At 39.2% G+C, this 57,671-nt stretch carries 41 protein-coding genes (1 of these 41 running past the window's edge); 22 read left to right on the top strand and 19 right to left on the bottom strand.

Annotated features, from left to right (window positions below):
- A protein-coding gene (locus ACX0HA_RS14635; RefSeq protein WP_458846045.1) for a glycosyl hydrolase crosses the window boundary here: on the top strand, window positions 1–1,713 show its final stretch. 3,375 nt of this gene lie to the left of the window's left edge; 1,713 of the gene's 5,088 nt are visible here — the last part of the coding sequence; its start codon lies off the left edge, out of view; its stop codon occupies window positions 1,711–1,713.
- 50 nt (window positions 1,714–1,763) lie between these two features.
- On the opposite strand, the gene ACX0HA_RS14630 is transcribed toward ACX0HA_RS14635, so the two are convergent.
- From ACX0HA_RS14630 to ACX0HA_RS14610, 5 genes are all read right to left on the bottom strand, one after another.
- Window positions 1,764–2,534 carry an oxygenase MpaB family protein gene (locus ACX0HA_RS14630; RefSeq protein ID WP_458846044.1) on the bottom strand — a complete coding sequence of 257 codons (771 nt, stop codon included), beginning with the start codon at window positions 2,532–2,534 and terminating at the stop codon, window positions 1,764–1,766.
- Between the two features lie 12 nt (window positions 2,535–2,546).
- Window positions 2,547–2,867 carry a potassium transporter KefB gene (locus ACX0HA_RS14625; protein ID WP_458846043.1) on the bottom strand — a complete coding sequence of 107 codons (321 nt, stop codon included), beginning with the start codon at window positions 2,865–2,867 and terminating at the stop codon, window positions 2,547–2,549.
- Window positions 2,868–2,951: 84 nt separating this feature from the next.
- A complete protein-coding gene (locus ACX0HA_RS14620; protein WP_458846042.1) occupies window positions 2,952–3,251 on the bottom strand; it encodes a winged helix-turn-helix domain-containing protein in 300 nt (99 codons plus the stop codon).
- Window positions 3,248–3,892, bottom strand: coding sequence for a hypothetical protein (locus ACX0HA_RS14615; protein ID WP_458846041.1), 645 nt, complete (start codon window positions 3,890–3,892; stop codon window positions 3,248–3,250). Before ACX0HA_RS14615 ends, ACX0HA_RS14620 begins: the two co-directional genes overlap by 4 nt.
- A gap of 72 nt (window positions 3,893–3,964) precedes the next feature.
- Window positions 3,965–5,227: a BamA/TamA family outer membrane protein gene (locus ACX0HA_RS14610; RefSeq protein WP_458846040.1), complete on the bottom strand. Its 1,263-nt coding sequence runs from the start codon at window positions 5,225–5,227 to the stop codon at window positions 3,965–3,967.
- A 357-nt stretch (window positions 5,228–5,584) separates the two neighbouring features.
- On the opposite strand from ACX0HA_RS14610, the gene ACX0HA_RS14605 reads away from it, so the two are divergent.
- From ACX0HA_RS14605 to ACX0HA_RS14595, 3 genes are all read left to right on the top strand, one after another.
- On the top strand, window positions 5,585–6,628 hold the full coding sequence (locus tag ACX0HA_RS14605; RefSeq protein WP_458846039.1) for a formylglycine-generating enzyme family protein: 1,044 nt from the start codon (window positions 5,585–5,587) through the stop codon (window positions 6,626–6,628).
- Between the two features lie 148 nt (window positions 6,629–6,776).
- On the top strand, window positions 6,777–7,682 hold the full coding sequence (locus ACX0HA_RS14600; RefSeq protein WP_458846038.1) for a DUF481 domain-containing protein: 906 nt from the start codon (window positions 6,777–6,779) through the stop codon (window positions 7,680–7,682).
- An 81-nt stretch (window positions 7,683–7,763) separates the two neighbouring features.
- Entirely contained in the window at window positions 7,764–8,666 is a 903-nt protein-coding gene (locus ACX0HA_RS14595; protein WP_458846037.1) for a hypothetical protein, read from the top strand.
- 183 nt (window positions 8,667–8,849) lie between these two features.
- Here ACX0HA_RS14595 and ACX0HA_RS14590 read toward each other — a convergent pair whose 3' ends face one another.
- Both ACX0HA_RS14590 and ACX0HA_RS14585 read right to left on the bottom strand, forming a co-directional pair.
- Window positions 8,850–10,802 carry a sigma 54-interacting transcriptional regulator gene (locus ACX0HA_RS14590; RefSeq protein ID WP_458846036.1) on the bottom strand — a complete coding sequence of 651 codons (1,953 nt, stop codon included), beginning with the start codon at window positions 10,800–10,802 and terminating at the stop codon, window positions 8,850–8,852.
- 11 nt (window positions 10,803–10,813) lie between these two features.
- Window positions 10,814–13,039 carry a histidine kinase dimerization/phosphoacceptor domain -containing protein gene (locus ACX0HA_RS14585; RefSeq protein ID WP_458846035.1) on the bottom strand — a complete coding sequence of 742 codons (2,226 nt, stop codon included), beginning with the start codon at window positions 13,037–13,039 and terminating at the stop codon, window positions 10,814–10,816.
- A gap of 269 nt (window positions 13,040–13,308) precedes the next feature.
- Between ACX0HA_RS14585 and ACX0HA_RS14580 the strand changes: the two genes are divergently transcribed.
- The 10 genes from ACX0HA_RS14580 (at window position 13,309) to bglX (ending at window position 24,834) form a co-directional block, all read left to right on the top strand.
- A complete protein-coding gene (locus tag ACX0HA_RS14580) occupies window positions 13,309–14,094 on the top strand; it encodes an alpha/beta fold hydrolase (protein ID WP_458846034.1) in 786 nt (261 codons plus the stop codon).
- Window positions 14,095–14,234: 140 nt separating this feature from the next.
- Entirely contained in the window at window positions 14,235–14,924 is a 690-nt protein-coding gene (locus tag ACX0HA_RS14575; protein WP_458846033.1) for a hydrolase, read from the top strand.
- An 82-nt stretch (window positions 14,925–15,006) separates the two neighbouring features.
- On the top strand, window positions 15,007–16,809 hold the full coding sequence (locus tag ACX0HA_RS14570; RefSeq protein WP_458846032.1) for an amidohydrolase: 1,803 nt from the start codon (window positions 15,007–15,009) through the stop codon (window positions 16,807–16,809).
- 2 nt (window positions 16,810–16,811) lie between these two features.
- Window positions 16,812–17,249 carry a DoxX family protein gene (locus ACX0HA_RS14565; RefSeq protein ID WP_458846031.1) on the top strand — a complete coding sequence of 146 codons (438 nt, stop codon included), beginning with the start codon at window positions 16,812–16,814 and terminating at the stop codon, window positions 17,247–17,249.
- Window positions 17,249–18,619 carry an alginate export family protein gene (locus ACX0HA_RS14560; RefSeq protein ID WP_458846030.1) on the top strand — a complete coding sequence of 457 codons (1,371 nt, stop codon included), beginning with the start codon at window positions 17,249–17,251 and terminating at the stop codon, window positions 18,617–18,619. The genes ACX0HA_RS14565 and ACX0HA_RS14560 overlap by 1 nt, the downstream gene beginning before the upstream one ends.
- Before the next feature lie 110 nt (window positions 18,620–18,729).
- Complete coding sequence (locus tag ACX0HA_RS14555; protein WP_458846029.1) at window positions 18,730–20,223, top strand: sensor histidine kinase; 1,494 nt, start codon at window positions 18,730–18,732, stop codon at window positions 20,221–20,223.
- Entirely contained in the window at window positions 20,216–20,899 is a 684-nt protein-coding gene (locus tag ACX0HA_RS14550) for a response regulator transcription factor (RefSeq protein WP_458846028.1), read from the top strand. The genes ACX0HA_RS14555 and ACX0HA_RS14550 overlap by 8 nt, the downstream gene beginning before the upstream one ends.
- 207 nt (window positions 20,900–21,106) lie before the next feature.
- A complete protein-coding gene (locus tag ACX0HA_RS14545) occupies window positions 21,107–21,271 on the top strand; it encodes a hypothetical protein (protein WP_458846027.1) in 165 nt (54 codons plus the stop codon).
- Between the two features lie 157 nt (window positions 21,272–21,428).
- A complete protein-coding gene (locus ACX0HA_RS14540; protein WP_458846026.1) occupies window positions 21,429–22,514 on the top strand; it encodes an SGNH/GDSL hydrolase family protein in 1,086 nt (361 codons plus the stop codon).
- 40 nt (window positions 22,515–22,554) lie between these two features.
- Window positions 22,555–24,834 carry a beta-glucosidase BglX gene (gene bglX / locus ACX0HA_RS14535; RefSeq protein WP_458846025.1) on the top strand — a complete coding sequence of 760 codons (2,280 nt, stop codon included), beginning with the start codon at window positions 22,555–22,557 and terminating at the stop codon, window positions 24,832–24,834.
- Window positions 24,835–24,898: 64 nt separating this feature from the next.
- Here bglX and ACX0HA_RS14530 read toward each other — a convergent pair whose 3' ends face one another.
- From ACX0HA_RS14530 to ACX0HA_RS14500, 7 genes are all read right to left on the bottom strand, one after another.
- The gene (locus tag ACX0HA_RS14530) at window positions 24,899–25,723 is read right to left on the bottom strand and encodes a hypothetical protein (protein ID WP_458846024.1); all 825 of its coding nucleotides are present in this window, start codon (window positions 25,721–25,723) and stop codon (window positions 24,899–24,901) included.
- Between the two features lie 87 nt (window positions 25,724–25,810).
- Window positions 25,811–27,109: a glycoside hydrolase 5 family protein gene (locus ACX0HA_RS14525; protein WP_458846023.1), complete on the bottom strand. Its 1,299-nt coding sequence runs from the start codon at window positions 27,107–27,109 to the stop codon at window positions 25,811–25,813.
- Window positions 27,110–27,179: 70 nt separating this feature from the next.
- Entirely contained in the window at window positions 27,180–28,415 is a 1,236-nt protein-coding gene (locus ACX0HA_RS14520) for a glycoside hydrolase family 26 protein (protein ID WP_458846022.1), read from the bottom strand.
- Window positions 28,416–28,628: 213 nt separating this feature from the next.
- Entirely contained in the window at window positions 28,629–29,807 is a 1,179-nt protein-coding gene (locus ACX0HA_RS14515) for an AGE family epimerase/isomerase (protein ID WP_458846021.1), read from the bottom strand.
- Complete coding sequence (locus tag ACX0HA_RS14510) at window positions 29,807–31,000, bottom strand: glycoside hydrolase family 130 protein (RefSeq protein WP_458846020.1); 1,194 nt, start codon at window positions 30,998–31,000, stop codon at window positions 29,807–29,809. Before ACX0HA_RS14510 ends, ACX0HA_RS14515 begins: the two co-directional genes overlap by 1 nt.
- Before the next feature lie 33 nt (window positions 31,001–31,033).
- Complete coding sequence (locus ACX0HA_RS14505) at window positions 31,034–32,959, bottom strand: sodium:solute symporter family protein (protein ID WP_458846019.1); 1,926 nt, start codon at window positions 32,957–32,959, stop codon at window positions 31,034–31,036.
- 20 nt (window positions 32,960–32,979) lie between these two features.
- On the bottom strand, window positions 32,980–34,122 hold the full coding sequence (locus tag ACX0HA_RS14500; RefSeq protein ID WP_458846018.1) for a glycoside hydrolase family 26 protein: 1,143 nt from the start codon (window positions 34,120–34,122) through the stop codon (window positions 32,980–32,982).
- A gap of 189 nt (window positions 34,123–34,311) precedes the next feature.
- Here ACX0HA_RS14500 and ACX0HA_RS14495 point away from each other — a divergent pair, with 189 nt between their 5' ends.
- From ACX0HA_RS14495 to ACX0HA_RS14470, 6 genes are all read left to right on the top strand, one after another.
- Window positions 34,312–35,187: an AraC family transcriptional regulator gene (locus ACX0HA_RS14495; protein ID WP_458846017.1), complete on the top strand. Its 876-nt coding sequence runs from the start codon at window positions 34,312–34,314 to the stop codon at window positions 35,185–35,187.
- 358 nt (window positions 35,188–35,545) lie between these two features.
- Window positions 35,546–38,686 carry a SusC/RagA family TonB-linked outer membrane protein gene (locus ACX0HA_RS14490; protein WP_458846016.1) on the top strand — a complete coding sequence of 1,047 codons (3,141 nt, stop codon included), beginning with the start codon at window positions 35,546–35,548 and terminating at the stop codon, window positions 38,684–38,686.
- Window positions 38,687–38,698: 12 nt separating this feature from the next.
- The gene (locus ACX0HA_RS14485; protein WP_458846015.1) at window positions 38,699–40,300 is read left to right on the top strand and encodes a RagB/SusD family nutrient uptake outer membrane protein; all 1,602 of its coding nucleotides are present in this window, start codon (window positions 38,699–38,701) and stop codon (window positions 40,298–40,300) included.
- Window positions 40,301–40,310: 10 nt separating this feature from the next.
- On the top strand, window positions 40,311–41,330 hold the full coding sequence (locus ACX0HA_RS14480; protein ID WP_458846014.1) for an IPT/TIG domain-containing protein: 1,020 nt from the start codon (window positions 40,311–40,313) through the stop codon (window positions 41,328–41,330).
- Between the two features lie 178 nt (window positions 41,331–41,508).
- Window positions 41,509–42,753, top strand: coding sequence for a glycoside hydrolase family 27 protein (locus ACX0HA_RS14475; protein ID WP_458846013.1), 1,245 nt, complete (start codon window positions 41,509–41,511; stop codon window positions 42,751–42,753).
- A gap of 1 nt (window position 42,754) precedes the next feature.
- On the top strand, window positions 42,755–43,717 hold the full coding sequence (locus ACX0HA_RS14470; RefSeq protein WP_458846012.1) for a glycoside hydrolase family 5 protein: 963 nt from the start codon (window positions 42,755–42,757) through the stop codon (window positions 43,715–43,717).
- A 60-nt stretch (window positions 43,718–43,777) separates the two neighbouring features.
- Here the strand turns inward: ACX0HA_RS14470 and ACX0HA_RS14465 are convergent, their stop codons facing one another.
- The 3 genes from ACX0HA_RS14465 to ACX0HA_RS14455 form a co-directional block, all read right to left on the bottom strand.
- Window positions 43,778–44,461 (bottom strand): response regulator transcription factor, encoded by a 684-nt coding sequence (locus ACX0HA_RS14465; RefSeq protein ID WP_458846011.1) that lies wholly within the window; start codon window positions 44,459–44,461, stop codon window positions 43,778–43,780.
- Between the two features lie 2 nt (window positions 44,462–44,463).
- A complete protein-coding gene (locus ACX0HA_RS14460) occupies window positions 44,464–45,261 on the bottom strand; it encodes a sensor histidine kinase (protein ID WP_458846010.1) in 798 nt (265 codons plus the stop codon).
- Between the two features lie 616 nt (window positions 45,262–45,877).
- Window positions 45,878–46,237, bottom strand: a complete 360-nt coding sequence (locus ACX0HA_RS14455; RefSeq protein WP_458846009.1) for a hypothetical protein — start codon at window positions 46,235–46,237, stop codon at window positions 45,878–45,880.
- Between the two features lie 300 nt (window positions 46,238–46,537).
- Here ACX0HA_RS14455 and ACX0HA_RS14450 point away from each other — a divergent pair, with 300 nt between their 5' ends.
- Window positions 46,538–47,086 (top strand): phage tail protein, encoded by a 549-nt coding sequence (locus ACX0HA_RS14450; RefSeq protein WP_458846008.1) that lies wholly within the window; start codon window positions 46,538–46,540, stop codon window positions 47,084–47,086.
- On the opposite strand, the gene ACX0HA_RS14445 is transcribed toward ACX0HA_RS14450, so the two are convergent.
- Entirely contained in the window at window positions 47,083–48,114 is a 1,032-nt protein-coding gene (locus ACX0HA_RS14445; protein WP_458846007.1) for an SAM-dependent methyltransferase, read from the bottom strand. The two genes, ACX0HA_RS14450 and ACX0HA_RS14445, sit on opposite strands and share 4 nt — an antisense overlap.
- A 96-nt stretch (window positions 48,115–48,210) precedes the next feature.
- Here ACX0HA_RS14445 and ACX0HA_RS14440 point away from each other — a divergent pair, with 96 nt between their 5' ends.
- Entirely contained in the window at window positions 48,211–56,802 is an 8,592-nt protein-coding gene (locus tag ACX0HA_RS14440; protein ID WP_458846006.1) for a T9SS type A sorting domain-containing protein, read from the top strand.
- A 361-nt stretch (window positions 56,803–57,163) separates the two neighbouring features.
- On the opposite strand, the gene ACX0HA_RS14435 is transcribed toward ACX0HA_RS14440, so the two are convergent.
- A partial coding sequence (locus tag ACX0HA_RS14435; protein WP_458846005.1) for a LuxR C-terminal-related transcriptional regulator occupies window positions 57,164–57,671 on the bottom strand: 508 nt, incomplete at its 5' end.

Genomic DNA, 57,671 nt, shown 5'->3' with positions numbered 1-57,671 from the left:
GTTACCATCAATGCAGCTGCAAGTGACCTCGACGGTACAGTTACACAGGTTGAGTTTTTTGATGGAACAGTGAGCCTGGGAGTTGATACAACTCAGCCTTATAGCTATAACTGGACATCTCCAGCTGTTGGAACACATACTATTACTGCCGTAGCAACTGATAATGGTGGTGCCCACAGCACATCCCAGCCGGTTACAGTTGTTGTTTCAGGCATTATGCAATGCATTGAGACATCTAATACTGCACAACAGGGAAGCTTTTCTACAGGATATGAAGTAACTTTTGAAACAGTTGGAAATAATGTTATCATTAACTTTGAAATGCTTGATACCGATAAAGTAGGTGTTGTCGCTTTTTTATGGCAGCAATCGCCATTTTCAGAAGTTCAGATGGATAATGTTTCCGGTTTGAATTTTTCTAAAACCATTTCAGGGCTTACTCCCGGTACAACCATCTCCTATGCCTGTAAATTTGCCTATGCAGGCGGTATGTCGGTTACTCAGTACATGACTTATATAGTTGGCCAAAATTGTAATGGAAGCTCAGGCGATACCCAGGCACCAACTGCGTTTACAGCGTCATTGGGAACAGTTACAGCAACATCAGTTGAATTATTGCTTAATGCTACTGACGATTCAGGTACAATTACATATAACATAAGCTATGGTACAAATACAACCTCAACAACCGGAATTTCCGGAGTACAAAAATCACTTGTAATAAATAGCCTTACTCCGTCAACAGCTTATACTTTCAGTATTGCTGCCAGTGATGCAGCAGGAAATAATGCTGCAAATAATTCGATTTTGGTACAGGCAACTACACTTGAAACAGGTAACACTACTACAGAATGTGCAGGATCGGATACCGAAACACAACAGGGAACATTCTCTACAGGGTATGAATATGCATTTGAAACAAGCGGTACAGATGTTACTATCACTTTTGAAATGCTCGATACTGATAAAGTGGGCGTTGTAGCCTATTTGTGGCAGGAAACGCCTTTCTCGGAAGTTCAAATGGACAACACATCGGGACTGGCTTTTTCTAAAACAATTACCGGACAAGTGGCCGGAACAACTATTTCTTATGCCTGTAAGTTTGCTTATGCAGGTGGCATGACAGTTACAAAATATATCAGTTATAGTGTTGGACAAAACTGTGATGACGAGGATACCGAAGCACCATCGGCCTTTACTGCAGCATTAGGAGCAGTTACATCGTCATCGGTAGAATTGCTGCTTAATGCTTCTGATAATTCCGGTACCGTTACCTATACTATTACCTACAACGGCAATATCGTTTCGGCAACAGGAGTATCGGGAGAACAGAAAACGGTAATTATACCGGGCCTTATGCCTGAAACTACTTATTCTTTCAGCATAGCTGCCAGTGATGCTTCAGGCAATACTGCCATTAATAATGATATAATCATTGAAGCCATAACATCAGAAGTAGATTTGGGTATTGATGATCCTGAATTTGACAATTTGGTTACACTCTATCCAAATCCTGCAAACAGTACGGTACATATCAACTCAAAACTCTATGTTATATCAGGGATAGAAGTATACTCTCTTTTAGGTGCAAAAATTATTGAGAGTTATGATGTGGATACTATAAATATAGAAAACCTGCAAAGCGGAATCTATCTCGTAAAAATCCATTCTGAAAGCCGAACTGTCATTAAAAAATTAATTGTAAAAAAATAGTATTTTAATACCTTTGATTATTGAAAGGCTATGGCAAATGCCATAGCCTTTTATTTTGAATGATTTACAATATCCAGGGCATCAATCTGCTCTTTATATTTTACAGGAAGTATAAGAGCTTTTAATACTCTGTCAGCATGCATGCTTTTACCGATCTTGTATAGCACCATGGCAAAACTCAAAAAGGAAACCTTCCGAAACTTAAGCAGTTTTCTTACCTCATCAGGCATCACGAGTATTTGCGATTCAATGAGAATTCTATAGCGCAAAACACCAAGGTGTTTTCTATATTGTTTAAAAAGATCATCGGTAAAGTGGCTATACTGCATGTTTTGCGACAAATGTTCTTTACGCATACCTAACCATCTATTATAATCTTCCGGCAATCCTGTCAATCCCATACGTACTCCTACCCTATTAAAGACACCGATTACTTCTTCTTTTTCCTCTACACTTAGCATACGTTCCAGTACTTCGAAAGATCTTATGGAATAATCAATAAGCATAAAAAGCACATCCCGATATGCCCAATCCGGAATGCTTGCCCCACGCTGATTCTCTACTCCAGCATGTATTGCCGCTATGGTATCAATAGAGCGCAATGCTTCATCATTTTTAGCAAAGACTATCTTTCTGGCATAAGAAACCGTCGAAAACAGCCTGCCAAGCGGATCTGAAGGAAGCTTTCCTGTAAAATAAAGCCAATCGACAGCTTTGTTGAGTGCAAATTCTGCCGAAGCCCCCGCAAATATGAAGAGGATTGTATCACTGCTCCCCCAGATCTTTCGAACTATCGAGTCTTTGTTCACAAAATATTCCATAAAATCAGATTATTAATCCCACAACGTTCCGTCAAGCCCTAGCACTATCCCTAACCATAGCACAAAAATATACAGCAAGATGCTAACCATTAGTACCACTATTCTTTTCCATCCGGGATTATCGAACAGGTTATTTATTAAATAATAAACTACCCCTCCAAATGCACCTGCTAAGGGAGTAATCACCAAAGGCCTTATCCTCCATAGCTTTGGCCATGCGGGGTTAGGATCATTTACAGGAAGTATAAATAATAAAATTACAAGCAAAGCAATACCTCCACCTATGATTGCGCATTTAGTTAATGAAGCCCGGTTAACCCGAACTGACATCATAAAATTTCTTTTTGACATGATTATTGAATTTAAATTGAATTATTAAAAAGAACTTTGAATTTCAAAGTTTTAAAGCAAATTTTTTTATTTATGGGTTTTCACTAAATTTTCCAATATCCTTAAATGCTCTAAAAAAGCCGATCTGCCGGATTTTGTCATTATATATTTAGTATTTGGCTTTCTGCCTACAAAAGATTTCTCTACAGCAATGAATTCCTCCTTTTCTAATGCTTTTAGATGGCTCGCCAGGTTACCATCAGTAACATCCAGGTATTCCTTCAATGCATTAAAATCGAGCGCGTCATTAACAGCCAAAGCCGACATGATGCCGAGCCTTATCCTGCTTTCGAATGCTTTATGTAGTCCGTTTACTGAAATCTTCACTTTTCGTATTTAAAATGTACGTATATGCCATAAACAATATGGGCTACACCAAAACCTAATGCCCAAAAAAGCAATCCATATCCTATGAAATATGCGCTTAATAAACCGAGGCTTATTTGTATAAGGCCTAATATTTTTACATCCTCAAAAGTATACCTGCTGGCAATATATAGAGAAAGTCCGTAAAACAACAAGGTCATTGGTGCCACTAAGCCTATAAGCCCTTTAGAAATCAAAATTAGTACTAATATGCCACCTACAGCCAAAGGAACACTCATATTTGCTAACAATCTTCTTGAAGTAGCATTCCATAGTTTTTCATTCATTTTAGCAGCTCTCCTGTTAGAAAGAAAAACAGCTGTACTTATCGCTAATACCAAAACAGCTGTCGCCAAAAAAGCCAGCTTGAGCATACCCTCAGAATATTCTCCATCAGAGACCGATGCATAAACAATCTCATGAGGGTTAAAGTATAAAACCTTGTATGCCAGATATGCACCTATTAAAGCATATACACCGGCCATTATACCGGCCCAACCCGAAAGGGAAAGGAATTTTGTAGATTTCTCCATCATGGAGCGTATCTCTGAAATGTCCTGGATATAATCCTGCTGCTGTTTCATAAAAAAAGTACTTTTCATTACAAAGTTAATAATTCAGTTGAATCTGCAAAATTATTTTTACAAATAATGATCTGTACTTTTAAAAGAATATTAGAACGTTTCACCGGCATTAAGATAGAAACCGTTTGAATTACGGCCTTTTGCATAATCAACGATAAGATTAGTACGTGTGGCTTTATCGATCAGGATCCTTAGCCCTACCCCGACGGCTGGCTGAACATATTGAAACAAATGAATATCCAGATCCTTATTACTGGCTGTTGTGAAATTTGCAAATACTACGCCCCCTAACATTTGGTTACAGGTAAGCGGAAACCTTAATTCAGCCGACATATAAATAAGATTAAAACCTCTAAACAGTCCCTGTGTGTAGCCCTCGCCGCTTCGGCTTCGCTGATCCCAGCCTAATGCAGGCAAATTGAGATAGGGTACTTTTCCACGGGTTACAAACTGTCCGTAAGTCCATAATGCCAATATATAGTTTTCGTTCTTTTTAGATACCGGGATAAAATTTCGGTATTCTGTAAAAAGTACATTGCTGTAGTGCTGGTTTTTAAATATAGATGGATTAAAACGGTAATTGATGTTTGCATACCACCCCTGTTTTGTATTCACCTGATTGTCCCTTGAATCATAGGTAATATTAAAACTCACCCCATTCATAAAGTACCGTGTATCGTTAAATTGATACTTTTTACTATAATCATAATGGTAGGTAAAATTTCCATTTACAGTATCAAGTTCCTTATCCTGAATACTTGAATACCAATCGAGATTTATTCCTCCTCCTACGTAAAGATTTTCTTTTACCTGCCAGGATACGGTCTGGTGAAATTTAAGATAATTATAGTCCATTGCCTGTGCTATCGAATCAATCTCAAAGTCTTTATCATTACGGGGCAAAATTCCTGTTCCCAGCCCGTAATTTGATTGGGTAAATATATAAAAGCGATAATCGCCGTTAAGGTATAGAGAATTGTTATTCAGTAAAATATTATTCTTCACATTGATCATCAGCTGCTTTTTTGTGGTATAGGTAACGCCGAGATTAGCAACAGAATACTTGTCTTTTTCTTCTTTTCCTTTAAAAGTGTATTGAGCAACGCCGCCAAACATAAATCCAGTAGCGGGCTGCGAACCAATAACCGGAACGACTAAAAAGAAACTGTTTTTTACCGGCTTAACTACCAATAGTGAATCGTTCTTTTTAAAAAGTTCAGGTAGGCTTTTAGCCGGGCAGGCAGTACTTTTTGCTATGGTATCCAAATCCTGGGCTGTAAGGTTTGCGGAGACTAACAACAGCATGCTTACAAAACACAAGAATATGTACTTATTTTTTATAAATAGCAGCATTTGATATCAATTGGTTAATGGTATTCGAGTTTTGGCAAGGAACTACCTGCAAGGTAGAGAGATAAAAAATTAAAGCTCTTTTAAAAACTGTTTATTTGGTTGCATTTTAAAAAGTGATACACCTTGGACTCTAAAATTGGCTGGCAAAGATGCGTTCAGGTTAATATTAGTAAAGAATCAAGCAATCAACTCCAATGCCTACTGATATTCAGAAATATAACAAAAAAATACTTTCTATCTAAAATCACGTTTTTCTTGTTGCAAATTCTAATATGTAACATAAACAGCACAATTGCAGCGATTTTTTGTATTAAATTTATATCATACAGTAACCCAATCAACTTATACTACTACACTATGAGAATTTTACTAATCGGCCTAATTAGTGTTTGCAGCCTTAGCTGTCAAAAACAATCAAAAGAATTAACGATGCTTTCTGCAGATGAAAAACGCACCCAGCCTGGTATGATTTGGATAGAAGGCGGAAAGTTTACCCTTGGAGATAATGATCCTTTGGCTGTACGAGTAGAATCACCGGCAATAGACATCAGTATAGATGGCTTTTATATGGATGAAACAGAGGTAACCAATGCGCAATTTCAAAAATTTGTGAATGCAACAAATTATGTTACTCTCGCCGAACGCCCTGTCGACTGGGAACAGCTTAAAACACAATTACCACCCGGAACCCCTAAACCTGATGATGCTGACCTTGCACCCGGTTCCCTTGTTTTTATTCCCCCTACCCATGCTGTAGCGCTGGACGATTATTCTAAATGGTGGTCATGGACACGCGGTGCCGACTGGAAGCATCCGCAAGGACCGGATTCGTCAATTAAAGGACGCGAAGATTATCCCGTAGTACATATTGCCTATGAAGATGCTCAGGCTTATGCCAAATGGGCCGGTAAAAGGCTCCCTACCGAAGCGGAATGGGAATATGCCGCACAGGCAGGAAACAATGACAGTAAATTTGCCTGGGGTAACGAACTGAATCCTAAAGGAAAATATATGGCCAATTTTTTTCAGGGTGAATTTCCATATAAAAACACCAAAAGCGATGGCTTTGAGAGGCTTGCCCCTGTAAAAAGTTTTAAGCCAAACAAATATGGCCTATATGATGTTATAGGGAATGTTTGGGAATGGACCAGTGACTTTTACAGACCGGACACCTATGCTAGATACAAAGTGGCAGGAATGAGGGAATGCCACAGCCCTAAAGGACCGGAGGAGAGTTATGATCCAAACGATCCTTATGGTACAAAAAGAGTAATTAAAGGAGGATCTTTTTTATGCAGCGAACAATACTGCTCAAATTACAGACCCAATGCACGAATGGCAACCTCTACCGACAGCGGGCAGGAACATTTAGGCTTCCGATGTGTAATGGATAAAAAATAGCTTGAATATTATGACGGTAAAACGCAGCAATATACTAATCAAATCCTTGATTTATACAGGCGTTTTACTGTTCCCTTTACTCTTATTTTCACAAAACGATACAATCTTTCTTAAAAACAGCGACAGACTTATTGGCGAAATCAAAAGCATGAAAAAAGGAGTGCTTACAATAGAAACGGTATATAGTGACGCCGATTTTAAAGTTGAGCTCGTAAATATAACTGAAATAAGAAGTGACAGGATGTATATGGTGAAGTTATCTAACGGTAGCGTAATGAATACAAGAATAACGCCTAAACCCAAAGAGCCGGCCAAAGTCATAATCATGGATAAAGGCTATGAACAGGTCGTTGATATTAAAGAAATTGTGATTTTGCAACCTATTAACAATAAGTTTTTTTCGCGTTTCACCTCAGAATTGTCTATGGGATATAACTATACTAAAAGTAGCGACCTCACTCAATTGACAATACGAAGCACATTGGGGTATAATGCAAGCTACTGGAATTTTAGCGGTTCTTATAATACAGTATACAGTACTCAGAATGATGCCGATCCCGTTCGCCGTACCGATGCAAATGGCGAGTTTAAATATTATCTGCAAAAAAACTGGTATGCACTTGTTTCGGGCGATTTCCTTTCGAATGAAGAGCAAAAGCTTAAACTCAGGTCGACAACCCGTGGAGGTGTAGGGAAATATCTTTTAAGTACGCACAGGACTTATCTGGGAACGGCCACTGGACTTGCCTGGAACAATGAAAGCTTTACTGACTCACTCGATACAAACCGCAACAGCCTTGAGGCATTTGTGACTATGGAGCTCAGTATGTTCGAGCATAAAGACCTAAGCATGTATACTAAAGTAACAGCATATCCGAGTCTGACAATAAGTAACCGTGTAAGGACAGACCTTACAGTGGATTTTAAACTCGACCTTCCGCTTAACTTCTTTTTAAAGCTGGGATTAACCTATAACTATGATAGCAAACCAATAAAAGATGGTGGTAAAGAAGATTATGTAATACAATCCACATTTGGATGGGAAATAAAGTAACCGGCATTTAATATGTTTATAACCAAATAATTAGTAACTTTAAGTAATTTATTACGATTTAAAAGCCTAAAACCAAGCATTATGAAACAACTCGCCTCATTATTGATTCTTGCAGCTTTTTATCTTCCTGCAAAAGCTCAGGATACTATTGTTACAGTAATGGATTCCACTAAAGTAAAAGAAAAAAAAGAACTCTCTGATAACGACGCAGAAAAGCTCCCGTGGCACGCAAGGCGTTTCAGAATCATGGCGGGAACTTTTTTCCCGGTCAACAATACCAATGTAAGAGTGGCCGGAAATAATGGTAATGTTGCTACCGATATTGACCTTGAAGACGATCTTGGTTTTAAAGATAATACAACATCTTTTTATGCCAATGCCATGTGGAGGGCATCTAAAAGATCAAGGTTTGAACTTGAGTATTTTAACCTCAATAGAGAAACAACAAAAACACTACAAAAAGAGATAACCTTTAGAGACAACACTTATGAAGTAAATGCGACAGTTAATGCCCATTTCAACACTACAATTATAAGGTTTGCTTATGGTTATTCTATTTTGTGCAAACCCAAATATGAAGTTGGTCTGCTCGTAGGTACCCACCTTATGTTTATAGACATGGGTATTGGGCTAGACACAAATAATGTGAACTTAGATAAAAGCGATAAATTTGAGGTTACGGCCCCACTGCCGGATTTAGGTATATGGAGTGAGGTTGTGATCACTAAACGTTTGGGACTGTATGTAAATGCAAACTACCTCTCTGCAAAAGTTGATAATATTAAAGGTAAAATACTGAGTTATAATGTCTCTTTATTATATAACGTATATCAAAATTTTAGCCTTACAGCCGGATATTCAGGACTGGATATTGATATAGATATTATGAGGCCAAGATTAAATGGTAGTTTAGAATGGGGTTATAATGGACCTTCAATTGCAGCTACCTATAGCTTTGGCGGGCATATAAATTTCTCGAAATAATTTAATTCCTTTTAAATATTTAAATGGGGCTGTCTCAAAAGTGTCATTTTGAACATAATGAAGTGTGGTGAAGAATCTAAATATTTGATTAATATTAGATTCTTCCTTCGTCAGAATAACAAAAATGGCTTATAAACAACTTTTGAGACAGCCCCTTTTGTTTTTAAGCACCTCATAAGTTACTTAAATATTATCCTTGAAGTCCCTCTTCATAATACCGAACTTCTTCATTTTTGAATTAAGTGTCGTAGGAGGCACATTCAATACTTCGGCAGCACCACCAATACCCCACACTTTACCACTGCATTTTTTAAGTACACTTATAATATGGCTTTTTTCATTTTCTTCAATGCTTTTAGTGGGCTGGTAACTACTGGCTGAGTCATGCTTTACAGTAGCAAAATTGGGCATTACAATTTCGCGTAGCACGGCTTCTTTTTCTAAAAGTACACTTCGTTCCATAAAATTTTCAAGTTCCCGTATGTTACCCGGCCAGCTATATGCTTTGAGTTGCTGGTATACTTTTGCAGATATTCCAGATATTTTTTTACCGGATTTCTTATTATAAACAGCTAAAAAATGATCCGCTAATAATGGTACATCTTCTATGCGATCCCGTAGCGATGGTAACTGTACAGGAAATATATTTAGCCTGTAATAAAGATCAAGCCTGAAACGTCCCTCTCCTACTTCTTTCTCAAGATTACGATTAGTTGCAGCTATAATCCTAACGTCTATTTTTATAGGTTCACGACCACCTATGCGCTCTATTTCTTTCTCCTGAAGCACACGTAATAATTTGGACTGCAACTCCAATGGCAGCTCTCCTATCTCATCCAGAAATACTGTTCCTTTATTAGCAAGTTCAAATTTGCCTATCCTTTTTTCAAAGGCTCCTGTAAAGGCACCTTTCTCATGGCCAAATAGCTCAGACTCTATAAGATTTGCCGGAAGCGCTGCACAATTTATCTTTATTAATGGCTGTTTGCTTCGCGGAGATAATTCATGTATGCATTCTGCAATACGTTCTTTTCCTGTTCCGCTCTCGCCAAGAATAAGTACTGAGGTATCAACAGGGGCGACCTGCACAATATTATCAAATACCGTTAGCAATAAATGGCTTTTGCCAATGATTCCTGAAAAGCATGCAGGGATATCTTTTTTTAAAGCAGGAGTTTCTTTTTCATTTATTTTGTCATTTTCATGCAAAGCATTAGCACTTCTGAGCACTATCATAAGAGTATTTATGATCGAATGCTGAAGCCTTTCGCTTAATGTTATTTGGGTAGAATCATATACATCAGCCCTTCTGCTATAAAAATATAAATTAAAAATTCGGTCTTCAGCAAGCTCTACAGGCATTATTAAATGTGAATTCATACTAAAATTCTCTGCAAAAACCTTCTGCAATGAACGGCTATTTAATTTTGTTCCAATGTTTTCTTTATCGAATGCTACCGTCCTGAGGTATTGCGGTACATTATCCCTTAATTCAACTAATTCGGCTTCTGTACGGTTTGTTACAATCTGCAATTCCTGCAGGCTGAGTGTTTGATACTCATTGAACCCTACCCTTAAAAAACCGATATCAGACAACAGTTCTGTGTTCTTCCCTGCATAGCCCATATATATAAAATCAAAAGGGATAAAAGCCTGCAAGGCAATCGCAATCCTGAGAAGTTTATCTTTAGTGTCCGCCTCTTCCTTTACAACACTACTGAGTGTTCTTTGTAATACTAATTCTTTTTTAAAATAAGCTTCGTTGCTGTTTTGATGGCGATAACGTGCAATTTCGAGGGTAACCAGAAGATCTTTTTCTCTGTAAGGTTTTACAAGAAAGCCATAGGGTTCCGTTTTTTTAGCTGCTTCGAGTACTTCTCTGTTCGAGTTGGCAGAAGTATATATAAAAGCAATACCTTCTTCTTTAAGGGTATGTGCTAAATCAATGCCCGTGGCAGTTCCCTGAAGAAAAATATCTACCAGTACTAATCCTGGTTTCTCTTTTCGAATTAATGAAAGCGCTGTAGGAACATCGCGGGCTATACCACAAACTTTATAGCCTTCCTTCTGTAACATTAGCTTAAGATCGTGTGCTTCTACAAACTGGTCTTCAACAATAAGTACTTTCTCTTCCATAATTCTTCAATTTAATTATACTTCTGTCCTTTTTGGCGGTTAAAGTTGATTTTTATAACTGTACCATTATCATTATATATTTCAAAACTTCCGTTCAGGTCTCCAGTCAAACCCTGCATCAGGCTCATCCCAAGTGTTTTCGGATTATTTGTATCAAAGTCATTGCTTATTCCTACACCATTATCAATTATCATCAATTCAAATTGATTATTGTCTTTTTCCTGAAGAGTAATTTTAATAACACATTGTTTTAAAGTATCAGGAAAAGCATATTTAATCGAATTTGTGATAGCCTCATTGAGTAGTAAGCCAATAGGAACTGCCTGATTAATTTCAAAATTCACTTCATCAAGTTTTACCTTAAAATTGATATAGCCGGCATCAAAACTGTCTTTAAGATACGCTACAAGTTCATGGATATAAGCCGGCATGGCAACAGATGAAAGTGTCTCTGACTGATATAGTTTTTTATGTAGAAGCGACATGGAATGGACTCGTCTCTGGCTATCCCTTATTGCAGACTTAGCCCCGTTATCTTTTAAATAAGTTGACTGACTGTTTAGCAGACTCATAACAATTTGGAGGTTGTTTTTTACCCGGTGATGTATTTCTTTAAGAAGCCATTCTTTCTCATCAACTAGACGATTAAGAACATTATTTTTTTCTGAAATCTCTGTTTGCTTATAACGCAGTATCCTGTTAACTTTATTCTTATTCCTGTATGCCATATAAAGCAATATGGCTATAATCATGATCAATCCTGTAATCCCTATCGCTATAAACATCGATCTTCTGGCGTGTATGGCTTTTTGCTTTTCAAGTTCCCGCTCTTTAGAGAGCAACTTTATATCCTGCTCTTTCTTCTCAGTAGCATACTTAACCTGCAATTCGGCTATCTGTTTGCTTTTTGTATTGTCATAAAGCGAATCGTTAGTTTCTTTATAAAGCTTAAAGTTAGAATAGGCGGCTTTATAATTTCCCTGCACCGAATCAAGCTGGGACTGCAATAGATAAAAAATGCTTTTTTCTTTTAGCGTATGGTCCCACTCATGAACTTTACATTTATCAAGGTAATATTGGGCTTTTTTGTAGTCCTTTCTATAGAAAGCAATTCGCACCACATATTTGTAGATATAATGTAAAGTCTCTTCGTTAACATTTTTTGTGTGTGCTTCATCAAGAATCTCATTACAATATTTTTCTGCCATATCAAGATTATCCATATCAAAATAGATACTCATGTAAAGACATCTTACTTTTAATTCCACATGATAATCTTCAGTTGTATAGCCTTTATACAAATCATCGAGAACCTTTAAGGCTTCCTTAAATTTTTCCTGATTCTTGAGCTGTCCGGCAAGATTGTTTGACAATTGAAAAACCCCGACTGTATCTTTATTCTTTTTTGCAATTACAATTCCTTTCCTGAAATTATTAGCTGCATTTTTATGGTCTGAGACAGCCGCGTAGGCATAGCCTATCCTGTTGTAAATTATGGCAACTAACGAAGTAGTGTCTTTATGTTGTTCAGCTATTTTTACAGCGCTTAATGCAAATCGTAACCCTTCTTTATGGTTTCCAAGATCAGTATAGGCACCGGAGACCGAATTATAAAGGCTTATAAGATCCGTATAGTTAAAATATTTATACAGATCCGATGACTCTTTGAGTCTTGCCAGCCCTTCTTCACTTTTACCTGAATAAAACAAATGTTCTCCTAAAGATTTGAGGGTTAAGGCTGTTTTTTGCTTTGCATTTGCTTTTTTAAAAGCTGAGACTGCTTTTTTTAGCAATGCCTCTTTTAAATGATTTTCCCTGTCCGTAGTCCATAGGTTTTTACATACCGCTAGATAAGCCTCTCCTAATTGTTCATAAAGTTTAGCTCTTGATAATACAGTAAAAGCAGAATTGGCGTATTCCATACTTTTATCAGCCTCTCCTTTTTCCCTATACAATCCATAATATAAGATGTAAGCTCCGCCAATCCCCTCCGGATAATTAAAACGTTTACTAATATCCAGTGATTCTTTTAGATATGTTGAGGCCTTGTTTAGATCAGCAGCTTCCTCTTTTGGCTTAAAAATATAATATGAAGCAAGGCTTTGTAGTGTCGTAACCCTTTCTTTACCTGGCGGCTGTTTTTTCAGCAAAACGGTAAGCTCAATCTGTTCCTGTGCTATAATAAAAGCAGGAAAAAAAATCAGAAAAAGAAAATAAGGGATTATAAGCCTCTTCATTACAAACAATTACATGTAAACTTTGTCATAAATTTTAAATGAGAAAATTATGAATTTCAAATAAATTTATGGTACAAATGACCAATAGTTTTTTAACAATCCTTTTGGTGATTTACTTTTTCAACGTTATATCGTTGAAATAGCAGATTTTAACCTCATTTCGTGACTGTAAAGTTTCAAAAAAACACATACACAACTAATAATCAGCAACATAAATCAAAGGCATCTTTTTTGGTTACTCTAAAGTCGCAATTTGAAATCAATGCGGCATGAAAAAGAAAAATACAACCACGATTGTATTCATAACAGGCGCTTTTATTAGTCATACAATATGGAAAAACTGGAAACTATACTTTGAAGAAAAAGGATATACAGTCCTGGCTCCGGCTTGGCCTTTTAAAGACGGATCTCCCGAAGAGCTTCGTAATACACAACATGAAAATAGTATAGTAACATTAAATCTTAGAGATATTATTTGCTATTATGAGAATATAATTGCCGAACTCTCAGAAACACCAATAATAATAGGGCATTCTCTCGGTGGCCTTTTAGTACAACTATTATTGCAAAAAAATATAGGCATTGCGGGCGTCGCAATACATTCTATACCGCCTCAGGGTGTAGTATCATTAGAGTGGCCATTTATACGATATACATTCAGGCTTTTGGGATTTTTTACCGCTGCTAAAAAAACTTACCTGATGCCATTTGCCGAATGGCAACATGCATTTACTAACGGAATGCCTGAAGAGCAACAGATAGCTGCCTATTACGAATTTGTAGTGCCTGAGTCAAAACTGGTACTGCGTGATGCATTAACTAAAGTGGGGAAAATTAACTTTAAAAATCCCCATGCGCCTCTACTTATACTATCGGGAAGCAGCGACACTATGATACCGGCATCACTTAACTATTCAAATTATAAAAGATATAAAGACAAAAACTCAGTAACAGATTACATGGAATTCGAAAACAGCAACCACTTTGTTCTGGGTTTACCTACATGGAAGAACGAAGCGGCTTTCGTTGCATGCTGGCTCGAAAATAATGCATAAAAACAGACATATTGATTTTCTTGTCCCAGTTCAATGTCCAGGGTTTAGGGATATCGCAATTTTGTCCTGTAAGATTGAAACAATAGAAAAACAATTTATCAAAATCAATAATCATTTAAATCACAAATTCTTAAAACATCATGAAAAATTTAATTTTAACCGCAGCATTAGTACTAACATCATTAACAGGGTTTGCCCAAAAACCGGGAGCATCATTAGTTAACCCTACAAATCACACTTTAGTACTTATTGACCACGAAAGCCAAATGGCATTTGCAGTGGGTAGTTCACCAATTGACCAGCTAAGAAACAATGTGGCGCTTGTAGCAGGAGCCTCTAAAATCTTCAAAGTTCCTACCGTAGTTACCACAGTAGCGGAAAAATCGTTTAGTGGCCCGGTATTCAGAGAAATTGAAGAGTTCTATCCACAAAAAACTTCAAACTATATCGACCGTACAACAATGAATACATGGGAAGATGTAAATGCGCACAAAGCTATCGTTGGAAAAAACAAAAAGAAACTTGTTTTTGCAGGCTTATGGACAAGCGTATGTATAGTAGGGCCTGTATTATCGGCAATTGAAGAAGGTTATGACGTATATGTAATCACTGATGCCAGTGCAGACGTTTCTAAAGAGGCTCACGAAATGGCTGTAACCCGTATGGTTCAGGCGGGTGCTCACCCAATGACTTCTTTACAGTATTTACTTGAACTTCAACGCGACTGGGCACGTCAAGAAACATATGTTGCAGTAACAAACCTTGTTAAGCAATATGGTGGTGCTTATGGTGTAGGCGTTCAGTATGCACATGAAATGCTTAAACATTAATTGTTAGCCCATAAGAGGCTGCATGTAGATGGAGCCTCTTTTATAAACAATACATACAACCATTCATCATAATATACCAATCATGAAAACTTTTACGCAATTACTTTTTTGCCTGCTTCTTATTTCTGTTCCGGGTATGGCGCAAAAGGCCGATCTCATTGTGCATAATGCCAAAGTGCATACGCTTGACAACAACAATACTATTACCGAAGCTATTGCAGTAGCCAATGGAAAAATAATCAAAACAGGCAAAAGCAGCGAGATACTGAAACTGAAAACCAAAGGCACCACTCTTATTGATGCTAAAGGTAAAGTCATTATTCCCGGCCTCTTCGATTCGCACATGCATATTATCCGTGGCGGCAGGTTCTTCAATACAGAGCTTCGCTGGGATGGTGTACGCTCCCTGAAAAAAGCATTAGCCATGCTTAAAGAACAGGCACAGAGAACTCCTGATGGACAGTGGGTGCGCGTTGTGGGAGGATGGAATGCTTATCAGTTTGAAGAAAAAAGGCTTCCTACCCTACAGGAAATAAACGATGCTACAGGAAATGTACCTGCTTTCGTTCTGCATCTTTACGGGCATGCCTACCTAAACAAAGCCGGTATAGCCGCGCTGAAGATGGATGCTTCTACGCCAAATCCAAACGGAGGACTTATAGAAAAAGATATGTATGGCAACCCTACAGGTATGCTCATCGCTGAGCCCAATGCTTTCATACTATACTCTACGCTTTCTAAACTTCCTGAGCTTAACCCTGAAGAAAAAGTTAACTCTACAAAACTATTCATGAGCGAAATGAACCGTTTGGGCGTTACCGCTATCATGGATGCCGGTGGGGGTTTCCAGAACTACCCTGATGATTATGGCGTGACTGCCAAACTTTGTGAAAACAATGAACTTACAATACGCATGCCTTACTACCTTTTTGCACAAAAAGCAGGAAGCGAGCTTGCTGACTATACCAAATGGATCAGTGCAGTAGAAATTGGCGATGGTTGTGATGTACCTTCTGACGGGGTAAAGAAATTTGGTAAAATGCCAAAAATCGAATACCATGTTCAGGGTGGTGGCGAAAATCTTGTAGCAAGTGCCGGCGATTTTGAAAATTTTGACAAGCCAAGGCCTGAACTTAATCCTGCCATGGAAGGTCAGCTAAAAGCTGTACTCTCATTGCTTGTAAAGAACAAATGGCCTTTCAGAATACACGCCACATACAATGAAAGCATATCACGTTTCCTGAATGTGATCGAAGAAATAAACAAAGAGACACCGCTTGATAGCCTCTTATGGTTCTTTGACCATGCAGAAACAGTATCAACCGAAAATCTGCGACGAATAAAAGCCTTAAACGGAGGTATAGCAATACAACACAGAATGGCTTATCAGGGAGAAGCTTTCATTAAACGTTATGGCAAAGCAGCAGCAGCCAGCACCGTTCCTCTTAAAAAAATGATGGATATGGGTATCAGGGTTGGTATGGGTACTGACGGAACACGTGTAGCAAGTTATAATCCGTGGGTTGGCTTATACTGGTTAACAACAGGTAAGACTCTTGGCGGACTTAAGTATATGGCTGATGAAAACATAGTAGATCGTACTACTGCATTAAAATTGTTTACACAAGGCAGCGCACAGCTTATCAAGCTTGACAACGACAGGGGGATGCTTAAAGAAAATTACCTTGCCGACTTCGTTATCCTTTCTGATGATTACTTTACTACAGCTGAAGATAATATATTGAATATGGAAGCAAAGCTTACAGTAGTAAATGGGAAAGTGGTATATGCTGATAATGATTTCCGCTCGTTTGCAGCACCACAGCCTAAAGCAATACCAGCATGGAGTCCGGTAAATTATTTTGGAGGCTATCAAAAGAACTAACCATGAAAAAACTATTTAAACTTATAACAGGCTCTGATTTAGGATCGCCGCTGTACAACTTTGCAATATTGTTTTTCAGGGTTGCTGTAGCAACAGAACTTATTGTTGTACATGGATTTAAAAAAATAGGCATTGGTGTTGATGTTGTTGAAGTAATACCTAATCCCTTAGGCTTGCCTGAAGCCTTAAACAGCTTTGTTGCTATTGCTGCAAATGTTTACCTGCCCATTCTTATAGTACTTGGATTCTTTACACGACTGGCAGCCATTCCTGCCCTGGCAGTGACAGCAACGGGTTATTTTTTAATGCACGGGCATGATCCTTTACCAGAACGTGATATTCCGTTTATGTACAGCATATCGCTGCTTACAATAGTTATGTTTGGTGCCGGACGATATTCTATTGATGGATATTTGAATAAAAAATTAAACGAATCGTGATGAAAAAAATACTCATACTGTGCCTTTTCCTGGTATCCGGTATATCAGTATGGGCACAAACACAGCCAGATTTCAGGCCACTCAGGTACAACGACGATTTTACGTATATAAAAACAGATACAACACAAAGCCTGTATGATAAGATCAAATACATTCCTTTAAGCAAATCAGGAAAATATTATGGTTCGATTGGTGGGGAAGCAAGGCTTCAGTACATTTTCACCAAAAACAATAAATGGGGCGATGAACCCGATGATCCTGACGGATATTTGCTATCGAGGTATTTGTTCCATACTGATATTCATTTAGGGATGTTCCGGTTATTTGGCCAGTTTCAGAGCAGTATTGCCAGCAGCATGCCCGACCCCAGTCCTGTTGATGAAAATACAGCCGACATTCACCAGGCATTTCTTGATATTAATTTTATCAACAATGAGCAGACCAAATTATTTACCCGCTTAGGAAGACAGGAGATGTATTATGGTTCGCAAAGGCTTATCAGCGTTCGTGAAGGTCCAAATAACAGGTTGGCTATGGATGGTTTTAAAGCTGTGGTTGCAAAGAAAGATTTTCAGGCAGATGCGTTTTACATGCACCCTGTTGCCAATGTGCCCGGCAGCTTTAATGACAAGCTTAACGAAAGTGCTAAGCTATGGGGTGCCTACACAGTACTGAACAACATAAAGATCCTTCATAACATTGACCTGTATTACCTGGGGCTTTGGAAAAAGAATACCAATCTTGACAATGTAACAGGTGAAGAACTCAGGCATACAGTTGGTACAAGAATATGGAAGAACAAAGGCAACTGGAAATATGACTTAGAGGCGCTTTACCAGTTTGGGAGGCTTGCTGATATGGACATCAGTGCCTGGAGTGTATCTTCTTATGTAAATTATGAATTTTCAACTGTAAAGTTTGAACCTGTTATCGGGCTAAAAACCGAAATCATATCTGGTGATGCCAATCGTAATGACAAAAAGTTACAAACACTTAATCCGCTGTATCCCCGCGGAGGATATTTTGGCCTTGTGGCTATGATAGGCCCATCCAATTTATTTGATATTCACCCTTCAATAGATATGTCACTTACTAAAAAACTCAGCTTTGGGATGGACTATGATATTTTCTGGAGATGGAGTGATAATGACGGGCTTTATGCTCCTAACATGCAGCTGCTGTATTCTGGTGAAGGTATAGCCGAAACATTTGTAGGTACACAGCTAGTTGGAGATTTTGAATATGCTTTCAACCCCTTTTTCTCCTTAACCGTTGAAGGGGCCTGGTTTAATGCAGGAGCATTTCTTAAAGAAGCAGGAACAGGAAAAGATTATTATTATGCTGCATTTACAGCAACGTTTAGATTTTAGGACTTATAGTCCCGGCAGAAGTTCTGCCGGGACTATAAGCTGTTAACATGTGTAAAGTTAACGTATGTTAACCGGGCTCTTAAACCATTTTTTGTTTATATTTTTGGAATATGAAAAAGTGGCTACAAAAAAATATCGTCTATCTGATTGCATTAATCATACTGGTTACGCTTGCCATACAAACCTATTGGAATATAAAAAATTATGAGGCGAACAAGATAAATGTAAACAATGAGGTATTGGCTGCCCTGAACAGCAGCCTGGATACTTATTATGCCGATATGGTAAAATCGGACCTGAAATCATCAATCATCAAACAAGGCTTACGAAACGGACAAGAGATTCCTGAAGAAGTAAAGTCCATAATAGATGAAATGGTTCTGGAAATGGAAGCTACTGAACATTCAATCGAAGGAGGGCCTGACTCTGTCAAGAACTTTTATGTTATGGGCGATTCTCCTAAACCCCCGGTTGACATCACCGAATTATTAAAAGAAGCCAAGGAGTCAAAATCAGGAGTTGCCACCGGGACATTAAAGCTTGGGATAAAAGACAGTTTATCTGCCATTACCAACCTCGCTACCAAAATCATAATATCAATAGCTGAAGATACCATTAATTTAAATGACCTGTCTAAAAATCTGAACAAAGACCTTAGAGAGAAAGGATTCAATTTCAGCTATGCATTATCCCATATCGATGGGGAACATAGAAGGGATTATGGTAACCCAAAAGATCCGCAATATGAGTTATCGGTTGAATCGGGCTCGGCTTATTTACCATCGGGTACACAGCTAAAAATGTATTATTCCAATATTAATCTCATAGCATTAAAAGAGGGTCTGGTGGGTATACTGTTATCTTTTCTGTTTACTGTTGCTATTATTATAAGCCTTATATACCTTTTACGGATTATAAAGCAGCAAAAACAGCTTGTTTTAAGCAAGAACGATTTTATAAGCAATATTTCGCACGAGCTGAAAACCCCCATAGCTACCTCGCTGAGTGCACTTGAGGCTTTACAGCATTTTAATGCTGATAACGATCGGGAAAAGACAGAAAAATACATGGGTATAGCATCCCAACAGCTACAAAAGCTTACTGTTATGGTAGAAAAAATACTTGATACTGCAGCATTGGACAGTGACAGGATTGCACTCCAAAAAGAAATGGCAGATGTAATTCCATTGATACGAAGTGTCGTTGAAAAACATCAGATCAATACCACCAAATCTCTTTTTTTTACAACAGAAACCAATATACTTTTAGCCAATATAGATACTTTTCATTTTGAAAATGTTATCAATAATATTGTAGAGAATGCAATTAAATATGGTGGCAATACCATAACATTAAATGTAAAACCCGGCTTAAAAGATGCCATAATTACCATAGCCGATGACGGCACTCCAATAGATAAAATACTGGGAAACAAAATTTTTGACAAATTCTACAGAATTTCAACAAACAACAGACACGATGTAAAAGGATATGGCATTGGCCTTTATTATTCAAGGAATATCATTGAAAAACACAATGGAAAACTTGTACTGGAAGATGATGCTAAACAAACCGTTTTTAAAATAACTCTCCCTTATGCCTGATAAAATAAAAATAATGCTGGCTGAAGACGAGCCATCATTAGCACTCATAATAAAAGAAAGCCTTGAAACCAGGGGTTTTGAAGTTATAACTGCCGGAGATGGCGAAGAAGCCTACCGTGCTTACATTTCTGAAAAACCTAAATTACTGGTGCTTGATGTCATGATGCCTGTTAAAGATGGTTTTACCGTAGCACAGGAAATCAGGAAGAATGACAAGAGAATTCCTATAATCTTTTTAACAGCAAAATCGCAGACCCAGGATGTTGTAGATGGATTTAAACACGGAGGCAACGACTATCTGAAAAAACCATTTAGCATGGAAGAGCTTATAGTAAGGATTCATGCACTGCTTGACAGAACCGAGATAAAAAACGATGACGAAGGTCTTACCAATATAGGCGATTTTGTTTTTGATTATACAAAACAATCCCTTACTTACAATAAAGAAAGTGAAGTACTAACCTATCGTGAAGCCGAGGTTTTAAGCCATCTTTACAGGAATAAGAATGAAATGGTTACGCGTTCACACATCCTTAAAGAAATATGGGGAGATGATGATTTCTTTAATGGAAGAAGCCTTGATGTTTTTATTACCAAGCTTCGCAAAAAACTGGACAAGGATAAGAATGTACAGATTATAAATAGTCGTGGTTATGGCTACAAGCTGATTTGCTAAAAAACCGGTTCATATCTCATTATACTCCGGGCAAAGGCTCATTTGAAAAAGCATACTGACTATATATCGTCAAAATACAATTGTTCACACTATATATCGCCAAATAAAAATCAAAATATTTTGTAAAATTTTGATTTACAGATAATTAAAATATGGCATTATGATTGAATTATCTAACAGTATAGATAATTCAAAAAATAACATCATATGAAAAGATCACTATCCCCTTTCGTTACTGCCTCTTTTTTATGGGCAGGGTATTCTGAAGAATTAGAAGAAACTTTTTTAGAATCCGAATATGCTTCAGGCGATGAAGAAAGCATAATGGCTTCCCGTCTAAACGATAATGACAACTTAGAACTATATACCTGATTACTTCAGATAAATTCATTTGGCTTGTTCAGGATAATGTATGACTTAAGCCATACATTATCCTGAACAGCTCTCAAAATCTATATGCATTTGACATTTTAGTACAACTCTAAAAATAGATAATTACCTATTTTTACGACTTATAAATCTGTCAGTTATGCGCATTGAGCAAAAATTCATATTATTTTTTACCACTTTTCTTTTATCATGCACTGGTACCGCAAATATTCCGGCAAAGGATAAAAGCATATTTAGTACCAGTGGACGTGTTGAAACACTGAAGGACAACAGTATAGTCCTGATTGGATCAGCAGCATCTGTAACTTTCGGGTTTACGGGTACTGAGTGTACTATACATGTAAAAGCACAGGATCATCACAACTACATAGTTATTGAAGTAGACGGAAAATATATTGGCAGGCAGCAGATTCAAACCTCTGACAACGCTATTCCTGTAAAAGCTGCTACAAACGGAAAACATATTGTCAACATTTATAAAGCGACTGAAGCTGCTAACGGCAATGTCATTTTTACATCGGCTGAAGGTAACTTGTTTAATGCCAAAAAAACGGTTAAGAAAAAGATCGAATTTATTGGCGATTCTATTACTTGCGGTATGGGCAATGATACTATTGCAATACCTTGCGGCAAAGGCGAATGGTATGACCAGCATAATGGATATTATTCTTATGCCCCTATTACAGCAAGAGCGCTTGGCACAGATTTTTTACTGAGTTCCGTTTCCGGTATCGGGATATACAGAAACTGGAACGATGAGCATATCGATGAAGCCATAATGCCTGATGTTTACGAGAACCTGTACCTGAACAAAGACAATTCAAAACCCTACACGTTCGGATTCAATCCGGATATTACCTGCATAGCTTTGGGCACAAACGATTTTTCTGAAGGAGATGGCAAAAAACCCAGACTGCCTTTTAACGAAGAGAAATATGTTGCTAATTACATCAGCTTTATTAAAACGGTATACAAACATTCGCCAAATACCCAGATCGTATTGCTGGACAGCCCAATGGTAAAAGGCGAAAAAAGTAAAACCTATGCCAAATGCCTTAACAGGATAAAAGATGCAATTAACAGTGAAAAAGGACATAAACCGGTTACTGTATTTATTTATAAGGAGGTAATACCACATGGCTGTGGCTATCACCCGGAAATTGAAGATGATAAACTTATGGCTTCGCAACTGGCTCCCTATTTAAAGACCCTTTTGAAGAATTAACCTTATGGGAAGTAGTATCTTCCCAACAAGACACATATAGATGAAACAAACACAAACCCTGCTGTTGCTGGCGCTGTTTACCCTTGGTACAGCACAGGCACAGAAAAAGAAAACCATGGACACAAAACAGGAAATTGAGCAAAAAGTAGACAAATTGCTGGCCAAAATGACACTTGAAGAAAAAGTGGGCCAGATGAATCAATACAACGGATTCTGGGATGTGACAGGACCTTCACCTAAAGAAGGGAATGCTGCAACAAAATATGAGCACCTGCGTAAAGGATGGGTAGGCTCAATGCTTACGGTACGTGGTGTTGATCAGGTACGCGCCGTACAAAAGATAGCTGTTGAAGAAACCCGTCTTGGCATACCGCTTATCATTGGGTTTGACGTTATACACGGATACAAAACCCTTAGCCCTATTCCCCTTGCCGAAGCTGCAAGCTGGGATATGGAAGCTATCAAAAAATCGGCTCAGGTTGCTGCCGATGAAGCTTCTGCTTCTGGTATTAACTGGACATTCGGTCCAAACGTAGACATAAGCCGTGATGCCCGTTGGGGCCGCGTTATGGAGGGTGCCGGTGAAGACCCTTTCTTAGGAAGTAAAGTTGCCACAGCACGAGTTAAGGGCTTTCAGGGCGATGATCTTTCAGCGCCAAATACCATAGCTGCCTGTGCAAAACACTTTGCGGGTTATGGTTTTTCCGAATCAGGCAGGGATTACAATACAGTAGACATTGGTAATGCTACATTATACAATACTGTGCTACCTCCGTTTAAAGCAGCTAAAGATGCTGGTGTGCGTACCTTCATGAATTCATTTAATATCCTTAATGGAGTTCCGGCAACAGGAAACAGTTTTCTGCAAAGAGATATCCTAAAAGGCAAATGGGGTTTTGACGGTTTTGTAATTACCGACTGGGCATCTGTTCGCGAAATGATTGCCCATGGTTATGCTAAAGATGGTGCAGAGGCTACTCTTAAAGCTGTTCAGGCAGGCGCTGACATGGATATGGAATCGCATTTATATGTTGCCGAACTGGTTAAGCTTGTAAATGACGGTAAAGTAGACATTAAACTTGTAGACGATGCTGTAAAAAGAATCCTTAGGGTTAAATATGAGCTGGGACTGTTTGATGACCCATACCGCTACTGCAACCCAAAAAGAGAAAAAGAAGTCATCAACAGCAAAGCGAATCATGAAGCTGTACTTGATATGGCTAAAAAATCGATCGTACTTTTAAAAAACGAGAAAAACCTTCTTCCGCTTAAGAAAAACGGACAAAAAATAGCAATTATAGGAGCACTGGCAAACGACAAGAACAGTCCGCTGGGCAGCTGGAGGATAGCCTCTGATGATAACACAGCCGTATCGGTACTTGAAGGAATGCAGCAGTACAAAGGCAATACACTGACTTTTGAAAAAGGTGCCGACCTGACAGTAGGAAAAACAACATTTTTGGATGAAGTTGTATTCAATACAACAGACAGAAGTGGCTTTGATGCAGCCAAAAAAGCAGCAGCATCGGCAGATGTAGTAGTTATGGTTCTAGGTGAGCACGGTTTCCAGAGTGGTGAAGGCCGCAGCCGCACCAATCTTGACCTGCCGGGACTTCAGCAGGAACTGCTTGAGGAAATTTATAAAGTGAATCAAAATGTAGTATTAGTGCTTAATAATGGTCGTCCTCTGGCTTTACCATGGGCAGCGGAACATATCCCTACAATCGTTGAAGCATGGCACCTGGGTACCGAAACCGGTAATGCAGTTGCACAGGTATTGTATGGTGACTACAACCCAAGTGGTAAACTGCCTATGAGTTTCCCACGCAATGTTGGGCAAGTACCCATCTATTACAACCAGCACAGTACAGGAAGGCCAACAAACAGCGATAATAACGTATTCTGGTCGCACTACTCTGATGTTGAGAAAACACCTCAGTTCGCATTTGGACACGGGCTTAGCTACACGACTTTTAAATACAGTGCTCCAAAATTAGATAAGAAAAACTATGCTAAAGGAGAAGCTGTAAAAGTATCGGTAGATATTACAAATACCGGAAACTATGACGGTAAAGAAGTAGCACAGCTTTATATAAGGGATATTGCAGGAAGCCTGTCACGCCCTGTAAAAGAACTTAAAGCCTTTGAACTGATATCGCTTAAAAAAGGCGAAACTAAAACTGTGACCTTTACCCTTACAGATGCTGAATTAGGATTCTATAACAACCAAGGAGAATACCTTGTAGAACCGGGAACATTTAAAATATTCACAGGGACAAGCTCTGACAACGTTCAGGAAACGGAGTTTGAATTAAAATAATCCGAACTTTATATAACAAAAAACACCGCTCAATGAGCGGTGTTTTTTGTTATAACTTATTCGTTTACTTATTAGCCGATATAAGGCAGTTCAGGGATAAATCTGAATCTGATTTTATAACCATTGTTATGCCATTAGTATCAAATCCCATTTCAAGCTTCATTTTTAGATCCTGCTGCAGTACAAAGTCATTACTAAGATCGTGGGTTGTTTTTCCGGTACCAAAACCTGTACCCTGTATTTTTTGTCCGCTAACTTCACTATTAATGGTGTAGGTATGGCTAACATCAAAATAAGCTTTAACACCTTCAACTTTCAGAAGCTTATAGGTGGCAACATCGTTGATTGTCATTGATTCAGCACCGATTGGAATACTTAACGGAAGCGTGATTGTAAAAGTTTCTCCCACCTTTACCTTCTTTTCAGGAACTACAATTTGCGACACTGTAGCCTGCATGGTCTTCATGAATATTTCTTTAATCGCTACATCCATACCGGGAGCCTGTATAGAATCAAATACCGGCATGCCATCCTGCTTAACCTTGCCATAGATCATAGTATTGTCGGGTATTATCTTCTGTTCAGTGCCACTGTCCAAAGAAACTTTCATGTTAAGCGGAATTTCTGTTCCGGTAAGTTTTCCGGTAGTAACAACACATTTTGTTGTCGATTTGTTTTCAGTAACGGTAGGGTTGGTAACTCCCTGCGCTTGTAGCATCTCTAAAATATCATCAGACGCTTTATACGTGATCTCTGTTTTAGCATTCTGGCTAATGTTCTGGACATAAACCTTATTGGGTTTATAAGCCACTTTAAAAGTTACTGCCTTTTGTGCAACAACAGTAAGCGTGCTAAAAGACACCAAAAGGAATAATACTATTTTTTTCATTTTTTAGTTATTTTGAAGAGCAAAGGTACATCAATAAAAATTCTATTGTAAATCGAGACAATAAAAAAGAGCCTTTCGGCTCTCTTATTATTTAATCTTTTTATTGTATTCTTTTATCAATTTCAGTGTAGATGTATCTGTACTGAAAACTGAATTAAGTCCTTGTGGTTCTTGTGGTGGGTCGGCAGTGAAATCATCTCCTTTTGCCCATTTGCCATTGGCAGGATTGTTTTTTCCGGTGCCCCCATAGCCCCAGAAGTTAAGAGCTGCAAAGCTTTCTTTGTTCTTAACGCTTGTTTCCAGTCTTTCAAAAATAGCTTTATAAAAAGCATCCCTGTCGGCTGTCAATGCTTGTTTAGAAAGGCTCTCCCCTTCTCTTGGCAGGCCAAACTCTTCCAGCACAATAGGTTTACCCAATCGTTTTGCAATCGCGATGTGCTCATCTATATAAGCCATAGTTTTAGCAATAGTAGGCTGAAGTGTCTCCTTTGCTTTTGTATGGTCATACCAGCTCCAGTTCTTAGGCCATATATGCATAGTAAGGTAATCGATCTTTGGATTGTTGTGCGTGCGCTCAAAAATTGCCGCATCATCAGCAGAACCTGCCTTACCTTCTGAACCTGTACAAATCAGGTGATTCTTGTCCAAAGTATCAATCAGGTCTACCACACCATTAAGCCATTTGGTAAAAGCCTCTTCATTGTCGGCTGTAAATACACGGGGCTCATTGGCTACCTGCCAGGCCATAATGGTTGTATCTTCGGTATATTTCTTTTTAGAGTAAGCATTTGTGCGACCCAGTATATATTTAATGTGGTTTTTGAATGCTTCCATACAAGGTTCACACTTATGGAATTGTTTTGTATATTCCATAAACTGAGGCCAGGTATTCGGCTTAATGTTTGGATTTGGCAGCGGGCCTTTTCCGTTCCACTCCAGATACTGCGACATACCACCACTCCATTCCCAGTTATTGTTGAGGTATAACACAGCATACATGCCGCGTTTATTCATCTCATTAAGCAGATAGTCGAGTCCGTCAAGCAGGTTTTGGTTGTATTCACCCTGCTTGGTCTGCAAAGCCGGAGTAACAGTAAAATCCTGAGTACCGCCTTCGGCACCTACAAGTATGCGAAGGTTATCCATACCATTCGCTTTTAATTGATCCAGTTCTTCAGCAAGGCGTTTGCGGTCACCAACATCTTTACTGGCCAATAGAGCTCCATACCAGTAGTTTGTACCAATGTAGTGATAAGGCTTATCTCCTTTATAGAATTCAGTTCCCTTTACAGTAATCAGGGGTTGTGGCTCTTGTTTTTGGGCTGTACATGACAAAGTCAAAGGTACAATTGCCGTACATAAAAGTGTTTTTAAAATGTTTTTCATAGTTAATGCTAAACCCCGGCTTTAAAGGCCGGGGAATACTTAAATTAGTATAATTGTTTTTTGGAAGAACCTAGTTTGATGGCAGTACATACATTTCTGGAATTGTATTCTGAAGAACCGACTCTCCTTTCAAGGTAAAGTTCTTAAAGTCCTGCGTATCGGCCTGCCCTGCAGGCGGTACATAGTAACCGTCCTTATTGTTTGCCCAAAACATTACAAAGCCCAGTTCAACATTGTTGGCAGTCATTGCATTGTAAATGTTGTTTGTGTAAAAATTTGCAATTGGGCTTGTAGTTGCTGTCACCCTGAAACCGGTCTCAGTCATGGCAGCTATCTTTACCTTTTCTTTACCAAGGTCGGATATCATCTTCAGTTTATTATTGGCTGTATTTATTCCTGTAACACTTCCGTTGGCAAAATCTCCATAGTTATCCATACCCAGTACATCTACATAAGTATCTCCCGGATAGCGGCTAAGATATTGTGATGATGTCGAATAGCTGTTATCAGGAGAAAATGCATACAACACATTGTGCACATTTTTAGTGTCACGCAGGTATTCAACCGTAAACTTCCACACCTGCTTGTATTCATCGGGAGTGCAATAGGCCGCACCCCACCAGAACCAGTTTCCGTCAAATTCATGAAAAGGCCTGAAGATTACCGGTATCAGTTTTCCATTTGTATCTTTAAGATCGTTGAAAACCTTTGCTACCTTATCCAGTTTTGATTTATAAAGGTCGTGATTCTCACCTCCCGGCAATATGCTTTTAAAGGCATTTGCTTTTTGTAACGGGTCTGTTATATCCGAAGCATAAAAAGTATCCTGATTGTACGGCTCCCTTAAATGCCAGCAAAAGATATTAACCATACCTTTAGTATATGCAGCTTTTACGTCGGAAGTTATCTTTACTTCCTGCTGATAGAACCAGTTGTCCGGTTGTTCGTTATTTTGCTTATCGGTAATGAACATAAAGTCAGAACCCAGGATACCCGGGTCGTTACCCGTAGCTTTTTTAATATCCGAATCACCAGCGGCATCATTGAAGAAACCATTAAAAGCATCCTGCTGCCCTACCATATAACGTGTTTTCGAAAGTTTCTTTAAATTGTAGAACAAGGCTACAGTTTCCTGTGTCGCATCCGGATCGGCCATATAGGAACGTACATTTGCCACATTAAGCACATCGGGAGTTACTTCTACAGGTGGATTTGTTGTCATTCCTGTATAGCCGTCATCTGAAGAGCAGCTTGTGGCAGCCAGCATTGAGAATACCAGGCTAAATATAAATACCTTATTTTTCATTGGTAAATTGTCAAATTTACCGGCAACACTATTTGTTACCGGTGATTATTGGTGCCAACACAGCACTATTTAGCTTACTGAAACTAAACAAATCATTATGTTTAAAAAGCAATTAAATGCTATTTAAACATAATGTTAAATTACTGTTTCAATCGTTTTCGTGCTACTGCTTTTTTGTCAAAAAAGCATACTATTTACACAAATATCAGCGAATTATCCCGGCAGTCTTTTTATAAGCTCAAGGCACGCACGTGAGTTGTGGTATGGGCATTTCCAAAAACCGGCTTTATCTTTTTCTATTGGAGAATAGTCAGCATTTACACCCCATATCCATTCTCCATTTTTAGTATCGAGAATATGTTGTTTTACAAACTGCCAATTGGCATTTGCAATATCAAAGTATTTTTTATCACCGGTAAGCTCCCATGCATTGACCATACCTATCCACAGCTCAGATTGTGGCCACCAATGCTTTTCGGCGATCATTTTCCTTTCACATGGATTATATTCATACCACAGTCCTCCATCGATATCAAGGCCTTCAATCGTTGCATCGGCCATTATAACGGCATGTTTCTTATATATTTCTACCAAAGCACCATCTTCAATCATTTCAGCACACCACAGCAACAGCCAGGCGGCCTCAATATCATGACCATAAGAAATAACATCGGGTTTCTCTACCCATTCTTCATTAAAGAAAAGATGAAGGTGGCCGGTATCGGCATTCATAAAATGATCATTTATAGTATGAAGTAGTTCAGCTATCTTAGCTTTAAGCCCTTCATCCTTCCATACTCTGTAAAGATTTGCATATCCTTCAACTATATGAAGATGGGTATTCATTGTCTTTTTCTCGTTGGCATCCTTGTCACTAAGACGAAGATCGTCAATAGGCCTCCATTCTTGTGTAAAGGCTTCAAAATAGCCTTTATTCACAGGGTCATAACTGTACTGCTCTATTGAACTGTATAGTTTTTTTGCCAGTTCTAAGGCTCTGTTATTTTTGGAGATGTTATAAAATTCAGATAATCCGTAGATTACAAAAGCCAGTGCATATATCTGGTTTTTAGTATCCTTTGGCGTACCATCAGCGTTTATGCTCCAATAAATACCTTGGTTAACCGAATCGTAAAAATTTTCATATATATATTCAAAAGCCCTTTTTGCCAGTTCAAAATGAAGGTCATTTTTCGTGACAGGGTAAGAAGCCGAAAATGCCCATAAAATACGGGCATTTAGTACGGAGCCTTTTTCGGCATTAAAATCTTTATTTTCAGCGTGGTCAATGGTACCTATGAAACCGCCATTTTTATTGTCAACGGTATTGCTGCTCCAGTAGTCAAGAATGGACAGCAGCTCATTGTACATTTCTGCCTTAAGGTTTGCCATTATAAAAGCTTACTGTTATTATCTACTAAGCTGATTATGGTATTTACCGATCCTGCCGATGTAAAGGTATCTTCAGGAGAATTCACAACATAATCTACAAGTTTGTCAATTGAAGATACAGCTACATGCATACGTGTATCAGATGATGCATAATAAATATATACTGTACCATCTTCGTCATCGATCCATCCATTAGTGAACAAAACGTTAGACACGTCACCTACTCTTTCTTCGTTCTCAGGAGCCATAAAGTATCCTGCCGGCGCATGTGTCACTTTAGTGATATCATTCAGGTCGGTCATGAACATATAAAGGGTATATCTTAAGCCAGCTGCAGTGTTACGCACACCGTGAGCAAGATGAAGCCATCCTTTAGGAGTTTTTATAGGAGCAGGTCCCTGTCCGTTCTTAAGTTCATAAATAGTATGGTATACTTTCCCGAAAATGATCTGTTCGTCTTTTACATCCGGGTTTTCCATGTTATCAATATAGCCAAGGCCTATACCGCCTCCGTTACCAACATCTATGAAACCATCCTGCGGACGTGTATATAATGCATACTTACCATTTACAAATTCAGGGTGAATAACAACATTGCGCTGCTGTCCTGTATTTGATATTAGATCAGGAAGCCTTTCAAAATTCACAAGGTCTTTGGTACGCACGATACCTGCATTAGCTATAGCAGCACTTGTATCTCCGGCCGGTGCATTAGGGTCTTTTCTCTCAGTACAGAAAATTCCATAGATCCAACCGTCTTCATGAAGTGTAAGCCTCATATCATATACGTTAGTATCATGGTCTTCAAGCTGAGGGATTACACATGGCTTGTCCCAAAATTTAAAATTATCTATGCCGTTAGGGCTTTCAGCAATAGCGAAAAAAGATTTTCTGTCTACTCCTTCAACACGCACACACATAATATATTTGCCGTTCCATTTAATAGCTCCGGCATTAAAAGCAGCATTCATACCAATGCGCTCCATACCATACGGGTTTGTAACAGCATTAAGGTCGTACCTCCAGGTAAGCGGAGTATGTGCCGGTGTAACCACCGGATTCTTATAGCGTGTATACACTCCATTGCCATCAGCTACCGGTTCATTTTTCTTTTCTATAAGCTGCTGATGCTTCTTTACAAGTGCATCATAATTTGATATTACAATCGAATTATCAGTAATTGAATTACCCATTTCAAATATATTCTTTAAATTTTACTTTCGTTCTTAAAAATCTGTCAGCCTGTTCCACCAGGTCTTTCTCATCACAATGAATATTACTGCCAACAGGGCAAGCACTACTCCAAATCCTGTCCATTTAGAAAGGATAAAGTACATAGGCAGCAGCGTTAACAATATCTGCCCGGCTATACCCATCCCTACGTTGAACATATTCACTCCAAAGTTTTTATTTCTTTCAATCGTTGGGTCTTCCGCCTGAATCGCATCGCGAACAGGTTTCCAGAAGCCCCAAGGCCTTACCGTTTTGTAGAAGTTCTTTAATGTAGCATCATCAGTAGGTGGTGCTGCATAAGAACCTAATACACAGGCAATAAGTTGGATTATGATAAATACAGGGAAATAGTATAACATTCGTGTACCGTCAAAATAGGTCGTTACACCTGTTACAGATAAAGCCGGTGGTATAGCGCTGGCTAAAATTCCGGCAAACATTCCCCAGAAGAAGCCACTGGCGTTAAAGCGCCACCAGTACCATTTAAGTACGTTTGCACATACAAACCCACCATATAGACCAGCCGTGATGATATTGAATATCATGTTCACATCCTTAATAAAAAGACCAAGGCCTACACCCAGAACAACCATTACTGCTCCAGACAGATACCCCATACTGATGATCTGTTTTCTGTCAGCATCCGGTTTAAAATATTTAAGGTAAATATCGTTTACTATATAAGCCTGGCCTGCATTAAGCGTTCCTGAGAAATTACTCATGAATGCTCCCAGGAATCCGGCCAAAACAAGACCCACCAACCCAACAGGCAGGTACTTGTTGATTACCGCCGGCATGATACTCTCAAAATTAACGCCATCAGCGGTATGGTTAAGAGCAAGGTCTTTAAAGTACAGCACACCCAAGATGCAAAGACCCATTGTCATGAAATAACGTATCGGTAATAATATGATTGAAATGAAACCACTCATCTTGCTGGCTTCTTCCGGTGATTTTGTACTTAAAATCTTTTGACAATCGTAGTTAGGTGCAGGTCCGGCAAGGCTTTTCAGCACACCCGAAAAGAACATCATACCTACTACGGCAGAGAATAATTTATAACCGTCTTTTTCCAGTTTTACCTGCGCATCGGCAAGTATGTTTTGCCAGTCAAGACCCAGTTCGGCACCAAAGAATGGAGAATCCCAACCTAAAGGCATCTTGTCGGTAAAGATTATCCCTGAATCTGCAAGGTGTATCATTGCTATTGTTCCAACAAACAGGGAACATACAATCATAATCATGTATTTGATGAAATCTGCAAGTACGATTCCGTGCATACCCCCTACAATACTGTAAAAAGTTGCCACAAGGCAGATGCATACACCATAAAACTGTGCTGTAGTATGTTTAGCATCATATAAAGCCGCTGCATAAGCATCAGTCCCAACAGTATACTGAGTTAAGTTTTGGTCAAGGAAAGGAACAACCTCTTTTATGCTTTCATACGGAATGAATATCTCTAAAAACTCACCCACACCTACAAAAGCATAAGCCATGTAACCTATACAAAGCATCAGTGCAAATACCACCACAATAGCGTGACTTTGCTTTACGCCTTTATCGGTAAGGCCAAAACGCGTACCAAGCCATTCGGCACCGGTAGTTGCATTACTTCTCCTAAGCCATTTACTAAGGAAAACCATTAGAAATACCTGGTTGAACACCGGCCACATCCATGGGATCCATACACTTTTGAATCCGTAAAGAAAAGCCATGCTTACCAGAAGCATAGTTCCGCTGATATCGAACATATCACTGGCATCACTAAGTCCCAGCATGTACCACGGAAGCTTTTTACCACCCATAAGGTAGCTGTCTTTACTACGTTTGGCGCGGTTTTTCATGACGATACCTATGATGATCATCATGATGAAATAAAGGGCAATTATCGTTAAATCTATAGCTGTTAATCTCATATAAAGAATGGCTTATAGCCTTATTTGTAAAGTTTGAATTTGGTTACATCTTTCTGAAACAGCGTATTACTCTTTTTATAGTATTCTATAAAATCAGCCGCCGATTCGTTCTTTGGATAAGGAGCATAGTAATGCATCTTTGGAGGCGTCATGTGCGCATTCCATCCGTGGTTTCTCCATACCAGTACGTATGATATTTTTTTGCCACCTATTGCATTGGTAAGTGTTTCTGTCCACCATTTACTGTAAGGAATAGCTTCATAACCAGTTTCTGCAATAGCAGAAAGCTTATTATGCTCATTAGCAACTTTATCTATTATAGTTACCAGCCTTTGAGTATCGGCTACAAACTTATCCTGTTTTTCGCCGTTGCCGCCCTGATAAATATCAAAACTTACAACATCTACCCATTCATCACCGGGATAATACTCCATAAAATCGGCCTCGGTCTTTACATTGGCATCAGATGTATTATATACATATATAAGATTATGCAGTCCTTTTGCCTCGAAATATTCAACGGTAAATTTCCATAAAGCCTTAAACTGCTCAGGGCTTGTTGTATTCTTACACCACCAAAACCAGTCTCCTGTAAATTCGTGGTAAGGACGGAACAGGATTGGCACTGCTTTACCATCACTTCCTTTTAGTGTTAGCAGGAATTCAGCAGCATTGTCCATCCAGCCTTTAAACTTTTCATGCTGTGAGCCACCAGGCAGAACCGATGCTACAGTTCCCTGCGGGTTATCCCATGCATCTTTACCACTAAGCGGGTTATTTACGTGCCAGCTAAAGGTATTTACACCTCCTCTGTCATACACCTCTTTAATAAACTCACGCATCTTATCAAACGGAACGCCATCAAGGTCTTTATCAGATTTATTCTCAATCCTTCCCAAATCCCATCCGTAGACAGCAGGATAGTCGCTTGTTACATCCTTAACATCGCTTCTTCCTTTTTCATACTGCCATTCTACACCATAGGCAAGTGCATCCTGATGCCCGAACATATAACCTTTTTCTTTCAGCCTGAACAGGTTTTTATACAATGCCACGGTTTCTTTAGTAGCTTTTTTATCTATGGGGCCGGCAGCAGTCTGCGATACACCTTTACAGGAAAGCGTAAGTGACACAGCCAGCATTAGAATGATTTTATTTTTCATGTATTTGTATATCTGCTTAATTATGAATGAGTCCCTTTGATAAATTCACAATTAATTTTATTTATTATTTACAAGACCGCAATTTTAAAGTCGGTTTTTTGATAATGCCAAAGATAAATTTCGTCATAAATTTAAGTTAATATTATTTTATCAATATTATATCATATAATTGCAAATAAAAAAAGAGTTATGGACAACCAAAAATTCCACAGGGAAATTCCCCCACTTACTAAGGGTGACAGTTTTCTTGTTTTTGACCGTTTAAAAGACACATTTGACTTCCCTATACATTATCATCCTGAATATGAAATAAACTTTATACTAAACGGAAAAGGTGTAAAAAGGATCGTTGGTGACCATATCGAGGAAATTGATGATATAGAGCTTGTATTAGTAGGACCCAATCTATATCATGGATGGGAGCTCAGTAAATGCAAGAGCAAAGGAATTCATGAGATAACTATACAATTTCACAACGACCTGTTTAGCGAATCGCTTTTGGCACGCCGCATAATGATGCCTATAAAGGATATGTTTAACAGGGCAAATCACGGTATACTGTTCTCAAAGAAAACCGGAATGGAACTGGCCGACAGGATTGTAAAGATATCAAGACTCGACGGTATGGATTATTTCCTTGAAATAATATCGATACTTCACGACATGGCCAATTCCCGAAATCAGCGCCTGCTCTCTACCTTTACTGTAGATTACGACACCTTCGAGGACGATGACAAGATGAAGCTGGTTTATGAATACATCCAGAAAAACTTCTCTAACAAAATTACACTTGATGATGTGTCTGACATTGCAAGCATGAGCCCGGTATCATTTAACCGTTTTATCAAAAAACGCACTAACAAGACATTTGTAAATTACCTTAATGATATTCGCGTAGGCTATGCTGCACGATGGCTTGTAGAAAAAGACCTGAGCATCTCAGAAATTGCATTTAAGTCGGGATTTAATAATATCGCCAATTTTAACCGCATATTCAAAAGCATAAAAAATACCACTCCAAGTCAATATCGTGAAGAGTTTTATGGCATGAAACGCTTTTTATAAAGTGCTTTTGATTAAAAAATACAACTAGCGATTTCCAAAAAATGCGAATACCATAAACTTTCAAATTACTGACAATCAAATATTTAACGCTAATATTAATTTAACACATACTTTATAGTATCCGAATTACGCAAACGTTAGAGGAAATATTATCATTAAATGATAAAATAATATTAACAAACGCTTAACATCTCCCATAAATTTGTTTTTATCAATAAATGAACCTTTATATTGCCGATAGCGAAATTAAAATGTTTATTTATTAGAAAGTCAGTAACTAACCTAACACAAATTAATTATGGGTAACACTTTACATTACTTTTCAAAATGGTGCACTAAGGGCAAGGCTTTGTCCCTCATGATGTTACTATTTTGTACCCTGGGCTCCTTGCAGGCTCAAAACATCGTAACAGGTGTAGTAAAAGATCCTACGGGAATGACTATACCCGGGGCAAACGTATCAGTTAAAGGAGGTACAGCAAACGTATCTACCAGCATTGATGGTGAATATTCTATCGATGTTCCTGCTGATGGTACACTTGTTTACAGCTTTATTGGGTATGCTTCTCAGGAAGTAGCCGTTAAAGGAAAAAAACAACTTAACGTAACACTAAAAGAAGACGCTAAAATTCTTGATGAAGTAGTTGTTATTGGATACGGTACCCAAAAGAAAGATGATATTAACAGTGCTGTATCATCAATACGCACAAAAGATATTGAAAATCTTAAGCAAACTACTGTAGACCAAATGCTTCAGGGTAAAGCAGCGGGTGTAACTGTGAGCAACAACTCAGGGCAACCGGGTAGTGCTGCATCAATCAGGGTACGTGGTACAACCTCAATATCAGGTACTAATGAGCCACTTTATATTATTGACGGTGTGCCGGTTTCGGGAGATGCTACAGGAAAATCAATGAGTGGAAGACCAATATCAGGTAATGATTTCTCTTCAAGTGGTGGTGCAGGTAACAATGCCGTAAGCCCGCTTTCTATGATCAATCCTAGTGATATCCAGTCTATCGACATCCTAAAGGATGCTTCTGCAACGGCTATTTATGGTTCAAGGGGAGCAAATGGTGTTATCATCATTACAACCAAATCAGGAAAAAAAGGCGATGGAAAACTAACCTATGAAGGATATACTTCAATCCAGTCTGTTTACAAAAAACTGGATGTACTTAACCTTCGTGAGTATGCACAATGGCAAAAAGATCTTTATCTTACTTATGGAGGCGATATTGCACAATTCCGTCCTGAATTTATGCATCCTGAACTATTGGGTGAAGGTACTGACTGGCAGGATGAAGTTTTCAGGACTGCTCAATCAAGCAGCCACCAGTTATCTTTTTCAGGAGCTAAAGATGGAACATCATATTACATATCGGGAGGTTTCCTAAATCAGGAAGGAATCGTATTAGGCTCTGGCTATAAGAGATATAATTTCCGTGTGAATGTTGACTCTCAGTTAAAAGACTGGCTAAGAGTAGGTACAAACGTTAATACCGGTATAACAAACGAGCAGCTTACTGTTAACCAAAGTTTTAGCGGACTTATCACCAATACATTGCTACAGGGGCCGGACATACCGGTAAGAAATCCTGACGGAAGCTTTGCAGGTCCTCAAAATAGTGACCAGAATTCAACCTATTTTAACCCGGTAGCTGAGGCTATGGTTAGGGATAATAAACTGGTTAGAAAAAATTTCCTTGGAAATATCTATGCTGAAGCTAGTATAGCAAAAGGTCTTAAATACAGGCTTGAACTTGGTGCAAACACCGAATTCACAGACCAAAAAGACTTCCTGCCTACCTATTTTTGGGGAGTACAAACCAATGCAACGGCTGATTTATATCAGAGAGATCAAAACTGGTATTCTACCAACCTTAAAAACCTATTAACTTACGACAATACATTTGGAAAACACCATATTACTGTTTTAGGAGGTCTTGAATCTAATGACAGCCATTGGGAAGGTACATCAATTTATGCTACGGGATTCTTAGTTAACGATCCGCATACTATTAACCTGGCAGACCCTAAATTGACGACCACAACCGGATATGAAGGAAGTGCATCTATATTCTCTGTTTTTGGCCGCGTACTTTATGACTTTGACAACAAGTATAGTATTTCTGCATCATACAGGGGTGACCAGTCTTCGAAGTTTGACCCAACTGCAGATGCACAATGGGGTTATTTCCCTGCAGTAGCATTAGGGTACAAACTTTCTAACGAAAACTTCATGGAAAGTACCCGTAAATATGTAGACAACATCAAGTTCAGATTTGGATATGGTGAAACCGGTAACCAGCAAATTCCGAATAATACCTATACAGGAACCCTGAATCCACAAAACTCAGCAATAGGTCCCGGTTATTTATTATTCAATATGCCAAATCCTAATACAACATGGGAATCAATGCGCCAGACAAACGTAGGTATTGATTTTACCTTATTCGATTCAAGATTTGGAGCAAGCTTTGACTGGTATAAAAAAGTTTCTGAAGGTTTCCTATTCCAGGTACCTTTAACTGATATGCTAACAGGTGGTGGTGCACAGTACGGAGGTATCAATGCTCCATATTCAAACCTGGGTGAAATGCAAAACCAGGGTTATGATATCACTTTAACTTATAACACTAAAGGTGCAGGTGATTTCCAGTATAATTCAAGCCTTGTATTCTCTCACTACAAAAACAGACTGAACGAAATACAGGACGGATTACCGCTTGTACAAGAAATCAACCTTAATGGCTACCAGCCTTATGTTGTTACTAACACAACTGTTGGCTCGCCAATAGGTATGTTCTATGGTTATGTTGCAGAAGGACTTTTCCAGACTAATGAGCAGCTTACAAGCTCTCCAAACCAATTTGGTACAGTTAACGGATCATTAGAAGCCGGTGCAACACAACTTGGTGACGTAAAATACAAAGACGTTAACGGTGATGGTGTAGTTGATGCTAAAGACAGAACGTCTATAGGTAACCCTCACCCTAAATTCACATTTGGTTTTACTAACAACTTTAAATACAAAAACTGGGATATGTCTGTTTTCTTACAGGGTTCTTACGGAAATGATATACTAAACCTTACTAAGAGAACAGGTATGGCAAATGCACAATTATACCAGAATGGACTACAGGGAACACAAAATTACTGGACTCCTGAAAATACCAATACTGATATACCAAGAGCAGTTAACAGTACAAGCCACCCTAACTTAAATGTTTCTACACGTTATATAGAAGATGGTTCGTACATGAGAATACAAAATCTTACGCTTGGTTATTCACTACCATCAGACATGCTTGCTAAGTCAAAAATAAGCAGGGTAAGACTATATGGTTCTGTACAAAACCTTGTTACCTTTACTAAATATGATGGCTATGACCCTGAAATTGGTTCATTTAACCAAAATGTACTTCTTAGCGGTATCGACAACGGAAGATACCCAAGCCCAAGAACAATTTCTGTAGGTATTAATTTAGAATTTTAAAAATTGACAAAAATGAAAAGAACATTTCTAAACGGATATAAATTACTGGGCCTTGTTGCAGCATTTAGTTTTGTTACTGCATCGTGTTCGGATGAGTTTACGAACAGGCCACCGCAGGATCAGATAAGTCTTGACTCCTATTATTCTAATGACGCACAGGTAGCATCAGCTACTAATGGAATGTATGCAAGGACATGGTTCCAGTTCCATAATAAATTCTTCTACGCAATTGCTGAAGTAGGTTCGGGTAACATGTACACCAACTCTTCAGACGTAAACGCAATGCGTAACTTCTCTATAAATGGCAGTGATCCTGAACTGGTACAGGGATGGAGATCTCTATGGGCCAATATTCAGCAGGCGAATGCTATCATTAACTTTCTTGAAGAACGTGTTGGTCCCGGCGTAAGCGATAACGTGTTGCAAAATACCATAGGAGAAGCCTACTTTATGAGGGCTACAGCCTATTTTTATCTTGTACGATTATGGGGTAATGTGCCAATCATCGAGAACAGTCTTGATTATGTTAACACCCCGAAATTCAATACAAACAGGATTGAGGACGTATATACATTAATCGAAAAAGATTATCAGGCTGCAATTGGAAGACTTTATGCTAAAACACGAGGTAACGCTTACATTAATAATATGCGTGTTTCAAAAGGTTCGGCAAAGTCTATGTTGGCAAAAGTTTACCTTTATACAAAAAACTATACGGGAGCCAAACAAATGGCCGAAGAGGTAATTAACAGCGGTGAATTCAAACTTTTGGGAAGCCCGCAATTACCAGGTAAATCTTTTGGGGACCTGTTCACCTACCCTAACAACAATAATGAAGAGTCAATCTTTTCACTGCAATGGGTAAATGACGGTAACTACGGTTCAGGAAATAACTGTAGCACACAGTTTGGTATCAGCACATCTGCACTTACAACATCAAACGCAAGTTATGGTGGCGTTTTTGCACCTTCTCAGGATGTAATTGATCTATATGGAACGGAAGACCTTAGAAGACATGAAACTATAATGTTCCCAGGTGCTGTGTATCCAAATATGAAGGTCCTTGTTGATGGAGGTAAAACTTCTCAGATTGGATTTACGGTTCCTGCAGCCGACCAAATCGGCGGACAAGGATCTGGTGTAGCCATTAAAAAATATTGTATTGGTATTGTTAATGGTACAGAAACAGGTACTATTGATGGTTCTAACATGACACAAAACTGTACTTACATAATGCGTTATGCAGACTTGTTGCTAATACATGCCGAAGCTACCCTTGCCGGCGGCGCAAGTACATCTGACGGAGGAGCACTGGAGTCTTTCAACGCAGTAAGAAACAGAGCCGGACTGGCAAGTGTAACAAGTATTACTCAGGATGACATTATGCTTGAGAGAAGAAAAGAACTATGTTTTGAAGGTGATTATTGGTTTGATCTGGGCAGGTTGCCAAGAGCTCAGGCAACAGCAATAATGGCAGCACAAAACAGGGGTAACATGTTTACTCCGGAGTTTTATAGTCCAAGTGAAGCAGATTTCTACCTTCCTTACCCTGATAATGAAGTGGTTAAAAACCCATTATTATTAGAAGCTCCGGTACCTTATGAATTTAAATAATCTGAACATCATGAAAAATTTAAAAATTAATATTACGCTAAGCATACTTGCAGTATTTGCAGCATTTGTCAGCCTGACTTCGTGCAGCGATGACGATGCGAAAGTAGGTGGCCAGCCAAGCATAGAAAATGTAAGCCTTGCTTATAATGACTCACTGGTAGAACAGGGCTATGCTAACAATATGTATATAATTAGGGGTAAAGGATTTACCGGTACTCAAAAAATATACTTTAACGATACCGATACCTACTTTAATTCTACACTTATTACTGATACAGCAATATTTGTTACTATTGACAAGAATACGCCTTACGACAACGCAAGCAACGAACTTAAGGTTGTTACTTCTGACGGAACGGCTATTTACCATTTTATTGTAGCGCCTCCGGCTCCTGAAGTACGCAGTTTCCAACCGGTTAATGCTGCAGAAGGCGAGCAGTTTACAATTTACGGAAACTTCTTCCTTGATCCTATCGTACTTGTAGGTGATGTTGAAGCACAAATAGTTTCAAGTACACTGACAGAAATTGTAGCGATAATGCCTCCCGGATCTCAGTACAAAAATGTAGCTGTTAAATCTATTTCAGGTACAACTGAATGGGGTACGGCTGTAGGTACAGCTATATATGATGATGCTTTTTATTCTCCATGGACAATAGAAGATTGGAATAACCATGTATACGTTACAGATCAATCAAAAGCGTATCAGGGAAAAACATTCATTAAAAAAGAAATAGAAGGATGGGGTAATATCCAGGGGAACTGGGCATGGAATGACCAGCTTACTCCTTACACAGGAATTCACTTCTATGTTCGTTCAGACGATGCCGCTAAGTTACAGCTTATTTTTAACGGAGACTGGGTTGACAATGTTGCCCGTCAGTTTGCAACATCTACAGAATGGACTGAGATACGTTTTACATGGGCACAACTGGGTAATCCTGCTGCACTGCAAAACATCAGTTTCAAAGAATTTACAGGTGCAAAACATAACTACTATTTTGACAATATTGGTTATACTACTGATTAAGTTTATAACTATAAATTGTTTTTTGTGTAACATTCCCTGAAGTTACTTCAGGGAATGTTTTTTAATTAAACATGATCCATAACATGTTATCAGGTTTTTAGATTCAGCCTTAAAAGCAACAATTACACAGAAAAATCTACATACATTAAACTCTGTTTAAACGCCAAATAAACATTCTATGAAAAAATTATTCTATTCACTATTATGCATGGCCTGGGCAGCTGCGGCAACCGCTCAGGGAAACAACTACGTGCAGGATTATACAAAATACCAGGGATTGGCAATGACGCCTCCCATGGGTTGGAACAGCTGGAACAAATTTGCCTGTAACGTAGATGAAAATCTAATAAAACAAATGGCAGATGCCATGGTAACAACAGGCATGAAAGACGCCGGTTACACCTATATAAATATTGACGATTGCTGGCATGGTGACCGTGATGAAAAAGGTTTTATTCACCCCGACCCTACCCGATTCCCTTCAGGGATGAAAGCCCTGGCTGATTATGTACACAGTAAAGGATTAAAGCTTGGGGTTTACTCTGATGCAGGTTCGCAAACCTGTGGTGGAAGGCCCGGAAGCCGTGGTTATGAATTTCAGGACGCTTTAACCTATGCCGAATGGGGTATTGATTACCTTAAATATGATTGGTGCAACACTGAAGGCCTCAAAGCTGAAGGTGCTTATAAAACCATTACTGCAGGCCTTAAAAAAGCAGGTCGCCCAATTGTATTGAGCATTTGCGAATGGGGTACTGACAAACCATGGGATTGGGGACAAAATGTTGGCCACCTATGGAGAACTACGGGTGATATCTATAACTGCTTTGATTGCATAAAAGATCATGGCAGCTGGAAGGCATTTGGTGTTATGCAGATACTTGACATGCAGAAAGACCTTCGCCAGTATGCAGGCCCGGGACACTGGAATGACCCCGACATGCTTGAAGTAGGTAACGGACAATTAACTCCCGGAGAAGACAGGGCACATTTTACAATGTGGGCTATGATTGCAGCTCCACTGATCGCAGGCAACGACCTTCGAAACATGGACAAAGAAACACTGGAAGTACTTACCAATAAAGACGTAATTGCTATAAACCAGGATAAACTGGGGATACAAGGTTTTAAAATATCAGAAGATGCAGGATTGGAAGTATGGGCAAAACCATTAGTTAATGGTGACTGGGCTATTGCTTTCCTTAACAGAAGTACCATTACTAAAAAGATAGATTTTAACTGGGCCCTGCATAAGGTATATGATGATATCAATAAGCTTGACGCTTCTTTTGGCAGTACAACATATACTATTAAAAACCTTTGGAATAAAAAAGACAAAGGTACAGCCACGACAAAAAAAGCATTAAAAGCAGAAATTCCGGCTCACGATATACTTACCCTGCGTCTTACAAAACAAAAATAAAATGACACAGTCCTTTAAAATAACAATAGCAGCCTTTTTGATAGGTTTTTCAGGCTTTTCCCAGGTAAAAGAGCATGGACAGCTTAGCGTAAAAGGCACCCAGCTGATAGATAAAAACGGGAAACACGTAATGCTTCGTGGCATGAGCTACGGCTGGCATAGCTTTTGGCCCCGATTTTATAACCCACAAAGCGTAAAATGGCTAAAAGACGACTGGAATGTAAATATTGTACGCGCTGCAATGGGAATTGAAGTTGGCTCTAAAGGCTTAACTTATAAAGAAAACCCTGCAGATGCCAAGGCTAAGATAAAAGCTGTAGTAGATGGTGCTATCAAAGAAGACATCTACGTGATCATTGACTGGCACAGCCACAATATAAACCTCGAAGAAGCCAAAGCTTTTTTTGATGAAATGTCAAAAACATACGGCAGCAAACCAAACGTTATTTATGAGATATTCAACGAACCGGATGACGAAAGCTGGGCCGATATAAAAGCCTATAGCGAAGCGGTAATAAAAGTTATACGTAAAAACGATCCGGACAATATTATATTGGTAGGTTGTCCTCACTGGGACCAGGACATTAACCTGCCTGCTGCAGATCCTATAAAAGGATATGACAACCTGATGTATACCGTACACTTTTATGCGGCTACACATAAACAGGAGCTGCGCGACCGCACTGATGCAGCGTTACAAAAAGGACTGCCTGTATTTATTTCGGAATGTGCAGGAATGGAAGCAACCGGCGATGGCCCGCTAGACCTGGTTGAATGGCAAAATTGGATAGACTGGATGGAAGCCAGAGGCATCAGCTGGGTAACATGGTCCGTTTCGGATAAAGATGAAACCTGCAGTGTCCTTCAAAAATCAGCTTCATCTAAAGGGGGATGGAAACAAACCGACCTTAAAGAAAGTGGAATTAAGACTCGTGAATATTTACGAAAATTGAATAAAAAATAAGTTGAGTTAGTTTTATTTGGGTCAGAATCGTCCGGAAATAGTTTTCGGGCGATTCTTTTTTTATTCTAATAAGCTCTCGAGTGTTACATGCTCATTGTTTATAGCATATATAATAAGCCCTATCATGTTTTTGCACTCTGTTTTGCGCAACAGGTTGTTCCTGTGGCCTTCAACTGTCCTGGTGCTCAAAAACAATTTTTCGGCAATTTCTGCACCACTAAATTGTTTACATATAAGCTTCAGCACTTCTATCTCACGATTAGTAAGCTGCTCATCAAGATACCTGCTCTTTACCTTTTTCTTTGGCGATATAAGGTATTCATGTATTACCTGAAGTACTTCGTCATTATAATAAAAGCCATTAGCATATACTTCATTAATTGTTAGCATCAATTCCTGTGGTGTGGTATTCTTCACAAGATAAGAAGCCGCTCCTACATCTATCATATTGGCTATAAACGATTTTGTATTATAGCTTGTAAGCGCAATTATTTTTATCTCTGGGAATTCTTCATGAATTATCCTGGTAGCCTCTACCCCATTCACGATAGGCATTTTAAGATCTATTATGATGATATCCGGGTTACTTCCGTTACTACTGTTTTCGCGTAAAAAAGCAATGAGCTCTTCGCCATTAGAGGCTTCAAAAATTATATCAATATTTTTTTTTCGCTGCAGTAAGAATGCGATTCCTTTTCTGAATAAAACTTCATCATCTGCTAATGCGATCCTGATATTTTCCATAACTAAAAATTAAAAACTATGTTAACTCCCTTATTGACTACCGATTCAATTTTTATAGAGCCTTCAAGAAATATGATGCGGCTTTCAATATTTTTCATGCCAAGCCCAGTCTTTTTATTTTTAAGCATCTTACTGTCAAAGCCTCTTCCATTATCCGAATAGTTGCATGTAACCTTCCCTTCTTTCTGATCAATAAGAATTGAAATTACAGTTGCTTTACCATGTTTGATGGAATTGTTCATCAGCTCCTGCATTATCCTAAAAACATGCAGGTGCCTGTTTTTATCCTTATCATCAAACTTTACATTATTTTCGTAATGAACTTCAATAGACTTAGTGCTGTTAAGATCAAAACAAAGTTCTTCAAGACCGGCATGAAGCCCAAACTTATCCAGCACCGGAGGCAATAGATCGTGGGCAATTCTTCTGGAATTAGCAAGTGCCTTAGATACAAGATTAATAATATTGCCGGTAATATCGGCCGTTTCCATTTCGGTTAAATCAGGTGTAGTAAGCAAATGGCTGTTAAGCGATACTATATTCAGTTTAGAGCTTATATCGTCGTGAAGATCCTGGGCTATACGTTTCCTTTCGGTTTCCTGAACTTCAAGCGTTGCCAAAATAAGGTCTCTTTGGTATTCAATCTCAAGGTTCTTTTTTTCCAGTTCTTTCTGAATTATTTTTTTCTTTGAAAAATGAAAGAATAACAGAAGTATCATTCCCATAAAGAACATCAGGAAGATACCGGTTATAACTATCAGGCCCGTCTGGTTGGTTTGAGATAAAAAGTCTGTTTCCATTCCCACAAAATTAACAATTGATATACAACAAATAATAATGCGTTTATATTCCAGATGAAATCACTGATTTCCCGGTTGAATGACACTATTGAAGTAGCCGAAACAAAAATAAGTGAACTGCTTATCAAATAAATAAATATCCCTATTGTAACAGTATGAAAATTCAATTGCTTAGAAATTAACTCCAGTAAATACATTACAGCATAAACTATGAGTGTACATGTTGTAACAAGTAGCCCTAAAGAATTGAATTCAAAATAAAGCTTGGGCTGCATCCAATATTGAATAATTAACCCTACTACAATGATAGATGCCGAATATTTTACAATATTTTTTTTTTTAGTGCTTATACCTGAAAAAAGGTAATAAAAGAAAATGCTAAGTAATATAAAAGGAAAAAAAAGGTAATATGTACTTATAAAATGATTGTTAATGTTATTAGATGCATATACCTCTGTCACTAATTGTATAATAAACAGAGACAAAAGGTATACTACAAAAACTTTATAGGCTTTGCTCCTTTGAGCAAAGCCTATTGAGTAAATAATAGTATTGATCAGCAGAGTACAAAGCCCTACATAGGATAATACTTTTAATATAACTTTTAACAAATACATTAACTTTTCGTTAGGTTCAGCTCACTGCTGTTGTCACAGGCGTTAGGACATGGCCTTGTCATATCATAGATATTGTTACCTGCTTCTTTTCCAGGAAGCAGATCGATAAAAGTCTGAGTAACCTTATCATATTTAGTACCTACAAACATAAGTTTTTCAAATCCGTTGTCGTCAACTCCTAAATAGCCTCTTACCGCATCAATTTCTTCAGTAAGTATATTCTGAAAATCTTCTTTTGGAATCAGGAAGGCATGAAGTTCATTGTGCGTGTAATATGTGCCTTCTTGTTTTCTCCATCTTTTAGCATAGCGTATAGCATCTGTTAATTCGATAGTGTCTACTGGTTTTTCTTGTGCCATAATATAAATAATAAATTGGTTACTGTTGGTTATAATCAATCAGATAAAGAGGCAAGTTAATTGTTTCCTGAAACAATTATTGCTATCAAAGATAAAATAATTATTAAGCAATTATTTACAATCAACCGCTTGTTTTCTGCCGTAAATGTACATTCTCTTTTTTATAAATCTATCAAATGCTAAAAAACATCTTTTAACGGAATAAAAATCAGGTAAAAGTACGCGGTTTTGGCTTCACCCCATTATCTAATTTAGCATCAATCAATTAAACCAACTATCAACTTTAAAAACTCAAGCATTATGGAAGAATTTATTGGAATCGTAAAATTATTTGCTGGAAATTTTGCCCCTAAAGGTTGGGCACTTTGCAATGGTCAACTTTTATCTATAGCACAAAACACCGCACTTTTTTCAATTTTAGGTACTACCTATGGTGGCGACGGACAAACAACATTTGCGCTGCCAAACCTTCAGGGTAGAGTACCTCTAGGAACAGATACTTCCGGCAAATATCCCGCTGGTTCTATGGCAGGTAGCCCTAGTGTAACACTAACTACACTACAAATACCGTCACACACACACACCGGTGCAGGTACTGTATCTGTAAGTCCGGCTGATGCAACCGCCTCTGTACCTGTAAAAGGTATGTCGATAGCTACACCGGGGGGATTAGTATCAAGGGTGTTTACAGGAACCTTAGGTTTTGCTACTTCTTCACCAAGTGTAGATCTAACCAGTAACATTACAACAGGTGCAGCAGGCGGCGGCCAACCTGTAAATGTAATGCAGCCTTACATGGCAATGAACTATATTATATGCACATCGGGAATTTTCCCTTCAAGAAATTAATCAGGATTATTTACAACCCGTTCTTTTAAATTATGTGACCATTGGGGAATATCGCTAAAGTCGTATACCAATTGAATACCTGAGTAACCTGTCAGACTATACATTGACACTATACAGTAGGGATTTGTAATATAGGACTCAGCTGTCTTTAACTCGATGTCGTCATAGATTATAAGTTCGGTAAAAACACAAACATCAGGGTGATTGGTAAAATTATCCGGCAGTTCATAAAAGTTACTTTCAAATTTACAATCGTAACTCGGGCTGCTAAAAAGTTCTTTGTTTACTGTAAATAATCTATCAACAAATACACGATGGAGATAGGGCTGCAATTCGTTGTGGCCCTTTACCTCGTTTATAGCATTCTTAAGATAGGGCTCGTAGTCAAAAAAGGTATATGTAAGATCTATGCTTATTGCCTCCGGTATCAATATGCCATGAGGAGGCAGCTGAGGAACAATGTTTTTTACGATGGCAACCTGGGGCTCGCGCGTAAGACCGTAATGCATGGTCTCTGATATTGCGAGGTCAATTATAAAATCATTTGGTGTACGATATGTGATGGCATCAGTTTCAATTAATTGCAGCTGATAATCGTCAAGGCCGATAACCGATATAAGATTGTGTACAGATTCTATTGATGATGCATTAATGTCTAGCAATATGGCATTAATCCTGCCTTTATCGAATAAAGGAAGTAACGGCAGGATTAACGTTGCATAAGGGCCACAGCCCGCATAGAGTATATTAATGCTTCTGTCTGGAAAATCATTGCACAGCTTCGTCAAAGCCTTATGTACGCCTTTAATAAAATACACCGTTCGTAAATAATCATCAACACAATCGGCAGCGCCTGAGCTTGATAAAGCAACACCGCCTTTAACAACGGTTTCATTGATCTCAGAAGGCCTGTTTGTCGTTATCTTCTTATAATAATCTGATAGGTTTTTTGCGAATTTTACATAATTATCAACAGTATTTAACGAAATAATAGACTCAACAATAACCTTAAGCTCGTGTTTTTGCATAATTTTAAATATCTTTAACATCTTTTAAGATATGGCAAAATAAGTCAAAAATATAATGCAACCCCTCAAATAGATAAAAATTCAATTTTCTAAATTATGAAAAAACTCTACTTACTATTAACATTTATGTTTTTTGCGGTACAGCACATTGCTGCGCAAACTACTGAAGAAACGTTTGAAGGAGCCACCCACCTTCAGTCAAGTTTCACAAGTGGCTCCGCAACATTCAATATGAGCGGGCCATATGGCTTTAATGTCTTTGATTCTCCATCTACTGGATTGGGTTATAATGCTTCAAGTAATTTTATACAAGTCAATGACCCGGCAAATCAGCCCGTTTTAGGCCAGACAGGTGTTATTACTATCGCTAGTGGCTTCTTCAAGCTAAATAGCCTTTGGATCTATCTAACAGGTGTTGCAGAACAATATCCTAATGTTAGCTTTAATGGAGCAGCCGGATCGGTTACATTTGTTGGAAAACTGGGCGGAGTAGAACAATTTAGTGTTATAAAAACATATCCAAGCTCAAATATAGGCTATGGTCTGCCAGGAAATGGCTTTAATTCTGTTGATTTCACCGCTCAGTCGGGTCTTAGTATAGACCGGCTTGAAATCCAGCTAAGTGGCAATTACGATTATTTTGCAATAGATAATTTTAAATGGACGGCCAATACAACTCCTACAATAGGTACAACAGGCACTTTAAGTGCCTTTTCTTCATGTGCGGGCTCAGTATCAGCTTCTCAGAATTTTTCAGCAACCGGAACTAATCTAACAGCTGGAATAAGTGTAGCCGGACCTACAGGATATGAATTTTCAGCAACATCAGGGGGAACCTATACTACGACACTTTCACTTCCATCAACCGGCGGTACAGTATATGCAAGGCTCTCTGCTTCTGCTACGGGTAACCCGGGCGGAAATATCACATTGACATCTACCGGAGCTACTTCCCAAACTATTGCTGTAAGCGGTACAGTAACAGCAATACCTAATGTAACTGTTAATCCTACAGCAAAAACCGTTTGTGCCGGATCGAACACTACTTTCAGCGTTACAGCAACTAATTCTCCCAATTATCAATGGCAGGTTAGTACAGGATCCGGATTTAGTGACTTGACTAATACAGCTCCTTATTCCGGTGTTACTACTTCTACACTTACAATAACAGGAGTAACTGCTACAATGAATAACTATCAATACAGGGCAAAACTAATAAACGGTTCATGTACCGACAATTCTAACAGTGCTGCCTTAACTATCCCTACTGCACTTGGCAGTTCAATATCCACACAAAACAATGTTACTACTTATGGTGGCAATAATGGTTCTGCAACCGTTGCCGCTACAGGAGGTACAACACCATATTTTTACTCATGGTTCCCTTCAGGCGGGACAGCTGCAGGAGCATCAGGCCTTACAGCCGGTACTTATACCGTAACTATTACTGACAGCACTCCAAATGGTTTGGGAGGGTGTACTAAAACACAAACGGTAACCATTGCACAACCTGCCGGTGTTTCAGCATCGGTAACTTCATTAAGTGCCTTTTCTACTTGTAGTGGCACAGCATCAACAGCACAAAGCTTTACCGTAAGCGGTGGCTCAGGCTTAACGGCTAATGTTATAGTAACAGCCCCAACCGGCTATGAGGTGTCTTTATTGCCAGGTTCAGGTTATGGAGGAACTGTAACTATTACACCATCAGTCGGAAACATAACTACCACCACTATACATGCACGCCTGGCCTCTACAGCAACAGGTACTCCGGTAGGAAATATTACAGTTTCATCTACAGGTGTAACTACCAAAAATGTAGCGGTAACCGGAACGGTAAATGCAATAACTTTTACAACGCACCCATCTGACAGTTCTGTTTGTCCAGGAGGGGATACAACCTTTACAGGAGCTGCATCAAACGCAACAGGCTATCAATGGAAAGTTAGTATTGCAGGTGGCCCCTTCAATAACGTTACCAATACGGCTCCATATTCGGGCGCTACAACGGCAACGCTTACTATAACCGGTGCTATAGCAGGAATGAATGGCTACCAATACAGGCTTGACGCTACAGGAAGCTGTCCTACAGCCTCTTCTAACGTTACCACACTTACAGTGGGTGGAACTCCTGCTGTTACAGGAAATCCAGCTAACAGAACTATCTGCACAGGATTTAACACTACTATTAGTGTTGCAGCTACAGGTGCATCAATCTACCAGTGGCAGGTAAGTATTGACGGTGGCAATAACTATAATGATATAGCTAATGGTGCGCCTTACTCAGGAGTTACTACTCCAACGCTTACTGTAACAGGTGCTACTAGTGCTATTACAGGATACCGATACAGATGTACAGTAGGAAATGGCTGTACTTCTACAAATTCAAGCGGGGGTATACTGTCAGTAATTACTATCATAATAGGTCAAAGCCAGACAAACGTAACCACTTATGGAGGCAGTAACGGAACTGCCACTGCCACACCTAGTGGAGGCATTTCTCCTTATACATATTCATGGTCTCCTTCAGGTGGTTCAGCAGCGACTGCAACCAACCTTCCAGCAGGTACCTATACGGTAACAGTTAAAGATGATATTAATTGCCAGACTACTTCTGCCAATTATGTTATAACACAACCTGCCGGTGTAGCAACTTCTGTAAGTACACTCACTGCTTTTGCTACTTGTAGCGGGACAGCTTCTGCAAATAAGACCTTTACTGTAAATGGCGGTGGTTTAACTGCCGACCTTGTTGTAACCGCTCCTACAGGATATGAAGTTTCATTAACATCCGGTTCTGGTTATGGAGGCAGTGTATCGCTTACTCAAACAGGTGGCAATGTAGCTACAAGAACTATATATGTACGCATGGCTGCTACAGCATCGGGTACAATGAACGGAAATGTTACGGTTACATCAACAGGTGTTACTACTAAAAATGTTACAGTAACCGGTTTGGCATCAAACTTAAGCGCTTCATCCTATATCGTTAGCAACGTAAGCTGTTTTGGAGGTAATAACGGCAGCATTGACCTTACGCCTTCAGGAGGACAGATACCTTATACCTATAACTGGGGCGGCGCCTCAACGCAAGACAGAACATCCATCGTTTCAGGCACTTACTCCGTAACTATTACTGACAATAACAGTTGTACTTATACTATCAATAATATTGTTGTAGGACAACCTGCAGCAGCACTTAGTGCCGCTGCGGGAGGAGGTAAAACCGATGTTTCTTGTTTTGGAGGAAATAACGGAACTGCAACAGTAGCTCCAACAGGAGGTACAACAACATATACTTATTTATGGGATACCAGCCCGCAACAGACAACAGCTACTGCTGTAGGACTTACTGCCGGAACATATACAGTGACGGTAACTGATGCTAATGGATGCCAGGCTACAAGGACCTTTACCATAAATCAACCAGCTGCAGCACTTAACGTCAACACAGGCGGAGGTAAAACCGACGTATCTTGTAACGGAGGTGCTAATGGTACTGCTACAGTTGCACCTACGGGAGGTACAACAACATATTCGTATTTATGGGATACAACACCAACACAAGCAACAGCTACTGCTACAGGACTATCTCAAGGAACATATACAGTGACAGTAACTGATGCTAATGGATGCCAAAGAACAAGGTCGTTTACGATCAACCAGCCATCAACATTAGTCGCAACGACAGGTACAATAAATAATGCAAGCTGTAACGGAGGGGCTAACGGATCGGCTCAGGTAATTGCATCGGGAGGTACGCCTGCATATACATATTCATGGAATACAACGCCGGTTCAGACAACTGCGACCGCAAACGGATTATCTGCAGGTACTTATACTGTAACCGTAAAAGATGCTAAAAACTGTGAAACAACTCAAGACTTTACGATCAGTGAACCTGCGTCTCTACTTGTAGCTACTGCTGCTTCACAAACCGATGTATCATGTAACGGTGGTGTTAACGGAATGGCTACAGTAAGCGCAACAGGCGGTACCGGAGCATATACCTATTCATGGACACCTTCAGGCGGTACAGCAGCAACGGCATCGGGACTTGGTGCAGGTACATATACTGTAACTGTTAAAGATGCTAATAACTGTACTGATACACAAAGCTTTACCATTCTTCAGCCTGCGAATGCAGTTACAGCCTCTGCTGTGGCACAAACTAATATAGCCTGTCGTGGGAATGCTACAGGTTCAGCTACCGTGAGTGCATCAGGTGGTACAGGAGCATACACCTATTCATGGGCTCCAACAGGTGGTACATTAGCTACTGCTTCAAATCTTACGGCAGGAACGTATACTGTAACCGTTACGGATGCCAATGGCTGTACAGATACAGAAACCTTTACCTTAACACAGCCTGCAGCAGCATTAGCCACAACGGCAGGTACTATAAACAATGTAAGCTGTAACACGGGGGCTAACGGATCGGCTCAGGTAATCGTAAGCGGTGGTACCACCCCTTATACATACAATTGGGACGGTACACCTATAGGAGATGGTACTGCTACTATTTCAGGATTATCAGCAGGGACATACAATGTAACTGTCACTGATGGCAATGGTTGCCAGGCAACCAGGGCATTTACAGTAACACAGCCAGCTCCACTTGTTGCCTCTTTTGGTTCACAAAACAACGTTAGCTGTAATGGAGGAACTAATGGAATGGCAACAGTAGCCGTTACAGGCGGAACCGGAACCTATACTTACCTTTGGAATCCTACGGGAGGAACAGCAGCATCAGCATCTGGATTGCCTGCAGGAAACTATACTGTTATCGTAAAAGATGCTAATCTTTGCCAGACAACTCAAAGTTTTACAATTTTACAGCCAGCAGTATTAACATCTACAATATCAAAAACAGATGTTTTATGTAATGGAGGCGCTACAGGCACTGCATCAGTAATCGCTTCGGGAGGAACACTGGCTTATACTTATCTATGGTCGCCTTCAGGAGGTACTGCTGCTACAGCTTCAGGGCTTGCTGTAGGAAACTACAGTTGCCTTATAACCGATAATAACGGATGTTTTATAACCAAAAACATTACTATCAATCAGCCTTCCATATTAGGTGCAACGACATCACAAACCAGTGCTAACTGCGTATCAGGAGGTACGGCATCTGTGTCACCATTTGGAGGAGTGAGCGGATATACTTATTTATGGGCTCCTGGTGGCGCAACAACTCAGTCTGTATCAGGTTTAGCCGCGGGCACGCATACCTGCCTGATTACTGATGCTAACGGTTGTACAGTTACTAAGACCATTATCATAACAACTACAAATACGCTTGTAGCTTCTACCTTCCAAAATGACCTACTGTGTAATGGTGTTAACACAGGCACGGCAGGAGTCATTCCTGCAGGAGCACCAGGTCCGTATACTTATGTATGGTCTCCATCGGGAGGTTCGGCAGATACTGCATCAAATCTTGCAGCTGGAAATTATAGTGTAGTAATCACTGCTTCTAACGGCTGTTCTATAACCAAGAATTTTACTATAACTCAGCCAAGTGCTCTTGTAGCAACTGCAGGTACAGTATCTAATGTAAGCTGCAATACAGGGAATAACGGTATGGCTTCTGTAAATGTAACAGGAGGTACAGGCGCATATACTTATTTATGGGCTCCTTCTGGAGGTACAGCGGCTACTGCCAATGGACTGGCTGCCGGAACTTATACTGTAACTGTTAAGGATGCTAATCTTTGCCAAACGACACAAAGCTTTACTATCACACAACCTAATGCCCTTGTTGCCTCTGTTGGTTCGCAAACCAATGTAAGCTGTAATGGAGGAACTAACGGTTCGGCTACTGTATCAGTAACAGGCGGCACGGGAACATATACTTATCTATGGATGCCTTCAGGTGGTACAGGAGTTACAGCAAGCGGATTAGCAGCGGGTACTTATACTGTAACTGTTAAGGATGCCAATCTTTGCCAGACTTCACAAAGCTTTACCATAACTGAACCGGCTGCACTTACAGCAACCACTTCACAAACTAATGTTTTATGTAACGGAGGTTCTACAGGTACAGCCTCAGTAACAACCAGCGGAGGAACAGCAGCATATACCTATTTATGGGCTCCAACCGGAGGAACAGCCGCCGCTGCAACAGGATTGGCTGCAGGTACATATACCTGTACTATCACCGATGTTAAGGGATGCTTTATTATTAAAACATTTACCCTGACACAACCTTCTTCATTAGTAGCATCAGCCGGAACTCAAAACAACCTGAGCTGTAACGGTGGTGCTAATGGTAGTGCAACTGTAAACGTAACAGGTGGAACAACTCCATATACGTATGACTGGAACGGTACCCCTATAGGAGATAACACAGCAACTATTTCAGGCCTTATGGCAGGAACATATACTGCGACTGTAACAGATGCTAAAGGCTGTACAACCAACCAGATATTTACAATAACACAGCCTTCGGCACTGGATGCAACTACATCACAAGTTAATGTATCGTGCTTTGGCGCAAGCAATGGTTCAGCTTCAGTAGTTGTAACAGGCGGTACAGGAGCATATACTTATTTATGGGCACCTTCAGGAGGTACAGCTGCTACTGCCAATGGACTAGCAGTTGGAACATATACTGTAACTATAAAAGATGCTAATTTGTGCCAAATAACAAAATCGGTTACTATAACCTCTACACAGGCACTTACAGTAATACCTACACAAACCAATGTTAGTTGTAACGGAAATTCGAATGGTACAGCCAGTGTAGCAGTTACAGGAGGTTCAGGAACGTACACTTACTCTTGGGCACCTTCGGGAGCAACTACATCATCCGTAACAGGACTGGCACCGGGTACATATATTGTAACCATAACCGATAGCAACGGATGTACAAAAACACAGAGTTTTACAATTACACAACCTCCGGTTTTAGTAGTTAATGGCTCTACAACCAATATAACCTGTAACGGAGGCGCTAATGGATCGGCTACGGCTACAGCAACAGGAGGGACACCGGGATATACATATTCATGGGCACCTTCGGGCGGCACAGCTGCTACAGCAACAGGATTATCTGTAGGTACTTATATATGTACAGTAACCGATGCTAATGGCTGCACGCAAACGCGAAATTTCACCATACTGCAACAGAATCCTATTGTGGTTACAACATCCCAGACAGATGTACTATGTCACGGAGCAACTACCGGCTCGGCTACGGTAAATGTAAGCGGTGGTGTACCGGGTTATAGCTATCTATGGGCTCCTTCGGGCGGAACTGCTGCTACAGCTTCAGGCTTAGGAGAAGGAACTTACACATGTACCATAACCGATGGCGCAGGATGTTTTGTTATACGCACATTTACAATCACTGCTCCTACTGCCATAACAGTCAGTATGAGCCAGACAAACGTAACCTGCTCAGGCAATAACGACGGAACTATCAATATTGAAGCTACCGGCGGCGGCGTAGGACCCTATACTTATACCTGGTCACCAGCTGTAGCTACGGGAACTGCTGCTTCAAATCTTGCTGCAGGAAACTATCGTGTAACTGTTAGCGATGCTAATGGCTGTACTGTAATACGAAATTTCAGCATTACACAACCTGCACCTCTTTCTGTTTCAATAGTAAAAACAGATGTTAGCTGTTTTGGTAATAACGATGGTACGGCACTTGCTCAAATTACCGGAGGTACCACTCCATATACTTATTCATGGGTATCATCGGGCGGAGGAACGCCAAATCCGACAAACCTTACAGCAGGTACATATACAGTTACTATAACAGATGACAACGGATGTACATTAACAAATACCATAACCATAAATCAGCCTCTTCAGGCTATTGTAACTAACCATCCTCAGGATGTAAGCATTAACCCTGGAGGTACTGCAACCTATACTGTTGCAGCAGTAAATGCTAATGCCTACCAATGGCAATTTAGCGATAACGGAACGAACTGGACCGATGTTACTGATGGTGGTCAAAACCCTGCATACTCAGGTGCTACTACTGAAACGCTTACAATTACTAATGTACCTGCCAGCTATAATGGATATTTATACAGGGTAGCTACAATAAATGGAACGAACTGTATTGTTTACTCTAATGCCACATCTTTAAATGTAAACAACGAACTTGAAGCTGTAGATGATGATTTTAGCAGTAATGCAATATTAGCAGGTACAGGCGGCATTGCCGGTGATGTTACTGATAACGATCTATTTAACAATATGTCTGTAAATGATTCGGATATTACGATATCAATAACTGATAATGACGGAATGTTTAATGCCTTTATAGATGATAATGGAAACCTTATTGTACCACCTACCGCTACAGTTGGTACCTATATTGTAACTTACAAAATTTGCGAAAATGCAGATCCTTCTAATTGCAGTACTGCCGAGGCAATCGTAGAAGTGACCAGTACCAGCGGTGCAAATGATTTCAGGAACCTGCAACTGAGTGTATATCCTAACCCGGCTACGACATCAGTATTTATAAAAATACCGGATTTTACAGATCATAAAAACTTAAAATTAAGTGTGCATGACCTTAACGGAAGACTGGTTAAAGAGGAACACCTTACTACCGAACTGCAAAAAGTTGAAGTAACCGGACTGGAATCAGGAGTGTATATTTTCATTATAAAATCTGATACGGCACAAGCCACCAGGAGAATTGTAGTCGACAAGAAGTTCTAATTGAATAAACCAACTATCAATATATATTTTAAAAAGAAACATCCCCTTTATGGGGATGTTTTGTTTTACAGGAAATTATAAACAAAAAAAAGAGCAGCGGCTTACTACCACGCTGCTCCCATCTAATAAATCTGAAATTATAAAAATCAGACCTTCTATATTTTAAAAAACAGGCAGGTATAGAGTTACAAAAGTAAAACAGCACTAATTTTATGGGGGGCTAAAAATACTGCTAACCTGCCTGTTTTTTTAACAATAATTTTGTAATTATTTATAAGTCAAATGTCACGCAAAATACACGACAAACTCAGGTAGAAAATACCTGTTTTTGTAAAACAGGTATTTTTACGCGTTAAGCCTTTTATATAACAGGAAGCTCATCAACACGGATAATGCTCTGCTGTATCGCATAAATAACCAAACCTGCAATATTCCTGGCTCCTGTTTTGGCAAACAGGTTATTTTTATGTCCTTCTGTTGTACGCTGGGTAATGTATAAAAGGTCACCAATTTCTTTTGCTGTTTTTTGCTGGCATATAAGTTTAAGTACTTCGATTTCCCTTTCTGACAGAAGTTCATCTTCCTGCAGTACCGGCTTAGGTACCTTGGCAGGTATCTGGTCCCTCAATACACTAAGCTGATCATCTTTAAAATAATACCCCTGCCTGTGCACAATACGAATAATATCTACAAGTTCTACCGGAGAGATTCCCTTTGGCAGGAAAGCCGATACGCCAGTCTTAAGCATAAAGCCCATAAACAGTTTTTGATAATGCGAAGAGATCACAATAACCTTTACTCCGGGATAATTATCCTTAAGCTGCTGGGTTACCTCTACCCCATCCATACCTGACATTTTAAGGTCAAGA

This window comes from Flavobacterium hauense (genome assembly GCF_054457175.1).
The sequence above is the reverse complement of the archived record's forward strand: the minus strand, read 5'-3'. Positions and strand labels throughout refer to the sequence as shown.

What these genes read in the sequence shown, in the direction of transcription:
- ACX0HA_RS14630 (WP_458846044.1), bottom strand. Translation starts at nt 2,534, where the DNA reads ATGGAATATTTTGTGAACAAAGACTCGATAGTTCGAAAGATCTGGGGG.
- ACX0HA_RS14625 (WP_458846043.1), bottom strand. Translation starts at nt 2,867, where the DNA reads ATGATGTCAGTTCGGGTTAACCGGGCTTCATTAACTAAATGCGCAATC.
- ACX0HA_RS14615 (WP_458846041.1), bottom strand. Translation starts at nt 3,892, where the DNA reads ATGAAAAGTACTTTTTTTATGAAACAGCAGCAGGATTATATCCAGGAC.
- ACX0HA_RS14610 (WP_458846040.1), bottom strand. Translation starts at nt 5,227, where the DNA reads ATGCTGCTATTTATAAAAAATAAGTACATATTCTTGTGTTTTGTAAGC.
- ACX0HA_RS14605 (WP_458846039.1), top strand. Translation starts at nt 5,585, where the DNA reads ATGAGAATTTTACTAATCGGCCTAATTAGTGTTTGCAGCCTTAGCTGT.
- ACX0HA_RS14600 (WP_458846038.1), top strand. Translation starts at nt 6,777, where the DNA reads ATGAAAAAAGGAGTGCTTACAATAGAAACGGTATATAGTGACGCCGAT.
- ACX0HA_RS14595 (WP_458846037.1), top strand. Translation starts at nt 7,764, where the DNA reads ATGAAACAACTCGCCTCATTATTGATTCTTGCAGCTTTTTATCTTCCT.
- ACX0HA_RS14590 (WP_458846036.1), bottom strand. Translation starts at nt 10,802, where the DNA reads ATGGAAGAGAAAGTACTTATTGTTGAAGACCAGTTTGTAGAAGCACAC.
- ACX0HA_RS14585 (WP_458846035.1), bottom strand. Translation starts at nt 13,039, where the DNA reads ATGAAGAGGCTTATAATCCCTTATTTTCTTTTTCTGATTTTTTTTCCT.
- ACX0HA_RS14580 (WP_458846034.1), top strand. Translation starts at nt 13,309, where the DNA reads ATGAAAAAGAAAAATACAACCACGATTGTATTCATAACAGGCGCTTTT.
- ACX0HA_RS14575 (WP_458846033.1), top strand. Translation starts at nt 14,235, where the DNA reads ATGAAAAATTTAATTTTAACCGCAGCATTAGTACTAACATCATTAACA.
- ACX0HA_RS14570 (WP_458846032.1), top strand. Translation starts at nt 15,007, where the DNA reads ATGAAAACTTTTACGCAATTACTTTTTTGCCTGCTTCTTATTTCTGTT.
- ACX0HA_RS14565 (WP_458846031.1), top strand. Translation starts at nt 16,812, where the DNA reads ATGAAAAAACTATTTAAACTTATAACAGGCTCTGATTTAGGATCGCCG.
- ACX0HA_RS14560 (WP_458846030.1), top strand. Translation starts at nt 17,249, where the DNA reads ATGAAAAAAATACTCATACTGTGCCTTTTCCTGGTATCCGGTATATCA.
- ACX0HA_RS14555 (WP_458846029.1), top strand. Translation starts at nt 18,730, where the DNA reads ATGAAAAAGTGGCTACAAAAAAATATCGTCTATCTGATTGCATTAATC.
- ACX0HA_RS14550 (WP_458846028.1), top strand. Translation starts at nt 20,216, where the DNA reads ATGCCTGATAAAATAAAAATAATGCTGGCTGAAGACGAGCCATCATTA.
- ACX0HA_RS14545 (WP_458846027.1), top strand. Translation starts at nt 21,107, where the DNA reads ATGAAAAGATCACTATCCCCTTTCGTTACTGCCTCTTTTTTATGGGCA.
- ACX0HA_RS14540 (WP_458846026.1), top strand. Translation starts at nt 21,429, where the DNA reads ATGCGCATTGAGCAAAAATTCATATTATTTTTTACCACTTTTCTTTTA.
- bglX (WP_458846025.1), top strand. Translation starts at nt 22,555, where the DNA reads ATGAAACAAACACAAACCCTGCTGTTGCTGGCGCTGTTTACCCTTGGT.
- ACX0HA_RS14530 (WP_458846024.1), bottom strand. Translation starts at nt 25,723, where the DNA reads ATGAAAAAAATAGTATTATTCCTTTTGGTGTCTTTTAGCACGCTTACT.
- ACX0HA_RS14525 (WP_458846023.1), bottom strand. Translation starts at nt 27,109, where the DNA reads ATGAAAAACATTTTAAAAACACTTTTATGTACGGCAATTGTACCTTTG.
- ACX0HA_RS14520 (WP_458846022.1), bottom strand. Translation starts at nt 28,415, where the DNA reads ATGAAAAATAAGGTATTTATATTTAGCCTGGTATTCTCAATGCTGGCT.
- ACX0HA_RS14515 (WP_458846021.1), bottom strand. Translation starts at nt 29,807, where the DNA reads ATGGCAAACCTTAAGGCAGAAATGTACAATGAGCTGCTGTCCATTCTT.
- ACX0HA_RS14510 (WP_458846020.1), bottom strand. Translation starts at nt 31,000, where the DNA reads ATGGGTAATTCAATTACTGATAATTCGATTGTAATATCAAATTATGAT.
- ACX0HA_RS14505 (WP_458846019.1), bottom strand. Translation starts at nt 32,959, where the DNA reads ATGAGATTAACAGCTATAGATTTAACGATAATTGCCCTTTATTTCATC.
- ACX0HA_RS14500 (WP_458846018.1), bottom strand. Translation starts at nt 34,122, where the DNA reads ATGAAAAATAAAATCATTCTAATGCTGGCTGTGTCACTTACGCTTTCC.
- ACX0HA_RS14495 (WP_458846017.1), top strand. Translation starts at nt 34,312, where the DNA reads ATGGACAACCAAAAATTCCACAGGGAAATTCCCCCACTTACTAAGGGT.
- ACX0HA_RS14490 (WP_458846016.1), top strand. Translation starts at nt 35,546, where the DNA reads ATGATGTTACTATTTTGTACCCTGGGCTCCTTGCAGGCTCAAAACATC.
- ACX0HA_RS14485 (WP_458846015.1), top strand. Translation starts at nt 38,699, where the DNA reads ATGAAAAGAACATTTCTAAACGGATATAAATTACTGGGCCTTGTTGCA.
- ACX0HA_RS14480 (WP_458846014.1), top strand. Translation starts at nt 40,311, where the DNA reads ATGAAAAATTTAAAAATTAATATTACGCTAAGCATACTTGCAGTATTT.
- ACX0HA_RS14475 (WP_458846013.1), top strand. Translation starts at nt 41,509, where the DNA reads ATGAAAAAATTATTCTATTCACTATTATGCATGGCCTGGGCAGCTGCG.
- ACX0HA_RS14470 (WP_458846012.1), top strand. Translation starts at nt 42,755, where the DNA reads ATGACACAGTCCTTTAAAATAACAATAGCAGCCTTTTTGATAGGTTTT.
- ACX0HA_RS14465 (WP_458846011.1), bottom strand. Translation starts at nt 44,461, where the DNA reads ATGGAAAATATCAGGATCGCATTAGCAGATGATGAAGTTTTATTCAGA.
- ACX0HA_RS14460 (WP_458846010.1), bottom strand. Translation starts at nt 45,261, where the DNA reads ATGGAAACAGACTTTTTATCTCAAACCAACCAGACGGGCCTGATAGTT.
- ACX0HA_RS14455 (WP_458846009.1), bottom strand. Translation starts at nt 46,237, where the DNA reads ATGGCACAAGAAAAACCAGTAGACACTATCGAATTAACAGATGCTATA.
- ACX0HA_RS14450 (WP_458846008.1), top strand. Translation starts at nt 46,538, where the DNA reads ATGGAAGAATTTATTGGAATCGTAAAATTATTTGCTGGAAATTTTGCC.
- ACX0HA_RS14445 (WP_458846007.1), bottom strand. Translation starts at nt 48,114, where the DNA reads ATGCAAAAACACGAGCTTAAGGTTATTGTTGAGTCTATTATTTCGTTA.
- ACX0HA_RS14440 (WP_458846006.1), top strand. Translation starts at nt 48,211, where the DNA reads ATGAAAAAACTCTACTTACTATTAACATTTATGTTTTTTGCGGTACAG.